Consider the following 57671-nt stretch of genomic DNA (forward strand, 5'->3'; position numbering starts at 1 on the left):
ACCGGAGATGTATTGGCCGAGAGAGTGTCCAGGGACGAAGCCGTTGAGATCGTACCAGCCGCCCATGTCGGGGCCAGGTGCCGGTAGCCCGGCGCGCTGGCGATAGACCTTGAGCAGGCGGTCGTTGGAGAGCGAGAGGTAGTGTGCGTGGACGGCGTTGTATTGCTGTGCGAGTGGGCCGCCGGTGAGCTGAACAGCGGTGTAGGGAAGCTCCTGTAGCGGCTCGCGTATAGGCGCAGGCATGGCCGACAGAAGCGGTCGCGCCACCGAGAGTGCAGTAACGGCTGCGGCTGATTTGACGAAGGTGCGGCGAGTTAATGGCATCGCAGGTCCTTATAAATGGACGCAGTGGAGGCGATGCAGGTAGATCTGCTCATCATGCGGCAGAGTATCGCATTCGGCTGGCCGATGGGCAGCGCGAAGTTGCTGGCTGGAGCGAAGTCGTCGGATGCCTTGAGAAGTTCAGGCAAAGACGGATAAAGCTGCGATCGAGTTCCAGAGTGCGGAACTGGAAATGACATCGGCTACCTGATGGAAAAGTCGTAGTGACCGGAGTGGGTAAGCCTCTTCGCTTCGGTGTTGTTAGCTCCGGTAGCGGTGGGCAGATAGAGTTCGGCGGACTCGACGCCTTGGGGCAAGTCAATCGAGAGTGTCTTTGAGTCGAGCGAGAGCCGGATTGCCCCGTGAGGTGTAGCCACGCTGCCGCGGGCATAAGCGAGGCCGAGCAGGTTGGGGCGAAGCTCGACGGCAGCATAACCGGGAGCCGTGGGACGAATGCCGAGGATGTTTTCACTGATCCACGGAAGCGGACCGGACGACCAGCCGTGAGCGAGAGAGACGAAGTAGCCGCTCGTGCCGTCGGCCTCAAGCGAGAGGTGGTAGTTGGTCTTGGGCCAGCGCAGATCGTAGGACTCCCAGAAGCTGGTGGCACCTTCGTCAAGCATGCCGCCCCAGTAATCGCGGAGCCAGTGCAGAGCCTCGCGGGAATGGCCCGTTTGAGACATCGCTTTAATTAGGTAGGCATTGAAGTAGGGGCTGATCACCTGATCTGTAGGAGAGTCTTGCTTGACCGTAGAAAAGACCTTCGACCATACGGCAGAATCGGCGGCTGGGTCGAGGTTCGTCAACACGGATAAGGCATTGAGCTGCCAGGTCTGGCCCACGGTTTGTGTCGCGGGCGAGAGCAGAGCCTCGCGCGCAGCCTCTTGCAACCGGGCGCACTTCTGCTCGTAGAGCCTCGCGTTCGATTCGTCATTGGCTGCGCGCAGCAGTGCAGGAGCAGCCTGGTAAGCGCGGAGGAACTCGAGAGTCGTACCGATGGCGGTGTCGGGGGTTGCGCCATACAGACCGGGAGACCAGTCAACGAAGCCCCAGCCCTTGGCGTCTTTCTTCAACAGGCCCGTGGTTGGATCAAGATCGTTGTCCATCGTCTGAAGCAGACGGAGCAATGCATCGTGCTGGGATTCGACAAAGGCGCGGTCACCTGAGTGCTGGTAAAGAGTCGCCAGTGTGGTGATCCACTGTGCTGTATAGCCTGTGATGCCGCTTACCGGCTGGTTAGAGCCGGTGATCTCGGCGATATGGGTGAGGGTATCTTCCAATAGCTTCGTGTCACCGAAAGCGGTCAGGATGGTAGGAGCTTCGACATCGAGGTCGCCTGCCCAGCGGCCGCGATCGCGTTTTGGGGCGTCCCAAATGTCGTCCTGCATGCAGAGGTGGACGGTGTAGGCGGCGGTCTCCCATATACGGTTCAGGACGGGATCCGAGGATTCAAATGATCCCGCGTACTCTACGGGGTAGACGATGGCCTCTGCATGGATCGAGCGGAAGCTAGTGGTAGGTACGCCGCGCAGAAAGCGGACTCGAACATAACGAAAGGCAGACTTGGGGCCGCGAGCCACGCCATGAGGTGGAATCGTTAGCAGATTGGTGCCGAGATAGTTTCCGCCGCGCTGCGTGGTGCTGATGCCGGTGGCGAGTGCTTCTAGCTCAGATTCACCATAGGCGATAGAGACCAGCGTGTCCGTGGATGACTCCGACTGGAAGACGATGCGTCCAGCAATCTCGCGTCCGAAGTCGAGCAGGATGCTCGGGGCTTCGGCATCGGTGGGATCCGGCTGGTGAAAGGTGATGGTAAATGGTGCGCTTGCAGCGGTGCCATGCTGGGTGAGATCGGCAATGTGGTCGAAGCTATCCGCGCCGGGATAGACATGGGTGATCTCGGCTGGGGATAGAGTGAGAGTGCGAAGCCAGGGGGACATGCCCTGATATCCGGGCCAGCCATACATGCCGGCATCCGCCGACCACTGAAAGAAGTCAATGTTGGATTCGATTGGGCCGAGAGATTCTACGTGCGGCCAGTTGGAGTCATCGAAGGAGGGCTGCTGCCAGCCGGGGGTAAGGATGGACTCGGAACGCCAGTCCTTATTGGAGAGGAGAAGCGTATGTGGGTCGGCCTGGCCAAAGGGAGCTGCGACTAATTTAACGGCGAGCACCTCTCCATAGGCGAGCTGCTGGGTGGTTGTGGGGCTTCCGGCTGTGACGACGCCTTTGCCGCGAACAGCTTCAATGCTGACGACGTTGTCGCCTGTGCGCAGCGCTTTGGTCGCGTCGGTGTGGAAGACGCGGAAGTTAATGGGCTGATCGGTGTTGGTGGAGAAATCACCGAGCAGGGTTCCGTTCAGGTAGACACGGGCAGAGCGCGGCCCAGCGATATAGATTGTTCCGCTATTCGGAATTTTGCTGAGCTTAAAGTGGCCTCGGAAGTAATGGGGAGCGATGCGGCGGTCGATCTCGCTCCAGGGAAATTTGTTGTGGTCATGGCGTTTGGCAGTCACGTCGCCTGAGGTCCAGATGTACTCCTCGGGGAGTGGGGTGTGGTTGGGGGTGCTGAAGTGCACGTTGCGGGCTGGATCGAGGGGCGTGAGCGCAGATGGAGCGATCGTCTGCGATGGCAGCGCAATGGCGCTGGAGAGAAGAGTGCTGATAGCGACAGCGTTTGTTAACCGCGTGATTTGGGTGCGCCGCAGGCAGAGATTAAAGCTCATCGGCAAATCTTAAACGTGAAGTCGGAAATCCAGTTGTAAAACATGTTTCACATTTGATTGAATATTCCGCGTATTGGAACTTTCTGTTCCAAGAAAATTGAAACAGGGAGTTTGGAGCAATGACGATCTCAAACCTGATGCAAGAGGATATGGATGACGAGGTGACGGCTCCGGCTGGAGGACGGAGAGGAGATCGTAACGAATCGCAGACCGTACTGAGAGCGTGCGACGTTCTGAAGGCCTTTCAGTTTCGCGGCGAGGAGCTTTGCCTCGCCGACGTCACCGAACGGACAGGGCTGCCGAAGACCACGGCATTTCGTCTGCTGCGCACGCTGATTCACGGCGGCCTGATCGAGAGGGCTGGCGCCGGTGTATATCGAAACTCCTTCGGGCCTGTCTCGGCTAAACCTTACCGCATCGGGTTTGCTTCGCAGGGTGGATCGCCGTTTGCGCAGGAGGTGCAGCGCAGTATTGAACTGGCCTGCGCGCGAGAGAACCTGCAACTGATCCAGGTGGACAATCGCTACTCGGCGCGCGAAGCGTTGCGAAATGCCGATGTATTGATCAAGGAGCATGTGGACCTGGTGCTGGAGTTCCAGACCTACGAGCGCGTCGCTCCTGTGTTGGCTGCGAAGTTTCTGGAGTCAAATACGCCCGTGATTGCGATCGAGGTTCCTCATCCGGGGGCGACCTACTTTGGCGCGAACAACTACAAGGCGGGCCTGATTGCGGGGCGCGCATTGGGACGTTGGACTCGAGAGAGCTGGAAGTGTAAACCCGAGCAGGTGCTACTGCTGGAGCTGCCAATCGCAGGTTCGCTTGTGGAGTTGCGTACAACCGGTTTTGTGGATGGTCTGAGAGCGGAGCTGCCTGAAGTTGGGAATGTGCCCGCGATTCATCTGAATGGACGTGGCGACTTTGAGCAGGTTCTGGAGACGATGCGCCAGTTTCTGCGGCGATCGCGTGCGAAGCGCACCCTGATCGGCACGGTGAACGATATCTGCGCTCTGGCGGCGCTACGGGCGTTCGAAGAGGTTGGAGCAAGCGAAAAGATCGCGATCGTAAGCCAGAACTGTATTCCCGAGGTGAGGAACGAGTTGCGTCGGCCCGGGACTCGACTGGTCGGTTCGGTAGCTTATTTTCCCGAACGGTATGGAGAGGAGATCATTCCTCTGGCGATGAGCATTCTGTCGAAGAAGGCGCTGGCCTCGACGGTGTTTGTGAAGCATCAGCTGGTGACTCCGCGGAATGTGGACCTTATCTATCCCCTCGACGATAAAACAATCTCGGCGGTGAAGTCGAAGGCGAGTCTGCTGCGATCGACTGCCGTGGCGTAGTCAGAAGATACAACGAAGGGAAGTGAACGTGGACCGACGTAGGTTTTTGGTGGGGGCAACGGCAATGGCCGCGGCCACGCGGTGGTCAGCCGCAGAGCAGAGCAATATATCGCAGGTTTCGCTGACGATTGGAAGTGTGTTGCCAGTCTCGGTGCCTAAGGAGTTTGTCGGCCTGTCCTATGAGAGCGCGCAGTTAGCGAATCCGGAGTTCTTTTCAGTGAAGAATAAGGAGCTGGTGCGACTGTTTCGCGAGCTTGCGCCGAACGGCAACCTGAGGTTAGGTGGAGGGTCGAGCGAGTACACCACTTACTCGGATGAGGCTGTAGCTGGCCCTATGCCATTTGAGGTGTTTGGGCCGGATACGTCGAAGACAGCGAAGAAGGGAACTGTTACTTCGGCTCTTGCATTGAAGAACTTGCGAGGGTTTCTCGATGCCGTGAACTGGTCTTGCCTGTATGGGTTGAACCTGGGACAAGGAACGGCTGAAGCCGCCGCGCATGAGACCGCAGCAGTGCAGCGAATACTGGGGCCGCGTCTGCTGGCCTTTCAGATCGGCAACGAGCCGGATAGCTTTCGGAACCGGTTCCGGGCCGCTAGTTATGGCCCGGCAGATTTTATTGCGGAGTGGGAGAGATTTCACAGCGCGATTGTGAAGGTGACACCACAGGCCCGGTTTGCAGGGCCGGATATCTCGAACAAGCTGCCGTACCTCACGGCGTTTGCGGAGATCGCGCCGAAGTATCCTGACGTGGTTCTGCTGACGAGTCACTATTATGCGATGGGGCCTGCGAGTTCACCTGAGGCTACACTCGACAATCTCTTATCTCCGTATCCGAAGCTGACGACGCTGAAGCGGCGTGATCTGCATGTGATTGCAGAGGCACAGGCTACGGCGCATCTGCCCTATCGCATGTCGGAAGGAAATTCGTGTTGGGACGGCGGCAAGGCTGGTGTCTCGGACACGTTTGCTTCGGCGCTCTGGTGTGCCGATTACATGTTGCAGTGTGCTGCGCGAGGATGGGCGGGCGTGAATCTGCACGGTGGCGGCAATGGCTACTACACGCCGATCGCCGGTGCGCCTTCCACGGGATTCATCAGGCGGCCTGAGTACTTCGGAATAAAGTTTGCACAGCGGTTTGTCGGCACGACGGTGCTTGGTGTGACGCTGACAGGTGCGAGCCCGCTGGTAGATGCATTTGCATTTGAGTCTTCACGCGGGCGGGAGCTTGTTCTCATTAATAAGACTTCGCAGGATCTCGCTTGCGAGCTTGGGGACGGGATCGCGGGCAGCCTTGTGCTGACGCTGACAGCTCCAGCAATCGATGCGAAGGAAGGTGTGAGACTGGCGGCAGAGCATGGAGGATTCGATCGCGTTATCAAAGCGCAGGCATACAGTGCGAGTGTCTTTAGGCTTCGTAAACAATAGGGAAGGAAGAAATGGACTAATTGTTGAATAGGTACAGAGGAGCAAAGAGAGAGGGACGCATTATGCGCCCCTCTCTCTCTTGAATCGTGGTTGTCTAAAAAAGGATGTGGATGCCACCCTGAATCTGACGGTTGGTATTGAGCTGTGAGGTGATCGTGCCGAAGGAGCTTGCCGTCGGAGAGACGTTGGCCGGCTGAAACTGCACATGGTTGAGCGCGTTGAATGCGTCGATGCGAGGCTGGAGAATGACGCGGTCGCCGAGAGAGAAGTTCTTCAGCACCGAGAAATCAAAGTTGTTGTTCGCATCCGAGCGAAGCAGATATGCAGGGAAGGTACGGTAATTATAGGAGTTGGGCTGGTCGGCTGCAACCCGGTCGAAGACCGAGGTGTTGAAAGACGTGCCTTGGGCCTGATGTGGGTGGTTGTTGAAGTCGTGCCAGTTGCCGTTATAGATCGCGTTGCCCCATGAGATAGGCTGTCCCGAGAGCGCCTGGTAGATGCTGGTAAGCTGCCAGCCGCCGATGACTTCATCGGCGAGGCGTGACTGGTTAGCGAAGGCACGGCCGCGTCCGAAGGGCAGCTGATAGATCAGAGTTAGGGTCAAGTGCTGCGGAAAGTCTGAGCTAGTCTCTCCGTAGGAAGGCCGCTCACCCTGGTTTAGTGTGGACTGCGCACCCAGTTGACGAGAGTATTCGTAGTTCAGGTCGAACTGCAAGCCGTGAGACATGCGCTTGGTGACGCGAGCAATAATCGCGTTGAAGCTGGCGTTCTGGTTTGGCACGAGCTGCTCCGTGACCGAGGAGTATTGCGGATACGACTGCAGCAACTGTGCGGTGCCGATCGTGGAACTGGTATTGTAGGCAGTGCCATTCGCAATGGTGATGCCGTTCGGAGTGACTGCCGAGGGGAAGAGTCCCTTGAAGGGGTTCTTGACCGGCGCATTCAGAGCGGTTGTCAGAGCGGAGTTGATGGTTGGGGTACGGCTCAAAAGGGGCAGCAGCGGAATTGCGCTGACGTTGAGCGAAGAGGAGAGATGGACAGAGTGGGCCGTAAATCCGCTGACCTCTACAAGCCACGTCTTGCCAAATTGCTTTTGCACGTCGAGGCTGGCCTTCTCGGTATAAGGAACATGAAGCTGTGAGAAGAAGATCGCGCTGCTTCCCAGATTAGTGTTTACTCCCAGCGATGATCCGTAGGGAAGCTGCAAAGGATTAACAGAATTGTTGAAAGGATCGGAGAGACTGCTCACCGGCACTTGATCGGTCTGGTTGGTGGAGTTCGAGAGATAGTTTGTTGTCGCGGAGTAGCCGTAGCTCTGTGGAGCGTTGTAGTCGTTGTATGGGTTGAAGTAGATACCGAAGCCACCGCGGATCGCGAGCGTTCCATGCCACTGCTCCGGTGCCCAGGCGAACCCAATGCGCGGGCTGACGTAAGCAGCCGGTGTCTTATAGGCATAGCGTTGAGACGGCGTCGCATAAACCAGGCCGCCGACCGGTTGGAAGCTGGCAGCGGGAAGCAGGGGGCTTGGTGAAGCAGCGTAGTTGAGTTGAGCCTGAGAGGTTGCGGCGTTGGTGGCAGTGGGGTTGAAGCCGGTGACGGCGCGGTTTCCGCTCTCCACGATGGAGGTCTCGCTTTCGATGCGGACGCCCATGCTGACGGTGAAGTTTGGCTCAATCTTCCAATCGTCCTGAGCCCATCCGCCGAAATACCAGTTGTTGTACTGGAAGCGCGGATTGATGGCTTCACTACCGCTGGTGGGAAGGCCGAGTTCAAAGAGCGCAAGCGAGCTTCCAAATCCCTGCGCGTTGGCTGACGAGGTCGCAGTCATCGGACCGCCATTCGCTGCTTTGAAGCTGAAAGCTCCGTTTGCTGCGGATCCGGATACTGTTGAGTTTTTGTTGAGGCGGATGTCCGGGCCGAACTTGATGTTGTGGCGTCCGATGGTCTTATTGAAGCTTGCAAACAGCTGAATGGTGTCGAAGTAGGCCTGACTGCCGGGCTGCGCGCTCAGGCTTGGAACTGATGCGCTGTCATTAAAGGTGAGATAGGGGATTGCGAGTGCGGTGGAGTTCTGATCAATGTACGAAGGAAATCCGAAGCTGCTGGGTTTGATGCCCGCGCTGTTGGGTGTTGACGAGTTTTCCGAGCGGCTGAAGCCGAGGCGTACGTCGAGGTTGGTGGTTGGGTTGAAGCTGTGGACATCTTCTGCGAAACCGCCCCACAGAACAACCGTAGAGGCTGTACCGGTCAGTTCATTATGAAAGATGTTGGACTGTGTCTTGTTGTAGGTGCTTTGGTGACCTTCAAACGAGACGCGGTCCGCATGGGTGGCATTGATATCGATTCGACCTTCGTTGGATTTGTAATTGTCAGTAGCCGGGCTGCTGGAGAAGTAGTTGTTCTCGCCGTCGGGTGTGGTCGAGGCACCGGAGTAATTCGGCAGGGGGATGAACTTGAGGTAAGCCTGCGTTACAGGGCTGATGGAAAGACCGGCGTTGGAGAGAATATTGCCGGGGATGGGCGAGCGCGTCACCAGCTTCTTGCTTGAGTTATATACGCCACTATAAGGATTGTAGAGCTGACCGTTGGAGGTTCCGCTCAATAGGGCAGAGAAGTCGCCGTTGCGCTCTGCCTGGGTTGGCACGCTGGTAATAGTTGTTGACGGAGAGTTTCCCTTGTAGCCTTCGAACGCATACATAAAGAAAACCTTGTTGCGTCCATCAAACAAGTGAGGAATGCGAACGGGGCCGCCGATATTACCACCGAACTGATTGAAGTGTGTGGAGGGGGCCTGCGTGCCGGACGGCGTGAAGTAAGGCTTCGCCGTGAGTGGGCGCGATCCTTGGTAGTACTCCGATACCGTGCCGTGAAACTCGTTCGTCCCGGACTTGGTGGTGATGTTGACCGTTCCGCCGGAGGTGTCGCCCAGCGCAGCGTTGGCGCTGAACTCATCGATGCGCACGGCATCGACCGCATCCAGCAAGGGACTGTAACCAGCGGTGCGGCTGGAGTCCTGCATGTTGGGAACGCCGTTGATCAGAAGCTCGTTCGAGGCCGAAGCGCCGCCGCCGAGCGAAAAGTCATCGGCTGTGCTGTTGTCGAAGGGGCGAGTCTGCGAAGCTGCGTGCTTGCCCTTGGCGACAACGCCGAAGCCGAAGCGCGCAAATCCGAGCGGCGAGCGGCCATTGCTTGGAAGGTCTTCAAGCTCTTCCGCGGTAAGCGTCTGACCGGTCGTTGCTGTTGCAGTGTCGATCAGAGGCGTTGAGCCGTGGACGGTCACCGTCTCATCGACCTCGCCGATTGCCAGCGTCACATTTTCGCTTACCGTCTGCTCGGTCTGAAGGACAAGACCCGCATGCGTGTGGGTCTTGAACCCGGCGAGAGAGACAGTCACGTCATAGGTTCCCGGCTGCAGGAAGGGGACCGTGTAGTCGCCGGCAGAGTTCGATTTGGCATTGGTAATAACGCCAGTGCCATCGTTCTTGATGGCGATATTCGCACCCGGAATCCTGGCGCCGGAGGAATCGCTTACATGGCCTGTCAAAGTGGATCGTGTTTCCTGGGCAGATGCACTGAAAACAGCGAAGAAGACAACAAGGAGGAGTACGATACAACGTTTCATTCTTGAAACTCCGGTTAACAAATTTGCAAAGGTTGCCTAGCCTCGACAAATTAGAGGAATTTAAGAACGAATGTCAATGATATTGAAAATTAGTTTTTGTAATTATCGTAATTTACGTTTTTAGCTCTCTACAAACTCTCCGCAATGGAGGTGGCGGCCTGCAAAACTGCCGCTTCGATCTCTCGTTCGCGCTTCGCGTCCATCCGGTTGGAGGGAGTAGAGACACTGATGGCGGTAACGACCGGTTTGGAGGTGGATTTCACGGCTGCAGCGAAGCAGATGCCTCCGCGAATGGACTCCTCGCGGTCGCAGGCGACACCAGATTCACGAATCACGGAGAACTCGGCGAAGAGGCGTTGGCGATCGGTGATGGTGTGCTCAGTCCGAGGTGTAAGTCCATATACTTCAAGCATTCGGTCGGCCAGCGGGCGGTCCTGAAAGGCGGTAATGGCCTTGCCCAGCGCGGAGCAATGCGGCGGCAGAACACGGCCAATCTTGTTGGTCATGCGGATCTCGTGGAAGGATTCGAGGCAGTCGAGGACATGGATACGATCATCGAAGAGAAAGGCCAGGCTGGCCGTCTCGTTGAAGGCGTTTACCAGGCTCTCCATCTGGGGGCGGGCTACCTCGCGAACGTGATCAGCCGCCCGCACCAGCCAGCCGAAGATAAGCCGCGGAGAGAGTTGATAGGTGCCGTCGCGGTCCTGTCGCAGATACTCGTGCCGTTCCAACGTGCGGAGTACACGGAATAAGGATGACTCGGGGAGGCGCATCCGGGCGCTGATCTCTTTGAGCGAAAGCGGGGTCTGGCCGTCGAAGCAGTCGAGCACGTCAAGAGCGCGGCCGATAGATCGGAGGTAATAGACCTCGTCGCCTTGAGCATCGTCAGCATTCTGCAGAGCCCACTTGGGAATGCGGCGACGGACGGCTTTCTTCGATGCTTGCGACTCTGTGCTGCTGACCTTGCTCATGTCTGAAATCTCACGCTTTATGGATAGCTATTGCCGTAAGGCAACGCGGTCTTGCATTCGAGCGTTATTGTAGCGCCAAACCGTGATATTTCGTTTTAGCGCTATAACTTTCATTTTGAATTGACATTCTTCATGCCGATTGGGTACAAGGGGAGACCAGTTGGCTCTTTTTCTGTCTTGGCGACGCCAGGTGCGTCGGATACCGCGGATAGCGCAGACTTTGGAAGGAAGAAATGGATCGTAGAGATGTACTGAAGCTGAGTGCCGCGACGCTTGTAGCGGCGTGGCAGCCGGGTGGGTTAGTTGCAGAGGCCGAGGGCCGTCCGGCCGTATCGGCAAACATTGAGCGGTGGGGATTATTTGAAGTAGAGTTCAAAGGGCCTGTGACAGGAAATCCGTTCAAGGATGTGACTCTGACCGCAGCATTTACTCAGGGGCATCGGACCGTGGAGGTCAGAGGCTTTTACGACGGCGATGGCGTCTACCGTGTCCGATTTATGCCTGACGAGCCCGGCTCATGGAGCTATAAGACCGCCAGTTCGGTGGCAGAGCTCAATGGAAAGACAGGCGCTTTCGAGTGCGTTTCGGCAAAGGCAGGCAATCATGGTCCGGTGACCACGGCGCACCAGTTTCACTTCGAGCACGCCGATGGAACACCGTATTTCCCTTTTGGAACAACAACTTACGCGTTCCTGTTCACAAGCGAAGAGAATGCAGCCAATTCACTGGCAGGGATGAAAGGGATGTTCAACAAGAGCCGTGTTTGCATCCTGCCGAAGCCATTAGGCGAAGGGTCGCAGATTCTGCCCTTTCCTGTGAGCGGGGCCGACCAGAACGGGCGCGGCGGTACAAACGACTACACGCGGTTTAATCCGGCTTATTTTCAATTGCTGGAGAAACGGATTCTGCAGCTTCAGGCGGCTGGCATCGAGGCCGATTGCATCCTCTTTCATCCCTACGACGCCTGGGGCTATAAGGCAATGCCGGACGAGGTCGACGACTTCTACCTGAGGTATGTGGTGGCCAGACTTTCCGCATTCCGGAATGTGTGGTGGTCGATTGCGAACGAGTACGATCTGGTGAAAGCGAAGACGATGTCGGACTGGGATGGTTTTTTCCGCGTGGTAGAGACGGAAGACCCCTATGGCCATCTTCGGTCGATTCATCACTCCAGGGTGATCTACGATCACTCGAAGCCGTGGTGCACCCATGCCAGCTTACAGAGCTACGACTTCGAGAAGTCAGCCGAGCGAAGGGCGGCATGGAACAAGCCGATTATCTATGATGAGGTTCAATATGAAGGAGACATCGAGCGGCGCTGGGGGAACCTGTCTGCCGAAGAGATGACGCGCAGGTTCTGGCTGGCCACGGTGCGTGGCAGCTACGCGTCACATGGCGAGGTCTTTATCTCAGCCGATACAGGGCCGCATGCGCACGAGTCGAGCTGGTCCGATGCAGGAAGATTGCGCGGCGAATCGGCGACACGAATTAAATTTCTGCACGATGTAGTGGCGAAGTATACGAAGGTTGGCCTGAACGAGTTTGAAGGATCGTACTATCTCTCGGTAGGTACGCCGAATGAGCTTTACCTCTGGTACTTCGACTATCATCGGCCAGCGCGGTATGAGTTTCCTCTGACAGGCACGGGGAACTTTGAAGCCACCCTAATCGACCCCTTCGCGATGACTGAGACGAAGCTGCAGGGAACGTATTCGGGGAAGTCGCGGATCGATCTGCCGAACAAACCTTACCAGGCGATTGTGTTCAGGAAGGTCTCAGATGCGAACGGTAAGCCGGTGCACGATGCTCCACCGCAGGATGAGCCATAAAGACAAAGAGGAAGTGCAGGCGAAGCCTACGCAACCATAGCTTGAGAGTGGCTGAGTGAATGAATAAGAAAATTATTGGTTTGGTTCTGATGGTGTCGTCCTGGGGTGTGTGCTGGAGCGCATGGGCGGCTCCGCGTATTGAGGTATCGGCGCATGCAACGCCGCGAGAGATGTTTGCGGCGCAGCGACTGCGGGAGGCAGTGGCAAAGCTGCCCGGCCATGAGCGGATTCTGCTTGCGACGAGACACGATGCGCTTCTGGCCGCCTATGACAAGCAGGTGCCGGACCTCTGGCCCAACGCGAAGGAAGCTTTTGTGCTGAAGAGGCTGGGCAACACGATCGTTATTGCCGGCCTCGATCCGTCGGGCGTGTTGTATGGCGCCGAAGAGCTGATCGATCGCGTCCATGCCGCGGGTGCGCTGCCGAAGACGCTGGAGTTTGAAGACCATCCGCAGTTGAAGATTCGCGGCGTCGCGATCGGTCTGCAGAAGCCGGAGCTGACCTACGAGAATGCTGAGTACGACTATCCGTATACTCCCAAGGATTTTCCATGGTTTTACGACAAGGCGCAGTGGACGAGATATCTCGATCAGCTTGCTGAGCAACGCACGAATGCGTTGTTCCTGTGGAATGGACATCCGTTCACTTCGCTGTTGAAGCTGCCAAAGTATCCCGAGGCGCAGGAACTGCCGACGGCACAGCTTGAGCAGAACATTGAGATGTTCCGCTGGATCACCAAAGAGGCGGACAAGCGTGGCATCTGGGTCCTGCAAGGGTTCTACAACATTCACCTGTCGCACAACTTTGCCCGCGCGCATCATCTGCCCTTTCACTTGTCGGCGCCGACAGCGCTTTCGAGTGAGTACACGCGCTATTGCATCTCGGAGTTTATTCGCGAGTATCCGAACGTCGGAATCTTTATGACGCTGGGCGAGGCGATGGGGCCTCACTATGGGCCGGAGTGGATCTCGAAGACGATTATCCCCGGCGTACTCGATGGGCTGGCTGAAGAAGAAAAGCAAGTAGGCCATCCGGTGGAGCAGCCGCCGATCGTGGTGCGGGCGCATGCGACGGACATCGATCAGGTGATGGCAGTCGCTCGGCCGTTGTATTCGAACATCGATACCATGTGGAAGTGGAATGGTGAGTCGCTGACTTGGACGAACATTCGCGGAAGCGTGAAGCAAAGGTTCGAGTCGATGGTAGCAGGCTCGAACAACACTATCGTCAATATTCATCTGCTCTCAAACTTTGAACCGTTCCGGTGGGGCGATCCCGACTTTGTGCGTGAGACGGAGCGGAACTTTGTAAAGCTGGGAATCGGCGGCGTGCACGTGTATCCGTTGCGCTACTGGGATTGGCCTTACAGCGCGGATAAGACAGAGCCCTTGCTGCTGCAGACGGATCGCGATTGGATATGGTTCGCAAGCTGGGCACGGTACGCATGGAATCCGGAGAGAGATCCTGCGCTCGAGAAGACCTACTGGAGCGAGCAGTTTGCGCGACGGTTTGCATCGCCGGGAGGAATGAACGCAGTTGGTCACAACGATACGGTAGTCGGGCTGGAGTCTCTGGCTACGACGGCAGCAGAGAAGCAAAAACCGTCAGCTACAGAGATGCAGACGGGCGAGCATCTACTGGCGGCCTACGAGCTCGAGGGGCAATGCGCCCCCGAGGTCATACGGCGGTTGGGCATTACGGAGGGGAATAGACAGGTCTTGTCGCTGGGCATGACGATGCCGCAACTGATCGACGCAGCGCGATTCAATCCTGCGCAGACATTGTGGACAGCGGATGCTCCCGATGGAGAGCGCCTCGATGAGTGGGTTGCGAACGAAGTAAAGGGTGGAAAGCACCACGGAGAAAATCCGCTGGGAGTAGCTGCGGATGCGGTGCAGAAATCTGCCGAGTCGGTGAAGCAGGCTGAAGCCGCCGCGCCGGGGATCGCCGCCGATGCCAAACCGGAGTATGAGCGCGTGTTGAACGACATGCGCGCGAACGCTGCGTTGATGGAATTCTATGACCATAAGGTACAGGCTGCGGCGCTCGTGATGCGTTATGGATACGATCATGACCGGTCGCATCTGACGCAGGCGAGAACACTGTTGGCGGCGAGTGTGGATGACTTTGCACATCTGACAAAGTTGACGACTTCCACTTATCGGAATGCGGCTGGCATGGAGACCTCGCAGCGGCAGATTCCGGTGCGCGGAGGTCCCATGACCAATCACTGGCGCGACCTGCTGCCGGTCTATCAGAAGGAGCTTGCGATCTTCGACAACCGATTGGCTGCGCTGCAATCAGGCGCGGCGATCTCTGAGGCGAAGCCGACGCGGTTGCCCGAGGTTGGATTCTCGCTGGCACCTGGCGCAGGCGAGGAGTTCACTGTGGCGAAGGGAACGAGCCTGTATGAGGATGCGGCATCGCCTATCGTCTCCGTTGTGCCGGAGCTGGATGGACTGAAGGGAATCCGAGTATCGACGAAACAGGAGACGCCGATTCACTTCAGGCTGGATAAGCCTGCGCAGATTCTGGTGGGCTTCTTCAAGTCGAACTCGAGAAAGCAGATGAATGTATCGCCGGCCACGGAGCAGTGGAACATTCTGTTGCCGAACGCGGTGTCGGAGGCGAAGGGGTTGCCGATCAGCGTCTGGACCAAGCCGCTGCCTGCGGGTGAGAACGATCTTGATCTGGGCAAGGGCGCTTATGTAGTGCTCGGATTTATCCCCGAGGATGTGCATGTGACGCCCCATGTCAGCTTCGATTCAGTCAAAGGTGGACCTCCAAACCTGGACTGGATGTTTGAGAATTAGGGCTCGATAAACCTAATAACTAAAACAAAACCCGGCCACATGCCGGGTTTGTTCTTTGCTGCGCGTTGTTTTATTGTTGCGGATCGTGGCGGGAGAGAAGTCGTTGTGCTTCAGCCTGGGTGACCTGAAAGAAACTTCCGTGTTTAGCTGCATCGGGAAAGTGCATCTTGTCGTCGACGCTCGACCAGTGAATCCAATCGGTGGTCTCGACACCCTCATAGCGAGGATGTGGCGGGCGGTAATGGTCGTAGTAGACGATCGCATGATTGCCCACTTGAATAACGGAGGGACCTTCGGACCAACTCTCGTTGATCGGGCCGGAGAGCTTACCCCACGGGCCGGAGACAGTAGGAGCAGATGTCCAGCGCTCGTTATAGAGGAGTGGGTCGACGGTCTGATCTTTGAGCACCATCACGACATCGTGTTTATTGTTAGTCGTGCGATGGAAGAGTGTAGCGTCGATAACGGGGAAGCCGCGGTCGAAGAACTTTTCGGGCTTCGAGAAGTTTTTCCAGTCGGTTGTGCGTGACGACCAGATGCGCAGGCCTTCACCGGGAGTATGGGTGACAGGATTGGCGTTGAAGGAGGCAGAGAAGATGATGAGCCAGTCATTGTGCTGCTTGTCCCAGTAGGCCTCGGGAGCCCATGTATTCTGCACGTTAGGGAAGGCAGACATGATCTCGATCTTGCGCTGTGGAGACCAGTGCATCAGGTCGTCGGAGTCGGAGACACCGATGGCGTTGCCATGCCACGCCCAGGTAAAGACCATGCGGAAGTGATGACCATCAGGGGTGCGTGTGATGTAGACGTCGCGCATCAACTCGCTGGGAAGATCGGGCTTGACCCAGGGCTGTCCATCGTTGAGGGGCGTAAAGGTGTAGCCATCGCGGGAGAGGGCGAGGTAGATGCCCTGATCGGCAGGCTCGTGAAAGTATACGAAGACCCACGGATCGGAGGGTTTGAGATTTGTAGTCCTGATACTGACAGGCGTGTGAGTGGTCTTCTTCATAGAAGACTGCGCCGCAAGAGGCAGAGCTTCCGCAGCGAACGAGAACAGGATGAGAGTTATCAGAATTTGTCTGATCATTATTAACGGCTTTAGTTTGGAGTTCCGTGTTCGGGCTTTGGGTATGCCCATTTAAAGGCATACCCGGAATGACGAAGTCGTAGCTTACATGCCCGGTGGTGGTGGTAGTTTGTCCTGACCGGGAATCTTGTCGGGAGTCATCTTGGGGGCGTTGGAGTCCAGCAGTGTCTTGTTGCGCCAGTGCGAGAGTACGGTGGGGTGGCCCTGAGCGTCGTAGTTCTGCCAGGTCCATGTGCCATCCGCGTTGTACGTTTTTAGCCATATCAAATCGCCGTCTTCGAGCTGATAGCTTTCTTCGCCGGTCTTTTTTCCGGCGTGGAAGCTGACGTTCCACATAGGATGGCCGTCGGGGTAGAAGAAGCGTTCGGGGCCTTCGAGCAGAACGCGCCCGTCAGCGGTGATGATGGTAGACCAGGTGGACTTGAGCTTCCCATTGGGGTAACGCTCGGTGTGTCTCCGCAAGGAGTGGGCTGCGGTTGTTGCACCGGCCTCCTCAGCAGTAAGGTCTCCGGCGGACGAGTCGAGGACCCATGCCTCGTTGAGTTCTATCTCATAATTCGTCGTGTTCTTGGTGGTGGCGATGTGGATGATGCCGTCCGGCCCCTGCGTGGCTGTAGTGTAACCAACGGTAAGGATGTTGCCTGGCAGCTTCTTCTGCGTCCACGTCTTGCCATCGTCAGAAGAGAGGGCGACATACGAGCCGTCCTTATGAATGTGTTTCTGATGGTTGGGATTGTAGTCGGCGACGAAGAAGAGCTTGCCGTCGAGCAGACGGATAACCGAGGGACGCTCGCCCGAGGCGAGAGGATCGAAAGGGGTCTTCGATTTAATCCACGTCTTGCCGTCATCGTGCGAGGTGGCAAGCGGCATGCGGCCGTCGATGCTGGAGTTCTTGCCGCCGAAGCCAAGCAGGTCGCCGTCTTTGGCGAAGACAAGGGTGGTATGGCGGCCCGCGGTGCGGCCTCCGGTATCAAACCATGTCTTGCCATCGTCGTGTGATGTCCAGACGGCGGAGATGGAGCCGTTGCCGTCGGCGTCGCGTCCGGTGGAGTCGGTGGGGATATAGATAGCGCCATCAGGCCCGCGAACGATGGAGTTAATCGGCTGCGAAACGTAGCGGCCAATGGGCTTGGGAAAGTTAGGAAAGTGAGCAGCGGACCATGAGGCTCCGTTGTCTGTCGATGTGGCCCACGCGAAGGGCGGTGCACCGATCAGGCGCGAGAATCCCCAGAAGAACCAGACGCGGCCATTGGATTGAGACTGAAATTTGGGATCGTTCCAGATGACAGGAGCAGCGAGCCCGGCGTCGGCGAAGATGGGGAAAGGTTCGGGCATGTCCCAGTCTTCGGTCCCAGCGCGGCGGCGGAGGACCATGACGGTCTGGTCGGGGTCGTCTTCGTAGTCGGGGGAGTTGTAGAAGGCTGCGAGCAGGTCGCCGTTAGGGAGAACTTGAATGGCGGAGTTGTGGTAGTTGACGCCGAGGCCACGCGGCAGGCCCAGGGCCCATCCGGTCGTGCTCATCTGCTGTCCATTAAGGTTTAGGAAGAGCTCGTGCGTCTGGTAGAAGGGCCGAGTCGGGTCGGGATGCCCGATGGCTTTGCTGAGTGCCGGGGTGCCGAGGATCGACTGCTGGTGCACAGCGGTCTCAAAAAAGTAAGACTGCGCTGGGGTGAAGTTTGCCTTCGGCATGGGCGCTTCGACGATGCGGAAGCCGACGTTGCCGCTCTCAGCCGAGTAGCTCGGCGGCAGGCTTGCGCGATTGGCTGGGCGCGAGAAGTAAGGTGCTGTAGCCGGAAGATTGAGATCGGGAGAGGTCTTGGTAGCGGTGTGGCGCCAGTCAAGGCCGCCGCCGCGAATGACCTTGGTCATGGAGGAGATGGCACCGGTGGGATCAGTCTGAAGCTTGGGCTGGTAGGGACCGTAGTTGTCCAGTGTCCATTCGGGACGACCGATCTGCATGTTTTCGACACCAAAGGCGTTGGGATGATCTAAAGGCGTGGGACTGTCAGAGGTACCGAAGAGTGCTGTGCCTCCTGCGCGGGAGACATACTCCCATTCGGACTCGGTGGGTAGCCGGTAAAATTTGCCGGTCTTTTTACTCAGCCATGCGCAATAGGCCATCGCCTGCTCCCACGAAACTCCAGCGGCATAAGCGGGAGTAGCGGTATGGGGTTTATAAGTCGGGTCGAACTGCGCGAACTCGGCGGGAGAGACCTGGGTGATGCCGATGCGAAAGGCGTGGGTGATATGGACGATGTGAGCAGGAAGCTCATCGAAGTCGCCGTGTTTGGGGCGCGAAGAGGTGACCGGGCTTTTGAGGATCGTTCTTGGAATGGCCTCGGCGTCGGAACCCATGCGGAAGCTGCCGGGATGTACGAGGACGGTGGCAGGAACTCCGTTGGGCGAAAGCTGTGGAGCGTTGCCGGGCATGCGAGCGAGTACGCCATCCTTCTGCGCGTGAAGCGCGGGGGGAAGAAGGAGTGTCAGTGCGAGGGCAATGACGCTGGTGCGGTTAGTTGCGGGGGTCAACATCTTCTCCTGCGGGTTGGACTGAGTGAGGAAGGGCCGCCGAGAGGTGGCCGAGAGTTGCGCGACGGGCGATGACCTTTCCGTCGACAGCGATCGAGAGCCCCTGGCCGCGATGGTAGCGGTGGCCGGTGGAGTCCCAGGCAATGGTCAGAAGGTGATGGTGATAAGGCAGCGCGTCGATGGCGAACCAGGGCCACGCTTTGGGGTCGATGGCCGGGGTGATCTCGATGGTGTCGTCGGCGCGAGGGCGAAGGCCGATGAGGCCGGTAATCAGGGGGTCGGCAAAGCCGGAGTGGTTGTAGTAGTTGCCGCGGCCGACCTGCTTATGTTTTTGGAGGAGCATGTCTTTGGCGATCCACTCGTCGGTGTCGGCGTCGTAGTCTTCATCGATCCAGTCGATGAGCCTGCCGTTGGGCAGGTGAATATGCTGGGCCAGAACGTAGCGCGAGAAGAGAAGGCGGTAGTCCTTGAAGTCGATGGTGTGGGAGCCGGGCGAATCGAGATAGGCCGCCATGGCGTTGAGAGTCTGGGTCATGGCAAAGGGCCACGCGGGGCCGTTCCAGGTGCACTGGTCGGAGGAGACAAAGCGGAAGCGCGGGCTGCGGCGCTCGGCGGTGGTGGCTCCATACTTGCCGTCGAAGCCTTGAGGGTCGAAGAGCTGGTTCCAGGCGACGGCGTGGCTAGGCGCGGGAGAGGAGAAGTTCCACGGGTTATAGCCGATTAGCTCGCGGACGCCAGCGAGCTTGAGGATGGTGCCAGGATCGATGAACTTCTTCTCCGCGCGGATGCCGGAGTCCTTGGCGGGGGAGACGACCTCGTAGAACTGGTCTCTGGGGTTCCACAGGACGGTTTCGATCAGGCGGTTCAGCTTGTCAGCTTTGGCTGTGTACTCGTTGGCTAACTGCTGGTTGCGAGCAAGCAGCGCAGTGGCGGCGATGGCTCGTGCGTCCGAGACCATATAGCTGTTGAGCGTGGGCCGATAGCCGTCGCCGGAGATGGACTTCTCCATGGCGTCCCGGGTGTCGATGGACCAGAAGAGGCCGTTGGAGTCTTGCTGGGCGGTCTCCCAGTCGTGGTAGACGCGAGTCAGTTGCGGTAGCAGCGAGGTAGCAAGTGATCTGTCGCCGTTGGCGAGCGTGACTGCACGGACGGCGGTGGCCATGGCGGCGGAGTACTTGCGGATGTTGGGGGAGCCGGGGACGTCGGGCTTATACCAGAAGCGGGCGTCGTCTTCGGCGATGGCCTCGGTGTGAAGCCAGCGGGCTTCGCCGAGATGGAAGGGGGCGGCATCGACGAGCGCACCGTAGGAGCCGTCAGGATGTTCCGGGTTGGGGAAGTTGGGCTTAGGCAGCCACTCGGTGATGACGTAACCGGTGGGTGTATCGACGACGTGTTTTTTGAAGGCGTACCAGCGGAAGTAATACATCTCCTCGGTGGCTTTGTCGGGAGAGTCGAAGAAGGGAATCTCCTGCTGCATCCATGGCCACGCCGCTTCGGCAGGCTGCCCGGAGGAGGACGGCTCACCGTTGTAAATCTTGCCGGTAGCGGCGAGCTCGTCGGCTTCGAAGGTGGTGACGTAGTGGCGGTAGTTGGCCGGGTTGAGGAGAGGAGGCTGGGCGAAGGCGGCAGCAGACGCTAAGAAGAGGAGAAGGGCGGCGCGGGCTGAGGTATTGGAGGACATAATGGCAGTCGACGGAGTTCACTATAGCGAACGAAAGTTGGAGTGGGCAACGAGAAATGAAAATTATATGACAAATACGAAAGTAGATTAGGCGATCCTGCGCAGAACACGAGGCTCCGGCGATGGGGGCAAAGGTCGATCTGTGGATTTTGCGCAGTCTCTACAGCCACCTGAAAGGCACGTGGAGGCTAGGCATTGCAAAAACGAATTCCGCTTTGCGGATTGGCCGGTGGCTCACATAACGTCGTCAGTTATCGAGAAATCGGCGATGGAGATGTGGCGGTGGCAACGGAGGCAGGAGTTTGTTTACCCCAGAGATTGTCGAGGAAGAGGATGTAGTTCTCCCAGTCGAAGTCTGTGACGTCATGTTTGCCGGTGCGCTCGTGATAGGCGACGAATCCGTCGAGGCCGATGGGATGATCGATGGCAGGAGGCTGCGCATTGGGTGGCAGGGCGGGTTTGCCGAGAAGGGTGTAGACGCGGGATGCGCTGAGGGCGGAGAGAAACTCGCCTTTAGGATCGGACCACTCGTCGCCCTGTGCCGAGGCAACATAGAGTGGGCGTGGAGCCATGAGGGAGACAAGGAGGTTACCGTCGGCGGGGATCTCGGAGTCGTGACCGACCCACTTGGCGTAGTTGGGGCAGAACCAGTAAGGGAAAGAGTGCTCAAGGTGATAGACGGTTTCGCCAAGAGCGCGACGCTGGATGGACTGGCCGCCATGGCCGCTCTCGGTCGAGAGCAGGGCATCGAAACGCGGGTCCTGGGCAGCGGCCCAGTCGGCGGCTTTGCCGAGGCGGCTGTGTCCGGTGACGGCGATATGGTTAGGGTCGATGCGTGGATCAACGAGGAGGGAATCGAGAGCACGAGAGAGACCCCATGCCCAGGCACCGACGGCTCCCCAGGCGTTGGGCGCGGCGAGTTGAACAGGCGTGCTGTAGAGGTTGCGGACGCTGTACTGGGCTGCGTCTTTGAAGTCGGCTTCGAGATCGCCGTAGTAGATAGTCGCGAGCCCATAGCCGTGGGTGAGAAGCATCCGTACCTGCCACTGTTGAGTGGCGGTACCGCGGGTGCTGTCGGCGGGAAGCTCGTGGAGAAGAGTGGATGATCCCTTGGGCTTGGACCAGAGCGGAGTCGGGAGGATGCCGGGATCATCCACGACAGACTGATTGCCGGTGAAGTTCAGACCGAGCACGATCGGAATCGGGCGATGTGCGGCGACCGCGGCAGCGGGGAGATAGAGCAGGATACGAAGGTTGTGCAGGGCTTCGGCTGGAGGAGTGATACCCGGTGCAGACTCGAAGGTGAGATCGATTTGCTCGCGGACGGCGAGGCCGTCGAGGGCGTGATCGTTGTGTTCGACGACGCGGGCGTGAGCGACGGCGTGGAGGGCGGCGGGAGGTGTGACGCCGAAGACATTCTCTTCGAAGAGGTGCAGAATCTCGGGCCGGCGCTCAGTGGTCCACTGCTTGGCCGTGGTGACGGGAGCGCCGTTGGAGAGGCGGAGGGGATCGAGCAGGGTATAGGGGGCTATCTTCGATTCGTCGTAGTTGTAGCCGGGGATGTGCTGGGCCGGAGCGCGAAGGAGGGAAAGGAGGACGACGGGGAGGAGGGCTGCGATTAAGTAATGTCTCGCCATGTGGTCTGATGATCTCCGCGGTGCGTAGATGAGTTTATTACTGAAAGTAAATGGCACCTAGTGAAAACTCTTTCTTGACAGAAGCATATGGCGCAGGTTGCCATAGATGGCGAGTGCTTGAGGATGGTTTTTTGAACGAGAACAGATTGCGTTGTGTACGAGTGCTGGGATGCATGGGGCTGCTCGCGTTATGTGCAGGCAAGGTATGGGGACAGCAGGCGCTGCGGCTGCCGGAGGCCCAACCGGTAATGCAGGAGGCAGCGCAACGATTTACGTTTGCTTCGGATGGACCTGCCGGGCCAGGATGGACCAGGCCGGATGCGATTGCGCGGGTATATGGGAATGAGTCGCTTCCGGTGCTGTTTCGGCGGACACTGCGACTGGATCAGGATGTGCCGCGGGAGTCGAAGCTGTCGTGGATCTTTACCGGGCCGCATGCCGGGTTGACGGTGGAGCTGACGGACACGAAGGTGCATTTGGTGGAGAGGTATTACGACTCGGTGGCGCTGAGCGGCGGAAGCTATCCGGACAAGGTGGTGCGCGAGCAGGAGCGACAGTTTGTAGGGCATGTGCGCGAGTTGACGGTAGTGGCGGATGCTCATCTTTCGGTGATGGTGATACTGAACGGAGAGAAGGTGATCGAGGCTCCGCTGGTCTTCGACCTGACGCGGCAGCAGTTGATGTTTTCCGGTCCGCGGAACGAGCACATGGTTTTATCAGGAGCGCTGCTCAAAGAGAGGACCGGTGAGACGACAGTATCGGTTGAGCCAGGCAAGACGCACCAGGTGATGTTGGGATTTGGTGGTAGCCCCAGTATTCCGGCCTACGCTGAACTGAGTGACGAGGGCAAGAAGGAGTACTGGGCGATCCTGCGTCGGTACAACCTGCTGATCGATCGCGAGTACCCGATGGGCACGCAGATGAAGCAGGACCTGTCGAATGTAGACGATCTGCACGATGCGACTCCTCATTACTATGGCGACAACTTTCCTAACGGAGAGGTCTCGGACTTTGAGTACAGCAGGAAGACGCGCGAGATGGGCGGCATGGTGCTGTACGAGATGTGGGCGCTGCCTTCGTGGGCGATTGAGGCTTATACCAACACGGGTAAACCGGTAATCGACGCGTGGGGCAAGGTCGTAAAGAAGGCGGCGAAGCCTGACGTGTATGCGCGAACGGTGGTGGAGTTCTGCCGGAAGGCGAAGGAACGTTCGGGAGCGGCGCCGGAGATTGTCGGGATCGAGAACGAGGTGGAGCAGCCGCCACAGGTCTTCGCCGCGATGACGACGGCGCTGCGCAAAGCGCTTGATGCCGCGGGATTTCAAACGACGAAGATTCAGATGGCCGATGCGCCCTATATGTGGATAGCTGTGAATCGGGTGAAGGATTTGAAGGGCTATCCCGAGGCATGGAAGGCCACCGATTACACGGCGGCGCATCAGTACGACTACCAGGAGTTTCTGGCAAATCCGGATATGTATGACGAGCGTCTGCAGTCGATGCGAGAGGAGAGCGAAGGTAAGCCGTTTCTGGCGACGGAGATCTGCCTGAACGATGGAGCTTATCAAGAGCCTTCGTATCGCGTGGCGTTACAGGTGGGACAGTTATACCAGAAGGATTTGACCGAACTGGACGCCGAAGCCCTGATGTATTGCTGGCTTCTGCTCGATGTGGAACAGCCGACATTTGGAAGCTCGCGATCGTTGTTGGTGCCGGACAGATCGCAAGGTGAAGTACCGGTGGCATCGAGCTTCGAGTTACGGGTGTTGGGGGCCTTCAGCCGGCACGTGCTCAAAGGGATGAAGCGGGTAGAGTCGGAGAGCGGTGATAAGGACCTGTTGACGGCGGCGTTTACCGACGGCACGAAGAGCTCGTTGATTGTGATGAACCGGTCGATCGAGGCAAAGAGGTTGAATGTGGAATGGAAAGGCCCGAAGTGGACGCGGATGGAGAAGACGAGCTTTTACTTGGAGAATGTCGAGAGCGCGGCACCGGAAGAGGTTGTGGTTCAGTCGGGTGAGATCGTGACGTTGTCGAACTTCAGCGCGGAAGAACAAAAGTGAGGATGAAAGTGGCAATAAGTGGAATGCGATGGCTGGTGGCTGCGGCGGTAATAGCTTGTGGCGTGGGAGCAAGAGCCCAGGTGGCGCACAACACAGATGCAGGAGTTCAGCCGAAGGGCGAGATGATCTTTCAGCCGGGATCGGCCGGGTTTGCGCAGTGCCACGCTTCGACAGTAGTGGAGTTGAAGGACGGCGGATTAATGGCTGCGTGGTTTGGAGGAGCAAGGGAAGGCGCGCCGGATGTGGCGATATGGACCTCGCGTTATGAGCATGGTGTCTGGTCGAAGCCGGTAGAGGCCGCTCGTGCAAAGGGCGTGCCGACGTGGAACCCTGTGCTGTTTCATACGAAGGACGGGCGGCTGTGGCTTTACTACAAGGCAGGCAAGGATACGGGAAGCTGGTCGGGCCAGCGGATGTGGAGCAAGGACGAGGGGAATACCTGGTCGAAGCCCGAGCAGCTACCTGCAGGTCTGCTGGGGCCAATTCGGGCGAAGCCGCTTGTGCTGGCTGACGGAACGGTGGTGAGCGGCTCCTCGGTTGAGGCTTATAAGACATGGGCGGTGTGGATCGAGCGTAGCGTGAACAACGCGGAGACGTGGAAAAAGATTGGGCCGATGGTGGTGACCGAGGCGCAGGACAAGGCGGAGCCGCCGTCACCCGAACCGCCGATGGACAGCATGGAGCTACGCAAGAAGGACCATGAACCGCGGACATTTGAAGGCATTATTCAGCCCTCGGTCGTACGCATGGGTGGAAGGCATCTGCGCTTTTATGCGCGGTCGAAGACATTGGCATCGAAGGTGGTGGTGGCGGACTCCTTCGATGACGGTGTGACCTGGGGCAAGACACGCTTCATTGATGTGCCGAATAACAACTCGGGGCTGGATGTAGTGGTACTGAAAGATGGGCGCGTGGTGATGATCTTCAACGATACGCCAAGGGGAAGATCGCCGCTGAACCTTGCCGTGAGCCGCGATGGCGAGCACTTCCGCGTCTTTGCCACGCTGGAGCAGGGTGCGGGAGAGTATTCGTATCCAGCGCTGATTCAGGATAAAGACGGCGATCTGGATATGACGTATACCTGGCATCGGACGGCGATCAAGCATATGCATCTTCCGTTGAAAGAAGTGCCGGCGCGCTGATAGCGTTGTGGCGGACAATTGAAATTCGTATTGGGCCCGGGGCCTGCGTGTTGCAAGAGATCGAGTGAGGTTCGTGCATGAAGAAGCTGGTTGTGTTGGCAGTGTTGCTGTTGGTATCGGTGGCGGGATACACCGCGTGGGCGCAGGACCTGCCACTGACGCAGACTCTGGTGCCGAGTACGATCTCTCCGCTGGACCCGACGCGTGAGATGACTGCGGCGCCGGTGCTCGAAGGGCGTATTCATAAGCCATTGCCTGAGGAGTATGTGTGGACGGCAGCAGAGGCAAAAAGCGACAAGCTGATCTATACGTTTCCTGCGATTACTGAGCAGACGGAGCCGCATTATTTTCGCGCTCACTTTCAGGTGATGGCTGTGCCAAAGGAGGCAACGCTTTACATTGCAGGGCCACGCTCAGTCTCGGTCTGGATCAATGGACAGCTCGCGGAAAAGGTGGCGAGTGATACAAGCTCGCCGCTGGGAATGCATGTGTTTGCCATGCCGGTGGTGAAGTTGCTGCATACCGGAGCGAATGTGATTGCGATTGAAGCTGTGCGCGGGCGTGGCGTTACGGGTTTTGCAAACAGCGCGTTGGTACGGCAGCAGACCTTCGGCCAGGTGCTGGTAGCGAAGATTGTGCCGCGCGAGCCGGGTGTGGTGGCTGCTGATCTGATGCATAGCGGAAGTGACTGGAAGAGCTCGACGGTGGCGGAGAGCGGATGGCAGAGCGCGAGCTTTCATGACGCTGCGTGGAAGCCTGTGATGTCGCTCGGTGGAATCGAGAGCAACATTGAGCTGTTCCAATGGAACGCGGATGCGGGGCTCTATGACTGGCCGGGATATGACGGAATCTCGCCGTTCCTGGCACATCTACCGCTGCATGTCGATAAGGTGCTGGCGAGTTATGCGGGACGCGGCAGCTTTGAGGGATTAGGGAATTTGACAAGCGACAGCGGAGATGTGGTGGTGCATCTGCCTGCGGCGCAGGTAACGGATGCAAATGGGCCGAGCCTGTTTCTCGACTTTGGACGAGAGCTGACGGGAAGGCTCGAGATCGTGAGCGACTCGAATACGCCGATGAAGGTGACGGTGCAGTTGGGCGAATCGGAGTCCGAGGCGCTCAAGGTACCCTACCTGGGTGTCAACGAGATGACGATTGCGCCGCATGGAGTGGGACACTCGCCCAAGTCGGCGTTTCGCTATGCGAAGGTGCGCTTTCTCGCGGGAGCGCCGGAACTGCGGATCAAGTCAATTCACGCGGATCACATCTACTACCCGGTGAAGTACGAAGGCAGCTTCGAGAGCTCGGATGCGATGCTGAATCGGATTTGGGAGACAGGAGCGTACACGGCACATCTGTGCATGCAGGACGGCGTGTGGGACGCGAGTAAGAGAGATCGCGGGCGCTGGATGGGCGACCTCGATGTGAGCGGCCAGGTAATTGAAGATGTCTTTGCGGACAAGACCCTGATGGAGGACACGCTCGATCGTCTGCTGGGTGCCGATCCGAAGCAACTGGTGGACCAGCATGTAAACGGAATTCCGGGGTACTCGTCGTTCTGGTTTACAGGAGTAGCCGATTTTTATCGGCATACAGGAGACAAGGCGTTTCTCGAGCGCGAGCACGATCGCATGTTGCAACTGCTAACGCTGGTTGACAGTGAGTTCGATGCACGCGGCATCTATGCGAACAAGAGCAATGTGTGGCTATACGTCGACTGGTCGCCAGATCTGAATGGAGATACGCCAGAGACGCGACGGGCAACGACGCTCGAGTTCGTTCGTGCCTATCACGCAGCCTCATACCTGCTGCACGAGATCGGCGATGAGACCAACGCGGCGAAGTATGCGCAACGAGCGGATACGGTGAAGGCCGCGGCAGAGAAGTATCTGACGGATGCTAAGACAGGAACCTTTGGTCCGCGCTGGCAGACCAATGCTGCGGCGGTGATCAGCGGGGCAGCAGGGCCGGAGCGCTATACGGCGATCTGGAATGATGTGTTGTCGCAGGTTGGCAAGGATGCTGGGCCGGGACTCGGGCATGGGCCGATCATGTCGCCTTATTACGGCGATTACGTGCTGAGGGCGATGGCAGAGATGGGGCATCGCGAGGATGCACTTCAGTGGATGCGCCAGTTTTGGGGCGGAATGCTCGATGAGGGAGCGACGAGCTTCTGGGAGGCGTATGACGTGGACTGGTACAAGGAAGACTTTCACGCATCGCTGCAAGCGGACAATCGCTCGGGGTACTTTGTCTCGCTCGCACATGGATGGTCGGCCGGCCCTACAGCATGGCTGACGCAGCAGGTATTGGGAGTTCAGCCGACAGGAGCAGGATTTGAGACCGTGAATCTGCGGCCTGATCTGCTTGATCTCGAGTGGGTGAAGGGTACAGTGCCGACGCCGCGCGGGCTGATCACGGTGGATACGAAGAAAGCCAATACTGGGATGACGCTCGTAGTCGATCTGCCTCAGGGAGTGGTAGCGAGGCTGTCGGTGCCAGTAGCTAAGGGGACTACGAGCGTAAGGGTGAATGGAGAAGTTGAAAAAGGAGAGAGTGTCGAAGGTGGGATGCGCTGTGTCGTGGTGTTAAAGCAGGCGGGACATTACGTCGTCGGCGAATAGAGCGCAAATCGGCATCCGTTTCCAGATGCCGGTGTCAGGCAAAGCACGCAGCGTAGATCTGTTCGACGTCATGCCTTGTTAGTTCGCGAGGGTTGTTGCTCAGCAGCCTCTGAACAGTGAGTGCTGCTTCGGCCAAGTGGGAAATGGAGTTGCGGCCAATGCCATGGTGAGCCAGGTTGGTATCGATGTTGCAGGTACGAGTTAATGCTTCGAGTTGAGCGGCTCCTGCATAGGCAGTTTCCAACGGAGTCGATTTGAGTTCTGCTCCTAGAGCGAGAGCTACGTCGGCGTGACGCTCAGGAGAGGCAGCAGCATTGAAGCGAAAGACCGTCGAAAGAAGAATTGCGTTAGAGAGGCCGTGCGGAATATGGAACTCGCCACCTAACGGATAGGCGAGGGCATGGACAGCAGCGGTGTTGACCGGGCCGAGGCAGAGCCCTCCATAGAGGCTGGCGAGAGAGAGGCCTTCGCGTGCCTCCGCATCATTACCGTCGTGGGTGGCGCGAGCAAGGAAGCGAGCGCAGAGGCGAATGCCTTCAAGAGCGTAGAGATCGACAAGAGAATGCGCGTGCTTATTGGTGTATGCCTCGATGCAGTGGGTGAGAGCATCGAGGCCTGTGAAAGCCGTAACGGCGGGTGGCACGGAGTGAGTAAGTGTTGGATCGATGAAGGTGGCATCGGGAACAAGGCATGGACTGATAACTCCCTTTTTGATCTGCGCTGTTTCGTCGAGGAGGATGGCGTTGGGTGAGACCTCGCTGCCCGTGCCCGAGGTCGACGGTATGCAAACGAGGTGACAGTTGCGCGAGCGTAGTAGGCCGATGCCGAAGGTGTCCTCGATGCGCTGCGCGTTATGAAGAAAAGCGGCAAGCAACTTGGCGAGATCGAGCGCGCTACCTCCACCGATGCCGAGAATGCAGGTCGGTTCTGTGGCGCGAGCGCGCTCGAGCGCAGCGTGGAAAGAAGAGAGAGTAGGCTCGCCGGCTGATGCGCGATCAGAGGTGACGGGAATGCCGGTGGTGGAGAGTTGTCGCTTGAGGTGATCGATCGTAGAGTGCAGCGAGGCAGAGTAAACGATGTGGATGCGAGGCTGCGGCAACGCGCTCAGGTAATCGAGCGCGTTTGTCAAACAGCCGCTTCCGAAGACGAGGCGGTTGGGTTGCAGCAAGGTGATGGTGCGCATCGGCATAGTTAGCGAATCACGGACTCCTGCTGACGATTTTTGGATACCCCTTTGGTGGCGAGGTCGATGGCCTGGTTGGCAGCGTCAAGCGCGAGTTGCGCTCCCGCTTTGAGGGCAGTGATGTTGTTGGTGCAGAAGAGAAGATCGACGCCGAGACGAGCCCAGTGAGGAAAGTCAGCAGCTCCGCAGGCGGTGACGATCTTCTTGTTGTGTTTGCGTGCGGTTTGAACGATCTGCTCGGCAGCCTTGAGAAGCTTAGGGTGGCTGGTCTCGCCGGGGATACCGAGGCTGGCGGCGAGGTCAGCGGGTCCGATGAAGAGATCGACATCGGGAATGGCGGCCAGCTCTTCGATGCGGGCGAGGGCTTCCTTGGTCTCGATCTGTGCGAGCAGCGTGAGCTCCGAGTTGAGCCTTTGCTGCTCGGCGGGAACATTGTCGACGATGCCATAGCGAAGGGCACGAGAGACGGAGAAGAAGCCGCGTGCACCGACGGGCGCGAAGCGAGCATACCGGACAAGCTCGGCGACCTGCTCAGGCGTATCGACCATGGGGATGTCGATCATGTCCGGCCCGCACTCGGCAGCTTTGAGCACGGATTCACGGCGCGCGTCTGGGATGCGAATCATGGTGAGCATGCCGGTGCCGGCAGCCATGCGGCAGAGGTCCGCAGCCTCGGCAAAGCTGATGCCTGCGTGCTCCATCTCGATCCAGACGACCTGGAAGCCCATGTAGCGGGCGATCTCAAGAAAGACGGGGTCGTAGGAGTAAAGCGCTGCTCCGAGCAGAGGCCTGTTGTTGGCTTGCTGAATTGCTTTATGAAGGCGGTTCATCGGTACTCCTGTGTGGTTGCGTGCGTCAGTCAATGATTCTCCTAGATATTTGCATGGATGCGGGATTGCGATTGCTTGTGTCGCCAGCCGTGCCAGGTAAGATCTGTGGCGATGGGCGTTCCGGGCAGAAGAAGGCTGGCAATGATGCCGACGACAAGAAGGATGACGTGACCGATCGCGCCGATCATGTAGTCGTGCCAGGAAAAGTTCCAATGGCCGAGGTCGAGTATCTTGCCGCCTTCGGTCAGCGTGGCCCAGGTGGTAAACAGCAGGCACGCGAGCAGGCCGGCGAGTGCTCCCTGGCGAGTGGCTCGCGGCATTAGGAAGGCGAGCAGGAACAGGCCGGCCAGACCTCCCGCAACGACGGCGGTGATGGTGTAGTAGAGCGAAAGCGCGCTGCCCTGTGTGTGGGCGAGGCGCAGCGCGACGAGAGCGGCAGCGACACCGCTTAGGGCAACGACGACGCGTCCGGCTCGAAGAAGTTCGCGATCGGTCGAGCGAGGCCGGGCGAGCTTGTAGAAGTCTTCGACGGCGATCACAGAGAGGCAGTTCATGTCGGAGGCGAGCATCGACATGGCCGAGCCGAGCAACGCAGCAACGAAGAGCCCTGCGAGTCCTGAGGGAATGTGCGTGACGAGGAAGTGCGGAAAGATGCCGTCAGACTTCGTGATGGTGGCGGGAATGTGCTCACCGGTCAGGCGATAGAAGCTCCAGAGCAGACTGCCAATGAGCATGAAGCCGATCCAGACCGGAAGGCAGAGTCCCGCGCCGAGAGCGATGCCGCGAACGGCGGCGCGATCGGATCTGGCGATAAGGTAGCGTTGAACCACACTCTGGTCGCCAGTATATTTCTGCAGGTAGAAGAAGAAACCGTAGATGACAAGGACGATGATGGTCGGCTTATCAAAGCGAAGAGCGGTGCTGCCCAGGCTCATCTTATGGTGAGTCCAGGCATCGCTGAGTACAGCGTGAGGGCCCTGCGGAGGAAGGAAAAGAAGATAGCAGAGCGAGACGATGATCCCTGCCCAAAGCACAAAGCCCTGTACGACATCGCTCCAAACGACAGCTTCGACACCGCCGAGAATAGTGTAAAAAATCGTGACGGCGGCTGTAAGCAGAATGATCGAAGAGATGTGCCAGCCCGTCATGCTCGAAAGCGTAAGCGCTAGCAGATAGAAGACGAAGCCCATCTTGGAGAAGTGGCCGATGGCGAAGGCGAACGAAGAATAGAGCCGGACACCTGTGCCAAAGCGGAGGCCGAAGTATTCGTAGGCGCTCATGCAGACGACGCGGCGGAAGAACGGCACAATCACCGAGCCTATGAGAGCGAGTACTCCAACGAAGAGTATTCCGGGAACGAGCAGCGACCAGTCGCCTGCGTAGGCAGCGCCAGGATACGCGATGAAGGTGACGCTGGTGATGATGGTGGCAAGTAGTGAAAGGCCCATGGCCCAGCCCGGAATAGAGCGTCCGGCGACGAAGTAGTCCTCGGTGGTGCGCTGACGCCGCGCAAACCGCAGGCCGATAGCGACGAGGCCTGTAAGGTAGGTGGCGATAACGAGGATGTCGAGTGCGCGCATGGGTTCGTGGAATCTTCTATGTTGTGGTAGTTTGCTGCAAACGATGACGAGCCATGGTGGCGGCCATGCGAATTGCGGCTTTCATGTTAGCGGCATCGGCGATATTTTTACCGGCGATGTCGAAGGCGGTGCCGTGGTCGACCGAGGTACGGATGATGGGAATCCCGAGGGACATATTGACTGTGGCCTCAAAGTCGAGGAGCTTCATAGGAATGTGCCCCTGGTCGTGATACATGGCCACAACAAGATCATGAGAGCCACGCGCGGCACGAAAGAAGATGGTGTCCGGAGCGACGGGGCCTTCGCAGTCGATGCCTCTGGCGCGGCAGGCTTCGACCGCAGGTTGAATAAACTGCGCGTCTTCGTTGCCGAAGAGCCCGTGCTCGCCAGCATGAGGATTGAGACCGCAGACGGCGATGCGAGGGTGCGATTTGCCGAGAAGCTTCATCGCTTCGTTGCCAAGCTCGATAGTGCGGATGATGCGTTCGGTGTTGAGATTGCAGGCTTCGCGCAGTGCGATGTGGGTGGAGACATGGACGACGCTGAGGTGCTGACCTGCGAGCAGCATGCGAGAGTCGCTGTTGCCGCAAAGTTCGGCGATGTATTCGGTATGACCGGAGAAGGGAATGCCGTTCAGGGTAACAGCCTCTTTATTAAGTGGCGCAGTGGCCATTGCGTCGGCCTCGCCGTGAAGACACATGAGCGTCGCGTCATGGACGTAGCGCATAGCGGCAGCACCGTATTCGGCGCGCAGTTCACCCGGCTGGACGACGGCATCGGCGGGCAGGGTAGCGAGGTCACGGAACTCGACAGGGAGTGCGTCCATGCGAACCCCGGTGCAGCGCTCGGCTGGAACAAGCGCGGGACGGTCGCCGAGGACAATGAAGCGAGCAAGGCCACTGATCTCGGAATCTGCCAGTGCTTTGAGTGCGACTTCAGCGCCGACACCGGCAGGGTCGCCGAGCGTGATGACGACTGTGGGATGGAGCGGGTTCGACATGGATTGCGTGCGGTTCAAACGTGTACCTCTTGAGATTTGGACGCGAAGCTTTGGGAGATGCAGTAGAGCAGGTCGGGAGAGCCGAAGCCGCCGCTCTTTAATATGACAGGTACGCCATCGAAGGCTCCGCCCACTGCGGTGCCTGCGGGAACGCCGGGAGCGATCTCGTGAGTCAGAAGAAGAGTCTCAATGCCGAGGACGCGGCAAAGCTGCGAGGCGGTCTCACCGCCGGTCATAAAGAGGCAGCCTATGGATTGAGGAGTGAGATGTTTTAACGCGTCTCGGATCTCGCTCTCAGTGGTTTCGCTGCGAATAGGCAGCAGAAGATCGGCAATTGGAGACGGCGTGGAGAGCGTCGAGTGTTCCGAGATGCCAGTGGCGCGTTTAAGGTGATCTACCTGTGCGGTTGTGACGGCGTGGGGGCTGCCGATGAAGAAGACTACAGGCCCAGTCCGCCGGAATTGAGTACGCGGCTCCTGAGATGCAGGCAGCGTACTTGCGATCGCATGAGCGAGACCACCGGAGCCTATCCAGAGAACACGCTTTTGCAGAGACTTTGCGGCATGTACCAACTTGATGAGGTCGGCCTGTTCGACTGCATCGCAGAGAAAGACGGGGCGAGTCTGGCCTAGCTGCTGGTTGAGCCGGGCAGCGATAGCGTCGATGGAGAGGCTCGCCGGAAGCTGGTGTGGCCGATGGTCGGCGAGCATGTCGAGCAGAGAGAGCGTTCGTCTGCCGCAGACATCATCAATCATGAGGTTGCCATTGATGACGGTGCGGCTAAGCGCAGGGTAGGCAGGGCAGATGACAGCGAAGTCGAAGGAGAAGGAGCGAAGCGCAGAAGCGATTTCGACAACGGTGTTGCCTCGAAAGACGGAGTCTACCTTTTTAAAGACCTCGATATCTTCAGGTAGAGACTCTGCGATCCGGCTGATCCGGCGAGCAGCCTCCGAGGGCGGCAACTCGCGGGACTCGGTAGTGATGGCCCAGGTGGTCTTTGCAGGATTAGGAGGAGCGTCGGATAAATGGGATAAATAGATACGGATGCTGTCGTATGCGACGGCGAAGGGGGCAGCGGCATCGCAGGCGCCGGTAAGATCGTCAGCGATGATGGCGAGAGGACGGAGATTCGAGCCTGCCGATCTGCCAACCGGTTCAGGACCCTGCTGATTTGCGTCCTTGCCGCTTAGCATTCCCAAGTGTCTCCCTATGTGATGAGTGATTCTTTCAAATGAATGGAAATCATGGCAAGACAATTTTCGGATTTGTGTACAAAATGGAAGTAATCAGTTGGCAAGCAAGCCAAAGAAAGAGCCAATTAAGGAGTAACCAGACGTGGAAGAGGTCTTGATGAAGCCTGTTTTGAAGCATATAGCGAATCTTTGGACGTTGACGGAGCATCCTACAGCGGAAAATGAATGGACGTTGGACAAGAAGCTCGATGCAATCCGCGATGCGGGATTTGATGGCGTCTGTTGGGCGCCGAGCCGCGAACTGTGGGAGGGAGCGAAACGGCGAGGGCTGATCTTTGTGGGGGGGATGGCGTCCGGGGATGCGGGTGCTTTTCCCGAGATTGTGCAGGACCTGAAGCGCTTCGGTGCGTTACATGTAAATGTTCAGCTTGCAAGCGACGAGATGCTAACCCCGCAAGCGTTGGAGCTGACGCTGGCGCTGATGGCCGAGGCAAAACGGGAGGGCTTACTCCCCGCGATTGAGACACATCGAGGAACTTGCACCGAGACTCCCGAGAAGATGTACGCGCTGGCTGACGCGTATGAGCGAGCAACCGGCGAGCCGCTGCCGATCTCCTGGGATTTTTCGCACTTTGCAGTCGTCAAACACCTTGTGCCGGAGAACTTTGTAGAGCGGCTGCTGGTTCGGCCGGAGCTGGTGCAGAATGCACAGCAGTTTCACTTCCGCCCGTTCAACGGGCATCACGTCCAGGTTCCGATTACGAACAGTAGAGGCGAGCTAACGCAGGAGGTTCTGAACTGGATACCGTTTGCCGAGGCCGTGCTGGAGTGCTGGCTCGCCGGAAATCCTGAAGGCGGCCGAGAGATCTTCATCTGTCCGGAGCTTGGGCCAGTAGAAGGCGGATATGCGCTCTCCACGTTCCCCAATAGCTGGGAGGACGCGAAGGTACTGCGTGCGGAGATCGAGAAGATGTGGCAGCGAGTCTTAGAGCGAAGCTAAAGATTGTGTCGCCTCTGATACTCGGCCGGAGAGCATCCGGCGAGTTGACGAAAGACGCGATGGAACTGTGGATAGCTGCCGAAGCCTGCTTCGAAGGCGGCTTCGAGAAGAGTAGGTGCGTGGCCGGTCTGGCGCTGCGCGTCGTATTGCTCGAGAAAGCGCTGCATGCGTTGCCGGTTGCGAAAGTCAACGATAGAGAGGCCTGTCTGCTGCTTGAAGAGGCGGCTGAGGCGTGCGGGGCTAAGCCCGACACGATGGGCCAGATCGTCGAGGTTATGCGCTGCGGAGTTATGCAGAATCAGATGCGCTGCGCGCTCGACGGCGGGATGAATATTGCGTGCAGAGACCTCTCCAGCGCTCTGGAAGCACTTCCAGCTGTGAAGCAGAGCATAGGCCAGCCCCGCATTGAGCAGCCCTGGTTCAGCGGTGGCCGTGGAAAGGTTGCTGAAGATCTCTTCGAAGTGAGCGATGTCCTGTTGTTTGAGACGACGGCAGGCGTCGGCAGCCAACGATTTCTGCAGAAGCGAGCGTGAGGCAGCATCGGTAGCATGGCGCTTGATGGCGCGGCGTTTGAAGACGACGATCCACATCTGGAAGTCGGGAGTCTGTTCAATCAGCACGTGTTCCTGTGCAGGAAAGAGCCAGAGAAGATCGCCACGACGAATCTGGTAACGGAGGTTATTGAGTAGATAAGTCCCGGTGCCTCGGGTGACGAGGTTCAGCTCGAGCTCGGCGTGGTGGTGACGCCGGTTGGCCCCCGCAGGGTTGGCATAGCGCCAGGCCATGCCGTCGAGTTTGGGAGGAAGATTGAGGCGCTGCAACATGGCGACAAAAAATGATAACAAGTTGGACGGAAATGAGAAGCCATTCGTTAGGGCGATGGGCTAAAGTTTCAGGCATGAAGATTACTGACCAGCAGCGTGAACTCTACCGTACTGAAGGCTACATGATCCTGCCGGGCGTGATTCCGCCGGCGATGCTTGAGATGCTGCGTGAAGAATGCTCCTACTACCTGGGCTACTACGACTCGATTATGGACGCGAAGGGTGTTCAGACCGAGAACATCAGCCACCGAGGAAAGCGATACTTCATCAACAACCGCTACAGGCTGAGCAATCGGCTATGGCAATTCATCTTTAGTGATCTGATGGCAGAGGTGGCGCGCGCCACTGTAGGCGATGAGGCTTATCTGTTCCACGAACAGTGGGTAGTGAAAGGCGCGGAGCAGGGAATGAAGTTTGCCTGGCACCAGGATAGCGGCTACGTAAAATGGTATAACCCGACCACGGAGCACAAGCCTTATGTGACCTGCTGGTGCACGCTCGATGACGTCAGCGAAGAGAATGGAACCGTGTACCTGCTGCCACACTCGCGTGGCGGCACGAAGTCCAGGATCATTAACCATACAAAGGAAGATGGAACGAATGACCTGATCGGCTATACCGGCAGCGACCCCGGCGATCCTGTGATTGTGCCTGCGGGCAGCATTGTGGCGTTCGATAGCTTTGTATTTCACCGCAGTGGGCCCAACCAGACGGAGCGCATGCGGCGCATCTATCTGCCGCAATACAGTGCAAAGCCCATCGATCGTCCGGATGGAAAGCCTTGGGCGATGGCCACGCCATTTCTGAAGGATGGAAAGAACATCTATAGCCATGCTGAAGATGCGGCAGAGCGGTTCGGGCCTTTTCCGGAGACAAAAAAAGAGAGCGTTGCCTAAAGTAGCTTGGCGATGGTCTGATGCAGTAGGCTGCGGCAGCGCGGCTGGCAGCCTACTGCTCTTTGCGCTTCAGGTAAGAGAGATGTCGGTTGGGCATTAGCGGAACGATTCACAAAAAGTACAGGATCCGATGAGCAAAAGAGCGCTTACAACGCGGCTTAGCTATATGTCGAGCGAAGTCGCGGGCCAGTTGATCTTCTGCGTCATCTCGTTTTATCTGCTGAAGTTTTATACCGACGTCTACGGGATCCCTGTGGTCGCGGCCGGATCGATTCTGTTGGTCGCACGCTGTGTGGACGCGCTGGATGCGCCGTTATGGGGCATCGTCTTTGAGAAGACGCATAGCCGTTGGGGAAAAAGTAGACCCTGGTTTCTCTGGCTGTGCGTACCGTTTGCTCTGGCAGGGGCGTTGATGTTCATCACGCCGAACTTTGGGCCGACGGCAAAGATTATCTACGCAGCTGTTACCTATATGGCCTGCAGCATTCTGTACACGGGCATCAATACGCCAGTGACTGCGATCCTTTCATCACTCACACCCGATTCGCATGAGCGACTGGTGCTGACTAGCTACAGAATGGTTGGGTCGAAACTCGGCGTACTCTTTGTGAACCTTACGGTGCTATGGCTGGTAATGCGGTTGGGGCATGGCAACGATCGCAAGGGATTTGTATTCGTGATGCTGCTATATGCGATCGGGAGTGTCGTGCTGTATCTGACAGCATTTCGTAATCTGCGCGAGACGGTGGCAGACGACAGAAAGCGGCTATCGGTGAAGCAGAGCCTTTGTGCGCTGAAGGGCAATGCCCCATGGTTGATCATCTTTCTGAGCAGCTTGTTTTTCTGGATCGCCTTTATTGCCCGCATCTCTGCCGCGCCATTTTTCTTTCAATATGTGATGCATCGTACGGACCTGGTTTCGGTGGCGAATAGCTTCGATCTGATTTCACTGGCGAGTATTCTTTTGCTGCCACAGTTCTGTCGCATGGTGTCCAAGCGCACGGTTTGGGTATTGGGACTGGTGACCTCTGCCCTCGCGCAGCTTGTAGTAGCTGTGGGCGTTCGGAGCCATTGTGTCGAGATTGTGATGACAGGTTGGGCGCTGGGTTTTCTGGTGAGCGGGGTTGCGATGGCAATGCCGTTTTCGCTGCTCTCCGATAGCGTCGACTATGGGGAGTGGAAGAGTGGCGTTCGTGCCGCAGGCTTGCTCACGGCGATCGGTGCGGCGTTCTGTCTGAAGGCTGGAAGCGGATTGGGAGGAGCGCTGCCTGCCTGGATACTGTCCGCATTCGCATACGTGCCGAACGTGGCGCAAAGTGCGCGTTCGATTCAAGGAATTGTGATCAGTTGTGTCTGGCTGCCAGCCGTTGCTTATGTGATTGCGGCGGTGCCTGTGATGTTTTATTACCGCTACGAGCGCCTGGAACCTAGTATTCGCCACGAATTGGAAGAGCGCAGAAGAGCAACAGCGATAATGAGCAGCAGCATTTAAGTGCGAGTGGACAGAGAATGTTTCAGATAGAAAAACAGGCAGAGGCGATCGTTTTTCAGCGTGCTGGGCAGCGCCTACGCGTCGTTTTTGCAGCTGCTGGGATTGCACGAATTACCTATACCGAGCACAGAGACTTTGCTGATCATCCAAGCCGAATCGTAGTAACCGCGAGCGAACGCATCGCATTCGATCTGCGTGAATATACAGAGAAATGGGTTATCGAGAGCTCCGGTTTAGTAGTCCACGTCAGCAAAAAGGCTGGAGCGCTCTCCTTCTTTACTCCAGGGGGGAGGCTGCTGTTTCGTGAGCCGGAGCGAGGAGGAAAATGGCTCACGTCAAAGAAGGTTATAAAAAATGTGTTTGATAACTCCTCGGCTCTTCAGATGCAAAGCATCGACGGAGCAAGATCCTCAGCGACAAATTATGAGACGATCGTCGATCGCGAAGCCTTTGAAGCGAAACTGGAGTTTGTATTTTCAGAAGGTGAAGCACTGTTTGGTCTCGGCTCCCATGAGGAGGGCTACAGCAATCTGCGCGGACGCTCGCGGGAGTTGTATCAGCAGAATATGAAGGCCGTTGTGCCTCATCTGGTCTCGACGCGAGGTTATGGCGTGCTCATGGACTGTTGCTCGTTGATGACGTTTCATGATGATGCATTGGGATCATACTGGTGGGCCGATGTCGTGGAGGAGCTGGATTATTACGTAATCGCCGGTGAAGACTTTGATGAGGTGATGCGCGGCTATCGCAAGCTCACCGGCGTTACTCCACTGCCGCCTAAGTGGGCGTTTGGGTATGTGCAGTCAAAGGAGCGCTACGTTACCGCCGAGGAGATGCTGCAGGTGGTTGAGGAGCATCGTCGTCGAGAGGTGCCGCTCGATTGCATCGTGCTTGATTGGAAGTCATGGCCGAACGACGCTGGATGGGGACAGAAATCATTCGATCCGATCAGATTTCCGGATGCCGCTGGCTTTACTCGTAAGCTGCATGAGCTTGGTGCGAGACTGATGGTTTCGATCTGGCCGATCATGACTGGCGGTTGCAAGAATCAACGCGAATTGATTGGCAAGGGACTAATGCTCGGTAATCAAGCTACCTACGATGCCTTTCGTGCTGAAGCCCGCACATGCTATTGGGAGCAGGCCCGACGCGGCCTGTTCTCAAATGGTGTGGATGCCTGGTGGTGTGACTGTACGGAACCCTTCGAAGCGGACTGGTCGGGTGCGGTGAAGCCGGAGCCTCATCTGCGGCTGGCGATCAATACCCAGGAGTCGAAGCTCTATCTGGATGCGGGAGAGATCAATGCTTACTCACTGCTGCACTCGCAGGGCATCTATGAAGGACAGCGTCGTACCGAAAGCGCGAAGCGTGTATTGAACCTTACGCGATCCTCTTATGCAGGACAGCATCGCTACGGAACATTTACGTGGAACGGCGATGTGTGCGCCACATGGGAGACGTTGCGACGGTGCATTCCCGAGGGAGTAAATTTCTGCGCCACCGGTGAGGCTTATTGGACCGTCGATGCAGGTGGATTCTTTGTTGACAACAAGCCGGAGCTTTGGTTCTGGCGTGGAGAGTATCCGGGCGGATGCCGCGGATTGACGGCAATGGATGCACTCGAACCGGACCCGAAAGACTCTGGCTCGACGGATAAGGGATTCTGGGAGTTATACACGCGGTGGTTGCAGTATGCGGCGTTTCTTCCGATGATGCGATCGCACGGCACTGATGTCGCCCGTGAGATATGGCGCTTCGGAGACGCAGGTTCGATCTTCTACGATGCAATTGCGGCGTGTATCCGTCTACGATACCGATTGATACCTTACCTCTACTCGATGGCGGCGGCTATCACGTTTGACGGCACAGCGATGGTAAGAGCACTGGCATTGGAGTTCCCGAAAGATGCTCAGACCCACAACATTATGGATGAGTACATGTTTGGCCGTTCGCTCATGGTCTGCCCGGTTGTCTGTCCGATGTACTTTGGGCCAGGATCGCAACCTCTGGCTGAAGAGCCGAAGACACGACCAGTCTATCTTCCTGAAGGAGCAAGTTGGTTTGACTTCTGGAACGGAGCAATCTACGAAGGTGGTCAAACTATTGTTGTCGGTAGTCCCATTGATCGGATACCGCTGTTCGCGCGCGCCGGCTCGATTCTTCCGATGACAGAAGTGATGCAATATACCGATGAGGTGCGCGATGCTCCATATGAGATACATGTTTACACAGGTGCAGATGCGCAGTTTGATCTCTACGAAGATGCGGGAGACGGTTACGGATATGAGCGCGGAGAGCACGCATTTATTCGCATGCGATGGCATCAACGTCAGGCAGAGCTTGTAATCAAGAAACGAGAAGGCAGCTTTGCTGGCATGATGGAGGGACGGAATTACCGCATTGTGTTCTTTGGGCCGGAAGGCCGTTACGAGCGCGCGCTACGTTACACCGGTGAAGAAGTGCGGGTGCAGTTGGGCGAAAGGGAAAATTGATGCGTCGGCTTTTATTGATGACCGTACTGCTGGGCACTACAGGATGGCACGCTGTTGCCGCAAAGAATGACGCCGATGCTGTGGTCATCGCAGTCTCGCCAAAGGGCGACGATGCATCCGATGGAAGTGTGGCGCACCCATTTCGCACCTTGCAGCGGGCGCAGGCCGCAGTGCGGCAGGTGAATAGCGCGCACGATGTTGTCGTTCAGATCGCTGATGGTATTTATCGTGTTGAACACCCGCTGCTGTTTCGCACACAGGATGGCGGCCAGAACGAACATAAAGTTGAATGGCGAGCAGCCGAAGGAGCGCATCCGATCATCAGCGGTGCAATGCGTGTTGAGGGTTGGCAGATGTGGGACGCTACCCGCAAGATTTATGTGGCCGATGTTCCTGTAGGCATCGATACACGTCAGTTGTGGGTGAATGATCAGATGGAGCCGATGGCGTCGATGGAGTTACGACGTAGCGACTGGACATTTACCAGGCAGGGCATGGTGCTCAGAGCCGGTATAGCCAACCCTCTTGAGAAGCTCAAAGATGAGCATCGTCTCGAGCTGCGGGCTACAGGCTTCTTTACTGCGCGAGTGTCGCCGGTGGAGCGTGTCGAGAGTGAACGGCTCGTGATGCGGCAACCAGCATGGGATAACAATTTGTGGGGCTATGACACGGTGGAGAAGCCATTCCACCCAGAGCTTTCGCACCTCTATCTAACCAACGCGCCGCAACTGATCTCGAAGCCCGGAGATTGGTTTCTCGATCCCGAGAAAGGAAAGCTTTACCTGTTGCCGCCAAAGGGCACTGATATCGCCACCATGGACGTAGAGCTACCGCGAGTTGCTGCACTCGTCTCAATTAGTGGCACGTTGAGTGAGCCGATTCAAAATCTGGCGTTTCGAGGAATTCAGTTCTCTTATACGAGTTGGACTGGTCCCTCGGGCAACGAAGGATATGCGAGTCAACAGAGCGGCTCATATCTGGCAGGCATCGCAGAGGCTTATCCTGCCGACCCCATCAAGACCTGCGCGCAGGGATGCACGGCGTTTGAGAGCATGCGCAACGAGTGGCATCAGATGCCCGCGGCAGTTCAGGTCTCTGCCGCACAACAGATTACCTTTGAGGGAGATGAGTTCTCGCATCTCGGTCAGTACGCGCTTGGGGTAGGGAATGACGACGACGCCACCCTCTCCGGCATCGGACTTGCGACAGGCGACATTGTGATCGAGGCCAATGTCTTCAAAGAAGACGCTGGCGGAGCAATCCTGGCCGGTGGAGTCCAGCGCGATGCGCATCACCCACGCGATCTGCACCAGATCAATCGTCAGCTCATCGTCCGCAGCAACCGAATCGAATCGGTGAGCAAGGATTACTCCGACAACAGCGCGATCCTGAGCACATATGATTTGGGTGCAGCGATTCTGCATAACGATATCTCCAACGTGCCGTACGATGCGATCGATATCGGCTATGGATGGGGGATCCAGGACCCCGGTGGTAATCCGAACTATCGTTTCCGCATGCACGGATACGACTGGAAGCAGAACCTTGTGTACGAAACGCCAACGACGCATCGGGATGTAATAGTCGCCAGCAATAGGATTCATGGAGCCAAAAAGTTATTCCACGATGGCGGCGCGATCTACAATCTCTCAGCCAGCCCCGGCACGTTGATTACGGAAAACTACATCTTCGACAACAATGCGCTGATCGGCCTCTACCTCGACGAAGGATCGCGCTACATCACGGTGCGCCGCAATGTCGTGCAGGATGCGGGGAGTGAGTGGTTGAACGTTAATACGGTGCATTCTGCCTATCCCATGCGCATCTCTCCCAACAACAGGGCTGTTAGCAATTGGCACGACGGAACAAAGATTGGCGGTCTGTGGACCAACTACCAGGACAACCTGATCGTCGACGACCACCTGATTACGGATGGAAAGTGGCCTGCGGACGCTCAGGAGGTAATGAAGAATGCCGGGATCGAGCCCGAGTTCGCGCCGATAGTGAATGCAATCGAGGCTGATGGGCAACGAACGAAAAACACTCGTTCGGCGGATAAATGATCTCGTACAAAGAGCGGCTACCTGCTATGCAGGCGATCCGGCGACGTGTCTGTATTCAGGAGTGAAGCCCAGTTCGCTTGCATAATTCAGGATGCGCTCAAAGTCGAGGTTGATCGTCGCTCCGGCCTTCTGGGTAACCTCATCTTCGATGGGAAGGTCAAAATCGTCCGCGCCAAATCGCAACCCATCGAGCGCTCGTTCATTTTGGGTAAGCACTGATGTTCGAATGCGCGGAATGTTGTCCAGATAAATTCTGCTCAGAGCGAGATGCCGCAGATACTCAGCGGTTGTAATCTCAATGCCGCCAATCTGTGTGAAGTAAGGCTTGAAGGTCCAGCAGAGAAAGCTGGCAAGGCCTCCGGTCTCATCCTGAAAATTACGAGTACGCTCCAGATGCTCAAGACGCTCATCCAGCGTCTCATCGAAGCCGATGACCATGGTTGCCGTCGTCTTCAAGCCAGCCTCCACGATCGCCCGCTGTGCCTGAAAGTATTCGGCAACGGTGTATTTGAACTTGGAATGGCGCGCGCGAAAGTCTTCGGTAAGAATCTCGGAGCCGCCACCGGTAATCCAGCGCACACCTGCTGCCTTCAGACGAGCGGCAGCTTCGGGAAGGCTTAGCTTTGCATGGTCTGCAAGGTAAAGAAATTCGGCAATAGTAAGCGCATAAAACTCAATGGAGTCGCCATAACGCTCTCGAATCGAAGCAAACAGGTCGCAGTAATAGTCAAGTGGAAGCTGAGGATTGAAGCCCCCGTTAAAAGCAGCAAGGTCTCCGCCAAGCGCGAGCAATTCATCCAGCTTTGCGAAGACCTCTTCCTGGCTCAGCACGTAACCGCCACTGGCACCCGGCAGTTTGTAGAAGGCGCAGTAGTCGCACTGAGCGACACAGACATTCGTGTAGTTGACGATGCGCATCACCATGTACGTGCAGGCATTCGGCGCATGGAACCGATTGCGGACCGTGCTCGCCAGTGAGCACAGATCGGAGTCGGAGGCATTCTTCCACAGCCAGCGAGCATCTTCGGCATCAATGCGAATGCCTTTGTCTACCTTGGCGGCAATCGCTGCAAGGCTGTTGTCAATCGCTACTGCGTTACCCATAACTTCATTGTATGGCCGTTGCGACAGAGGAGTGAACTGGCGGTAAATCGAACGGGATCGCGAAACTTTCAGCGCTAGGCTCACGTCAATGAATTCCAGTAAGGAACTATTTCCCAATTGCATATTGCGGGGTGTATAAATCTCTCGCGTAAATCTTCCGGCTGTCCGTCTCGTCACATCGAGCGCCCTTGAGTGTTCGATCGCAAAAAAGGAGCATTCCTGATGTATCGTTTTGCCCGTAATCTTCTGGCTGCCTTCACACTCACCGCGGTTATAGCCCCATTCGTACTGGCAGAAAATCTTCCCACTACGTGGGTCGATAAGGACACCGGCCATCGCGTCTTCCGTCTAACCAATGAACCCGGCTCGTCGGGCTTCTACTTCAACGTCAACGCCTATACCCCCGATGGTAAGGAGATGGTCTACAACGCTCCCGATGGAATCCACGTATTCGACCTGGCCACACGCACGTCCAAGCTGCTGGTTCCTAATCCGCCGCGTCCCGCAAATGCAGATGGAGCCAGCGCATTTCGCTCCGGAGTACATGCCATCGTCGTTGGCAAAAAGACGCCAAGCGTCTTCTTCTCGAAGTTTGATCCCGCGACCAAAACCAGCTCGGTCTACTCCGCGAATGTATACACCGGCGCAATCAAGAAGCTCGTAGCGCTGCCGCCTCGTGCAAGTGTGGTCACAGTCAACGCCGATGAGACCCTGGCCGCAGGCACCTATATTGAAGGCAAAGGCGAAGACTACGGAGAACATCGCGTGAACCCTTCGGGAGTGAAGCCCGGCTTTCTCGTTCAGCCGCAGAACAAGGGCGAGATGATGGAGAGACGACTCGCTGCGCATCTGCCACTGGTGCTATTCACCATCAACCTCCAGACAGGAAAGATGACCACGCTGCTGCACAGCACCGACTGGATCAACCATCTGCTCTTTTCGCCCAGCGACCCGACCCTGCTGATGTATTGCCACGAAGGCCCGTGGCAAAAGGTCGACCGCATCTGGATGATCCACACCGACGGCACGCACAATACGCTGATCCACAAACGCACCATGGCAATGGAGATCGCCGGTCACGAGTTCTGGGGACTTGATGGTCAGACGATCTGGTACGACTGGCAGTATCCCAAAGGTGAGGACTTCTTTCTCGCCGGCTACAACCTTGAGACACATAAGCGGACTGCCTTCCATATGCAGCGCAACGAGTGGTCGATTCACTTCAACCTTACCAAGGATCTCGACCTCTTCACCGGCGACGGTGGCGATCCAGGCCAAGTGGCCAAAGCCCCGGACGGAGAATGGATTGAGCTGTTCCATCCTCAGATGTTGAAGGTCGACGGCATCAACGAGCCGGACTTCTGGCAGCCCGGCGTCTTTCATGCCGAGCATCTCGTGAACATGTCCCATCACAACTATCGTCTCGAGCCGAATGTTCGCTTCTCTCCGGACAAGAAGATGGTGATCTTTACCAGCAACATGTTTGGCGACAGCTACGTGTTCGGTGTTGAGGTTGCTAAAGCTGTCAATCCACTGGCATCGGAGATTCACTCCACGCCGCGACTGGCAAAGAAGTTCAACCCCGTCGATCCAACGCCATTACACGCGTCGTCAGCGGCCCCCAGATAGTCTGGACTATCGAACTCCCCGATGCAGGACTGTTATGCCTCGGGGAGTTTTAAATTTAGTCGGTCCTGCATCTCCTCAAAAGAGCAGGATCGTACATTTCGTGTAATCTGGGCAGGCTGTCATTCAACTACGATCGGACTGCTCAACTGCAACACACAGCCACATCGAGCGAAGAAACCCACGTACAGCGTCGCCGCTGGCGCATCGCCTGGTTGTTAGGGATAGGCGTTCTGGTCAACTACTTTGACCGCGTAAACCTGTCAGTCTCGCACCAGGCTCTCATCACAACCTTCGGCATCTCGGCAGTCACCTTCGGCTATCTCTCCGGTGCCTATAACTGGACCTACGCCATGTTCCAGTTGCCCATCGGTGTCTTGCTCGACAAATTCGGCATTCGCCGTGTCGGTCTTATCGGAACATTTCTGTGGGGCATCGCCTCCTTCGGCGCAGCAATTACGCCAAATTTAGGAGGCTTCTTCGCAGCCCGGCTACTGTTGGGCGTTGGCGAAGCCCCTACCTTTCCTGCGAACGCAAAGGCCATCGGCTATTGGTTTCCAGCGAAAGAGCGCTGCTTTGCCACAGCCATCTTCGACTCTGCCGCAAAATTTTCTTCCGCTATCGGCGTGCCTATCATCGGCATCCTGCTGTTAAAGGTGGGCTGGCGATGGAGCTTTGCCATCACCGGAATCGTCAGCCTTATTTATTTCCTCTTCTTTTGGAAGATCTATCGTGACCCAAACGACGATCCGAAGCTAACCGATGCTGAACGGCGACACATCGCCGATGACGCAGAGCCCGAAGTTGTCGATGACCGTCTGCGTGGCAACGCATCCCTCGGCTTTCTGCTGCGACAACGAAAAGTTCTTGCAATGGTACTGGGCTTCGGCTCCTACAACTATGTCTTTTATCTGCTGCTGACCTGGTTGCCCAGCTATCTCTCCTCCGCCCTGCACATCGATCTCCTGCACTCCTTCCTCTATACCGGGGTGCCATGGCTAGTAGCAACTGCCGCCGATCTGATCGTAGGCGGCTGGCTGGTCGATGGGCTAATTCAACGAGGGGTGAACGCGAACCTTGTTCGCAAGATCGTTCTGATCGGCGGCACCGCTCTCGGTCTCGGCATCATCGGCGCTGCCCATGCCCACACACCTGCGCGAGCGTTGCTCTGGATCAGCATCTCCATCGGAGGCCTCTCGGCTGCGGCTCCGGTCGGCTGGTCGATTCCATCGCTCATCGCGCCACGCCACAGTGTCGGCAAGGTGGGCGGCATCATGAATTTCTCGAATCAGATATCCGGCATTTGTGCGCCGATCATCACCGGCTATGTTGTGGCGGCAACGCGATCGTTTGCCTGGGCCTTCGGCGTGTCGGCGGTATATCTGCTCATTGGCATAGCGGCATACATCTTTATGCTGGGCAAAATCGAGCCCATGCCGCCAGAGACCCAACCTGCCGCATAACCCGCAGCTACACGGTTGCGCGCATAGCTCCAGTTGAGATGCCACCATCAATCAGAAGCGTCTGTCCGGTGATATAGCGGCTCGATTCCGCGGCCAAAAATACTACGGCGCTCTCAAGATCGCGCGGCTCGCCCGGCCGTTTCACCGGAATGCGGTCCTTCAGATATTCGACCCACTTCTCACTCTGGTAGAGCACCGTGTTCTGCTTGGTATGAAACCAGCCCGGTGCCAGGCAATTTACTGTAATGCCATATTTGCCCCAGTCATCCGCAAGGCTCATCGTAAGTTGTTTGATACCGCCGCGACTCGCGCCATAGGGAGCCAGCCCCGCGTACCCAAAAACGCTGGTGACAGAACCAATATTGATGATGCGCCCGTATCCATGCGGCACCATCCTGCGCGCCATCTGCTGCGCTACAAAAAAACTGCCGCGAAGGTTCGTATCGAGGATCAGGTTCCAGTCATCCCACGTTACGTCCAGGGCCGGTTTGCGCACATTGCATCCGGCATTGTTGACCAGAATATGAATCTGGCCGCACACTGCCTCCGCCTCCGCCGCCATACGCTCGATGCTGCCCTGATCGCGTACATCCAGAGCAATCGGTGTAGCCTTCCGCCCAATTGCTTCTATCTCAGTTACAAAATCTGAGAGGTCGTCACGACTCCTGCTGGTGAGAATCAGGTCTGCTCCGGCATGTGCGAGCGCACGTGCGAAGATCTGTCCAAGGCCACGGCTGGCCCCGGTAACAAGAGCGGTTTGCCCGCTTAAATCGAAGAGAGGGTTGGTCATTATTTCGCTGCACCTTCACGTGGATCAAGAACAATCTTCATCAGGTTCGGTTCACGCGCATACAGGCGTTTGAACCATTCAGGGCCATCGGTCAAGGGAGCAACAGCAGTAATCAGTGGGCCAACTTTGATCTTTCCTTCAGCAATTAACTGCATCGCCTCCGGGTATTCACCCGACGACGCGCACGAGCCTTGCAGGCGTATCTGCCGCGAGACAACCTTCTGCAAGTGGATAGTGACCTGTGGCGTGATATTTCCTACGAGTGTCACCGTACCACCCTTGCGAACACAGTCAATTGCGGAGCTGACGGTCTCATTGCGGCCCACTGCCTCCAGCACAACATCAACTCCGCGCCCATCGGTTAGCCGCATAATCTCGTCAAGCAACTCAGGCCCGGAGAGCAGAAGCGTCTTGTCCGCGCCAAGATCGGCTGCAAGCTTCAGGCGAGTGGCGTCGACATCCGCAATCAGGACGCGAGAGCAACCAGCCGCGCGAGCCGCCTGCAACAGCAGCAGCCCAATCATTCCCGCCCCAATAACCAGCGCCGTCTCTCCGCCCTTCATCTCCGAGACATGCACTCCGTGAAGCGCCACGGAAACAGCCTCAAGCATAGCCGCCTCAGCAAACGACAACTCAGAGGGCAACGGATACAGAATCCGCTCAGGCACCGTGACATACTCCGCGAATGCGCCATGCCGACGAAACTCGCCGCAGGAGACACCCACCACCTGACGGTTATCGCAGAGATTTACCTCGCCTCGCTGGCAGAAGTCGCACGCTCCGCAATAGACGGTCGAGTCAAAGGTGACGCGGTCGCCCTTGGCAAACTTGCTGACGGCAGAGCCCACAGCAGACACGATGCCCGCTGCCTCGTGGCCCATGACGATCGGCGGAATCCGTCGCCCGGTAGAGCCGTCGTATCCATGCACATCGCTGCCGCAGATGCCGCATGCAGCTACCTGCACAAGAACATCGTCGGGGCCGGGAACAGGTGCCGGCAGGTCCTGAAGTTCAAGATTTTTGTACTCGGAGAGCAGCAAAGCCTTCATCGTGATTTAAGCCTCTCCGATAAAGGTACAACGTTCTTCAATAGATTCGTAGAACCTGTTCCATAGAGCAGGTTCTACCTGAGCGAGAGCCGATACACCGGCTCCAGAGTGACTGGCCCAATAAGACCGGAGGGTAGCAGCGGCGAGTCGCTGGTGTACTTGCGGATATTCGTCCATGTGTAATGCTTGCCCGTGCTGGATTGTGCATCGCCGATCAACCGGTTGGGCCAGAGATTAGTGACATCAACTTCGATGACGTTGTCTCCTGCGTGCAGCAGGGTATCGACGCGTATCGCAAACGGCTGTTTCCAGAGTATTCCCGCAGGCTTGCCGTTAATGCGGATCGAAGCGACTTCATGTACCTCGCCCAGATTAAGCCATGTAGTGTGGGTGGCGGCGAGCTGAGCGGCGCTCAGATGAAGCGTCGTGCGATAAGTGGCTGTGCCCGAAAAATAGCGAATGCCGGGATCCTTGAACTCAGTCCAAGACTGAAGGCGGTCGACCTTCACCTGCGGTGGCGCACCCCAGTCAGGCGGAAAACTCAGCGTCCATGGTCCACGCACAGCGATCGCTGCTGCTGCATCCGTGGCGAGCCGTTTCGTCTTACCATCGGCAAAGGCAATCTCGTAGCTGCCGGGATCAGCCGTTGTAAGAAGCTCGCCGCCTCCATCCTCTTGTGCCGCGAGGTGGAAGGGAAGCGCAGTCTCGCTGGCATGGGCCGCATCGTAAACCGTAGTGCCGTTATGTTGAATGCGAATGATGCTGTCTCGAGCCGAATGGCGGAAGACGATGAAGATGGAGCCGTAGGCTCGCAACGAGAGCGGTATAGCCGTTCTGCCATCGGTCGTCGACGCGAAGAGCAGACTAGGATGCGTCTCGCCGGTGACTGCATCGAACAACTCCGGCTGCTTCCTGCCTACGCGCAAAGTAACGGTTGCCTGTAACGGCTTGGGCTGACGGTTGCGGATGAAGTAGATGTCGGCACCGGCAGTAGCGCGATGCACATAATCGAGCGACGCGGTCTGCTCTGGAGTAGCTGCATCAAAGTCGGGCAGCACGCCAAGTTGCTGCATGGCCGCATGAGCATTGTCGGTACAAAAGAGCTGTCCCTTACCGGTTTTGCTGCGATGCTCTGCACTCTGCTCGCACGGCGTCCAGAGCGTATCGGCAATTGCAGAGAACCGTGCTGCGTCCGACTCTGAGACGATGCCCTGGCTGTGCAGAGGGCGCAGGCCAATCAAAGTCCCTCCACCTTCAACGTAGTGCTGTGCCAGTTCGAGCACTGCCAGTGGAAGGATGCGCGAGTGTGGCAGAACTAGTGCGCGATAGTGGATGCCCTCCGGCGTGTGCAGATCGCCCGAGCCGGTCAGCATGCGTCCAAGCAGCGCATCCGTGCTGGTGACGTCGTAGTCATAACCCGGCAGCACTCTGGCTGGATCATCACGCTTCAAGCGAACAAAGTTGGGAACATTGTCGCCGTAATAGTAGAGGACATCATTGACGGGATTACCCTGTTGCATCAGGAACTGCGAGCGATTGAGATAAAGGAAGAATGGCCCGGCGTCGCGCCACCAGGTAACGTTAGGATTGAGGTGCGTTCCGGCAAAGTACTCCTGCCCGGGCAGTCCAAGTTCAGGAGGCGACGAGGTGAATGCATGCCACACCAGGCGATTCAGCCCTTCGGTTAGCGCCTGATCGAACGAAGGCTTCAGGTTCATCCCGATCGACTCGTTCCACTGGTTGCCGATCGAGGTCATTCCTTCGGCGGCAGAAAAGGGTCGCCCATAGATATGCGCGGCGCTGGCCGCCTCCTTGACGAAGTAGCGGTCCGTATCAGCCGACCGGTGCTGGGGCGACATCGCCCAGTACTCCGTCTGCGGAACGGCGCTTCGCTGAAAGGTCTCGAGCGCATCAATGGGCGCGCTGTGCGGTCCGCCGGACTCGCATTGAATGCCGAGGCCAAACTGTTTGGCACGTTCAGCCATATGGTCATAATGCGTGTTCACCAGATCGGCTACGGTGCGGCGAAGGTCGGCGAGAAAGCGGTTGCTCAACTCACGGCTGCCGATGATGCGTCCAGCAACGATGGGAAGATAAGGCACAGGATCATACCCACGGCGGCGGCGAAACTCTTCGCGAAACCGCCCTGTCCAATTTGTGCCGCCAAGCTCCCAGCTATCGGTCGCCACATATTTCAAACTCTTCCCGACATAGGGAGCAGCAGCACCGGTAAGCAGCGGAAGAACAGCCCTGTCCCAGTAATGGTCGAGTGCCGTGGTATCGAGGTAGTCGATGGCAAGGCCCTGCCATGCGCCGCTCGATGTGGAGACACGCGCGTCCGAATCCGTATAGCCAATGCGTAGAACCTCCCAGCTATAAGGGCTATCGGAAGGCGGAGCCCAGTGCAGAGTGCCGTCGGCGTCGACCTTATCAGAGATATCCTGCACCTCAACTTTCGCGAAGTCAGCATCCTGATCCGAGCTGGTTGGTGCAGTCTCGGTTAGCAGCGAGCTTAGATCAGGCATCGAAAACCCATCTTCGGCAGCCGCTGACTTCAGCGCAAGACGAGTCATCGGCTTGCGGCTATCTCCGGGCGCACTGGCCAGCGCAGCTCCCTTGTGCAGAGGATATGCAAGTACAGATATCTGACGATAAAAGCCATTCTTCTCTTTAGGCTGATCTAGCCGAATAATTCCAGCTGCGTCCGGGCGAACCGTCGTTCGCGACCAGGTCAGAAGCTTTGATGCATCCTCCGGCTTCACCTGCGGCCCTCCGAGGTTCCAGCCGCTGGTGATATTGAGCGTTACCTCCAGCCCAAGCTGGTTCGCAACGCGCAGAGCATGAACATACAACTCCTTCCATGCGGGCGAGCCAAACTCCGGACCAGGAGGCACATTGTCATTGCCACCTTGATTGGCTCCATTGGCATCGACCAGCAAAACTCCGCCATAACCTTTTTTCTTCATCTCGGTCAGATCGCGTGTGATGGTTGCCTTCGTCGTGTGGCCGTTGAGCCACCACCAGTAGCAGCGCAGTCGCGCCGGTGCGGGAGGGCTCTGAAAGCCGCGAACCAATGAATCGCTTGAGACACTGCCGAGTCTCTCCGGCACACTACGGGTACTCTTCGCAGGCTGGCTGTATGCCGCTGCGAGAGGCAGCGAGGTAAAAGCAAGTGCAAGTGCAAGTGCAAGCTGTCGCGTTACGGTATGCCGGGAACCTGTCATGCGGAGTCTTTCTCTGAAGTGATAATGCCTGTGGATCGTCAGGCAATGTGTGAAAAAACTATGCGCTGCAGGACAGCAATCACTGACCTGCAGCGCATAAGCTGAACAGCACTAAAAGTTAATATGGGCCGTGATCTGCGTCAGAGTAATCTAGAGACTATTTCTAAGAATACGCATTCTTAAATCCATAGAACCTCCACGATTTGCACTTCTGTCGAACTTGCGAACACAAAGATATAGATAAGCAATAGCAAAAAGGAAGTGCATATACTGACCAAAGTATTGGACAAAATAACCAACAAGCTGGCGGAGTGCCAAATCGTCTATATCTTTGAAGGTGCTGGCACGCTCGAGACGGACAAACTGACCATCCGTGTCCATGCTGGCGATGCCATGCTGCTCTCGCCCAATCAATGGCACCGCTACAAGCCCGACGACGCAACAGGATGGCACGAGTACTGGGTTGGATTTTCCGGTGAATCGATCAAGCGAATCTTCAGCGCGGGTTTCTTTTCAAGAAAAAGTCCTGTCACCCACATTCGTGAAGAAAAGATCATGCTGACGACCTTTGGCCATCTCTTCCAGAACGCGAAGGAAAATACTCCGGCATTGCAGCAGGTCATGCTGGCCGCACCAGCGTTCTTCTTTCGCTCGTCTGCTCCTCAGGGCAGCCACTCTCTGCTGCCACGCAGGGCACCAGCCAGATGGTCGAACGCGTGCGCGCGATGATGACAGCGGAAGAGACGCGAGACAAGCCGCTCGAAGGCTTCGCGAAAGATCTGAAGATCAGTTACTCCACCTTTCGCCGAACGTTCCGCGAGCATACGGGCATGAGCCCGCACCAATATCGCCTGCATCTCAAGGTCAGCTCTGCCCGCGAGCTTCTGCGCAGCACGACCCTCACCGTCAAGGAGATCAGCTATCGCTGCGGTTTCGAAGACGAGCAATACTTCTGCCGCATCTTCAAGCGTCAGACCGGCAATACCCCAGGCCAGTTTCGCGGGCGGTAAAAAATCTTTGTAAAAACCCGGAAGACCTGCGCCGAACTATTTTCTCTTCGCCGCTTTGATCCGCGCAATCTCGTCCATGCGCTGCGCCAGCAGCTTCTCTCGACCTTCATTCGTCGGCTGGTAGTATCGTCGTCCGGTAAGGCTTGGAGGCAGGCACTCCATATCAGCAACGCGCCCCTCAACATCGTGCGCATACTGATAGTCCCTGCCATAGTCGAGTTCCTTCATCAGTTTCGTAGGAGCATTTCTCAGGTGCAGCGGCACCGGCTCTGCCGCAGTCGCTTCGATGTCGGCCTTCACTGCGCCATAGGCTACATACACTGCATTCGACTTAGGAGCCAGCGCCAGGTACACCACAGCCTGCGCGAGCGCCAGCCCGCCCTCCGGCTGTCCTAAAAAGTGCATGGCATCTTTCGCAGAGAGGCAAAGGTTCAGCGCCTCGGGAGCGGCCAGCCCAATGTCTTCAACCGCCATGCGCACAATGCGTCGTGCACAGTACATCGGGTCTTCGCCCGCTTCGAGCATTCGTCCCAGCCAGTAAAGCGCGGCGTCCGGATCGGAGTTACGCACGCTCTTGTGCAGTGCCGAGATGATGTCATAGTGCTGCTCGCCCTTCTTGTCATACAGCAGCACCCGCCGCTGCATCGCCTCCGAAGCAATCGCCTTCGTGATCGCGTGCTGCTTGCGCCCCTCTGCAAGTTTTGCCGCCACGTCCAGCGCATTCAGCGCATTGCGCGCATCGCCGCTCGAATAAGAGGCAATCGTCGCCAGCGCATCTTCATCCGCCGTCAGTCCAGAGCCACCAAGCCCACGCTTGTCATCGCTCAGTGCCCGCTGAAGCAGAGCGACGATCTGCGCTTCGGTCAGCGCCTGCAGCGTGTAGACGCGGCACCTCGACAGCAGCGCGGCAATAATCTCAAACGAAGGATTCTCCGTTGTCGCGCCGATCAGTCGAATCGTTCCGCGCTCCACATAAGGCAGAAAAGCATCCTGCTGCGCCTTATTGAAGCGATGAATCTCATCGACGAACAAAATAGTGCGCGACCCATAACCCGCAGCCTTCTCCGCCTCTGCCATCACCTGCTTAATCTCTTTGATCCCCGACAGCACCGCCGAAAACTCAATGAAGCTAGCCGAAGTCATATGCGCAATGATCTTCGCCAGCGTGGTCTTGCCCGTCCCCGGAGGCCCCCAGAAGATCATCGACGTAGCATCGTCGGCTTCAATCGCCAGCCGCAACGGCTTGCCCGGTCCCAGCAGATGCTCCTGCCCGACATACTCATCCAGCGTCTGCGGACGCATCCTCTCCGCCAGCGGAGCCTGTCGTCCATGCGATGCCGCAGCGGAGATAGGCGAAGCATCGAACAAACTCATCGTCCGCTCCTCTGCCGCGAAGCCTCATACAGCAGCAGCGATCCCGCAATCGCCGCATTCAAACTCTCTACCGGCCCGGGGCAGGGAATCGTTACCCGCGCATCGGCCATCTCCATCCACTCCGCCGCCAACCCCGCGCCCTCGTTACCAATCATCAACGCACACGCCGTAGAAAAATCCATCTCCTGTGCCGCAACCGTCTCGCCGTCCTCGAAGCCCACCGTCGCCAGCAGCCTCACACCCCGCGCCTTCAACCCGGCAATCTCTTCCGCCGTCGCCGAAACCACCGGCATCCGAAACACGCTGCCCACGCTCGCCCGCAACGCCTTCTGGTTCCACGCGCTCACTGTCCCCGGAGTCACCACCACACCCGTCGCTCCAAAAGCCTCCGCCGAACGAACCAGCGTCCCCAGATTTCCCGGGTCCTGCAATCCTGCCGCAATCAGAATCAGCGGCGTCCCTCGCAGCACATCATCCATCGCCGCAACCGGCGGCACCATCAGCGCAGCCACTCCCTGCGGAGACCGCGTCTCCACCGCACTCGCGAAGACCTCGTCCGTCAACCGCAACACCTCGACGCCGCGCGGAACACTCTTCGGCACCTCGCGGCGCTCGCTCACAAATACCGTCTTCAACACCATGCCGCTACGTAGAGCCTCGTCCAGCAGATGGTCGCCCTCAATGGCCACCATGCCTTCGCTCAGTCGCGCCTGCCCGGCAAACGCCGCACGCAGCTGCTTGACGCGGCCATTAGCGCGGCTGGAGACGACGGAGACCGTAGCGTTTTTTTCGAAGAAGGGCATCAGGCAAATCTTACGCTGTTCGCATCCACAGAGAAGTGCGACCGTCCTCCCAGAATGAAACAGCTGTCCTTACATAATGAAGAAGACAATGCTGATATTCTGATGCAGGTTTGCCGCTTTTTATGTTGTCTCACCATCCCCAGGCAGTTGAACCACGGCACAGGAGCAAGATTTGACGGCGCAGACACTTCGCATTCACCCCGACGAGCCTGAACCGGAGCTGGTCAGCCAGGTCGTCTCCAGCCTCTATCGTGGCAACGTCGTCGCTCTGCCCACCGACACCTTTTACGGCCTCGCCGTCGATCCGGTAAACCTCAAAGCGGTCGACCGTATCTACGAGCTCAAAACTCGCGCTCGCCACAAGCCCCTCTCATTGCTCATCGCCGAGGTCGCGCAGGCATACGAGATCGCTCGCCAACTCGACTCCGCCTTCGACCGCCTCGCAGAAAGATTCTGGCCCGGGCCGCTGACCATCGTCGTCAAGGCAGGCTCCAAGCTTCCGCTCCGCGTCACTGCCAACACCGGAAACGTTGCGCTGCGCGTTCCCGAAGCGGCCATCTCCCGCGCCGTCGTCGCCCGTCTCGGCCTGCCCATCACCGCAACCTCGGCCAACCTCCACGGCTATCCCGAGTGCACCTACGCCAACTGCGTGCTCGAACAGCTCGGCGACAAGATCCCGCTGATCGTCGACGGCGGCCCCACCGCTCGCTCCATCCCCACTACCATCGTCGATCTCTCCGGCGGCGGCAACTCGTGGATGATCCTTCGCGAAGGCGCAATCCCCACTCACGAGATCGCCCTGACGCTGCAACGTTAAGAACATAAAAAATATTTAAGCCACCACTTAATACACATCAGCTACTGGTAGCTACCCGATAGATATTTGTCGCCAGATCTTTATCGCCCACAAAAGCACGTCATCTCGACCGAAGGCGGCGCTTCTGCCGCCGCAGCGGAGAGACCCCTGTATTTCGCTGTTGCCGTTGCCTGTTCTTATCCTTAACAAGCAGCCAACAAATACACTACAACCCAAACATCTTCCCATCCAGCCCCATCTACCGTAGACTCATCTTTCACTCACGATGACGGCTTCCCCCTCCAACTCACGCCGATCGCGCCGCTCTTCTGCTGGCGGCAGTTTTTTTCGCCGCCTCCTCGGCGTTCTTCTGCTGGTAGGTCTCATCTGGTTCGCCTGGGTCTATCAACAAATCTCGCAGGTCGCAGCCGAAGACCAGGCGCAGCCCGCGGATGCCATCGCCGTCTTCGGCGCGGCAGAGTACTCCGGCCGTCCTTCGCCGGTCTTTCACGCTCGCCTCGATCACGCCGTCGAGCTCTATCGCAAGCAGATTGCGCCTCTGGTCATCACGCTTGGGGGAGGCGGCGACAAAGACTCCGGCCACACCGAAGGCGGCGTGGGCCGCGACTATCTTCTCGCCAACGGCATTCCCTTCGGCAACATCATCGCCGAAACCCGCTCCACCGACACCGAGCAGCAGGTGCATCGACTCGCCTCCATCGCTCGCGAAAATAATCTCAAGTACATCGTCGTCGTCAGTGACGGCACTCATCTCTTCCGCATCCGCGCTCTCTGTCAGGACGCCGGGCTGCACGTCTATACCTCGCCGCGCCCTATGCTCGGACACATCAGCAACTTCGATCTGGCCACGCGCTACTTCCACGAGATGCTCAGCTATACCGCCTGGCGCATGCACGCAGACCCGGCATGGCTGCATAGCTGGTTGGAAGGCAAATCCGAACTATAACCTCCGCGCTCACGCACTCTTCTTACCAACCTCGAACCCACTTCATCTCGACCGGAGCGAAGCGCAGTGGAGAGACCCCTGTATTTCGCTTTTCCCCTCCACTAAAACCTCAAATCAGCACCCACACCACCACAATCAAAGCAGCAAACAGCGTCGAGCTGAAGTTCACCAGATCGTTCCCCAGCCAGCCGCGGCGCTCCACCGTCGCCCCCAGCACGCTGTCGAAGGCCAACCCCGCGCAAGCTGCGACAAATACCAGCAACGCTTGCGGAGCGGCAAGTGCACCGCCTATCCCGCCCGCACCCACCACCACTGAGGCAGCTATCACTCCTGCCACTGTTCCTGCCACGCTGATGCCGCCGTCGGTGCCGGTTTGAACCCTGCGTCCGGTCGTAATCATCCACGCCCGCCCGCCAATCGCCTGCCCGATCTCAGACGACACTGTATCGGCCGCAGCCTCAGCCAACGCGGCAATGCAGCCTCCATGCCACCCCATCGCAGCGCACAGCGCCGCCACGCCAAGATTGGCCACAATCTGCGAAGCGCGCCTGCCCCCGCGCCGTTCGGCCAGCTTTTTCAACTCCTTATTTGCCCGGCCAAACCGCGTGGCAGCAAATGTCAGCACAAACAGCGTAACCAGCGCCGTCAATGCTGCTGCGTTGATCTTTGCCCCGGCCTGCCGCGGCTCGGCCAGCGCCAGGCAGATCACCAGCCCAATCGCCGCCGCCGGAGCGGTCGCCGCCCGCAGCAGCCAGACCAGCACAGCAAAGCCCACGCTCACCAGTAGCGGCACAATCCACGGGCCCAGCGAGAGTCCCCGCGCCGCAGCCTCCAGCGGCAGCCACGCCGCGCCCAGCGCCAGCAGGGGAGCGGCCACCCACACCAGCGTCGTGCTCTGCCGTCGATCCCGTCCTGCGACGGTCACCTTTTGCGGTTCCATTCTCTGCATTTCCTCCTCCGGCAACAACCACATGCTCCCCGGTGATTTACAATCAGACCTTGAGCATAGCCAACACCAGCATCACGGCGGGAGTAGTTTTGCATTCAGCAAGAATTGAGTCAGAAGCAAACACACAGCCACACGGACAGAACCCTACCCGGTCT

Annotated in this window: 41 protein-coding genes (2 of these 41 only partly in view); 20 read left to right on the plus strand and 21 right to left on the minus strand. The window is 57.6% G+C overall.

The genetic code is table 11. The features are described from left to right. Positions 1 to 324 carry the start of a beta-L-arabinofuranosidase domain-containing protein gene (locus IEW09_RS14960; RefSeq protein ID WP_188554989.1) on the minus strand. The gene continues 1473 nt to the left of window position 1, outside the view, so 324 of the gene's 1797 nt are visible here — the first part of the coding sequence; the start codon lies at positions 322 to 324; the stop codon falls past the left edge of the window. A 15-nt stretch (positions 325 to 339) separates the two neighbouring features. Between IEW09_RS14960 and IEW09_RS14965 the strand changes: the two genes are divergently transcribed. After that, positions 340 to 480, plus strand: a complete 141-nt coding sequence (locus IEW09_RS14965; protein WP_188554990.1) for a hypothetical protein — start codon at positions 340 to 342, stop codon at positions 478 to 480. A 44-nt stretch (positions 481 to 524) separates the two neighbouring features. Here IEW09_RS14965 and IEW09_RS14970 read toward each other — a convergent pair whose 3' ends face one another. After that, a complete protein-coding gene (locus IEW09_RS14970; RefSeq protein WP_188554991.1) occupies positions 525 to 3047 on the minus strand; it encodes an alpha-L-rhamnosidase-related protein in 2523 nt (840 codons plus the stop codon). 119 nt (positions 3048 to 3166) lie between these two features. On the opposite strand from IEW09_RS14970, the gene IEW09_RS14975 reads away from it, so the two are divergent. After that, positions 3167 to 4384, plus strand: coding sequence for a substrate-binding domain-containing protein (locus IEW09_RS14975; RefSeq protein ID WP_188554992.1), 1218 nt, complete (start codon positions 3167 to 3169; stop codon positions 4382 to 4384). A gap of 28 nt (positions 4385 to 4412) precedes the next feature. Then, positions 4413 to 5810 carry a hypothetical protein gene (locus IEW09_RS14980; RefSeq protein WP_188554993.1) on the plus strand — a complete coding sequence of 466 codons (1398 nt, stop codon included), beginning with the start codon at positions 4413 to 4415 and terminating at the stop codon, positions 5808 to 5810. 94 nt (positions 5811 to 5904) lie between these two features. Here the strand turns inward: IEW09_RS14980 and IEW09_RS14985 are convergent, their stop codons facing one another. Continuing rightward, positions 5905 to 9354 (minus strand): TonB-dependent receptor, encoded by a 3450-nt coding sequence (locus tag IEW09_RS14985; protein WP_188554994.1) that lies wholly within the window; start codon positions 9352 to 9354, stop codon positions 5905 to 5907. Between the two features lie 206 nt (positions 9355 to 9560). Next, positions 9561 to 10403 (minus strand): IclR family transcriptional regulator, encoded by an 843-nt coding sequence (locus IEW09_RS14990; RefSeq protein ID WP_188554995.1) that lies wholly within the window; start codon positions 10401 to 10403, stop codon positions 9561 to 9563. 233 nt (positions 10404 to 10636) lie between these two features. On the opposite strand from IEW09_RS14990, the gene IEW09_RS14995 reads away from it, so the two are divergent. Continuing rightward, positions 10637 to 12232, plus strand: a complete 1596-nt coding sequence (locus tag IEW09_RS14995; RefSeq protein ID WP_188554996.1) for a DUF5060 domain-containing protein — start codon at positions 10637 to 10639, stop codon at positions 12230 to 12232. 59 nt (positions 12233 to 12291) lie between these two features. Continuing rightward, positions 12292 to 15045: a hypothetical protein gene (locus IEW09_RS15000; protein ID WP_188554997.1), complete on the plus strand. Its 2754-nt coding sequence runs from the start codon at positions 12292 to 12294 to the stop codon at positions 15043 to 15045. Positions 15046 to 15115: 70 nt separating this feature from the next. On the opposite strand, the gene IEW09_RS15005 is transcribed toward IEW09_RS15000, so the two are convergent. From IEW09_RS15005 to IEW09_RS15020, 4 genes are all read right to left on the minus strand, one after another. Continuing rightward, entirely contained in the window at positions 15116 to 16054 is a 939-nt protein-coding gene (locus IEW09_RS15005) for a glycoside hydrolase family 43 protein (protein ID WP_188554998.1), read from the minus strand. A 162-nt stretch (positions 16055 to 16216) separates the two neighbouring features. Beyond that, positions 16217 to 18664, minus strand: coding sequence for an SUMF1/EgtB/PvdO family nonheme iron enzyme (locus tag IEW09_RS15010; protein WP_188554999.1), 2448 nt, complete (start codon positions 18662 to 18664; stop codon positions 16217 to 16219). Then, a complete protein-coding gene (locus tag IEW09_RS15015; RefSeq protein WP_188555000.1) occupies positions 18645 to 20342 on the minus strand; it encodes an MGH1-like glycoside hydrolase domain-containing protein in 1698 nt (565 codons plus the stop codon). The genes IEW09_RS15010 and IEW09_RS15015 overlap by 20 nt, the downstream gene beginning before the upstream one ends. Positions 20343 to 20593: 251 nt before the next feature. Continuing rightward, positions 20594 to 21979 (minus strand): glucuronyl esterase domain-containing protein, encoded by a 1386-nt coding sequence (locus tag IEW09_RS15020; protein WP_188555001.1) that lies wholly within the window; start codon positions 21977 to 21979, stop codon positions 20594 to 20596. Positions 21980 to 22110: 131 nt separating this feature from the next. Here IEW09_RS15020 and IEW09_RS15025 point away from each other — a divergent pair, with 131 nt between their 5' ends. From IEW09_RS15025 to IEW09_RS15035, 3 genes are all read left to right on the plus strand, one after another. After that, positions 22111 to 24042, plus strand: coding sequence for a glycoside hydrolase (locus tag IEW09_RS15025; protein ID WP_188555002.1), 1932 nt, complete (start codon positions 22111 to 22113; stop codon positions 24040 to 24042). Between the two features lie 2 nt (positions 24043 to 24044). After that, the gene (locus IEW09_RS15030; protein ID WP_373282826.1) at positions 24045 to 25184 is read left to right on the plus strand and encodes a sialidase family protein; all 1140 of its coding nucleotides are present in this window, start codon (positions 24045 to 24047) and stop codon (positions 25182 to 25184) included. Positions 25185 to 25261: 77 nt separating this feature from the next. After that, entirely contained in the window at positions 25262 to 27808 is a 2547-nt protein-coding gene (locus tag IEW09_RS15035; RefSeq protein WP_188555004.1) for an alpha-L-rhamnosidase-related protein, read from the plus strand. Between the two features lie 34 nt (positions 27809 to 27842). Here IEW09_RS15035 and IEW09_RS15040 read toward each other — a convergent pair whose 3' ends face one another. The 5 genes from IEW09_RS15040 to IEW09_RS15060 are packed head-to-tail and all read right to left on the minus strand — an operon-like array spanning position 27843 to position 33594. Then, on the minus strand, positions 27843 to 28991 hold the full coding sequence (locus IEW09_RS15040; RefSeq protein WP_188555005.1) for an iron-containing alcohol dehydrogenase: 1149 nt from the start codon (positions 28989 to 28991) through the stop codon (positions 27843 to 27845). Between the two features lie 8 nt (positions 28992 to 28999). Next, on the minus strand, positions 29000 to 29821 hold the full coding sequence (locus tag IEW09_RS15045) for an HpcH/HpaI aldolase family protein (RefSeq protein ID WP_188555006.1): 822 nt from the start codon (positions 29819 to 29821) through the stop codon (positions 29000 to 29002). Between the two features lie 41 nt (positions 29822 to 29862). Beyond that, positions 29863 to 31401 carry a sodium:solute symporter family protein gene (locus IEW09_RS15050; protein WP_188555007.1) on the minus strand — a complete coding sequence of 513 codons (1539 nt, stop codon included), beginning with the start codon at positions 31399 to 31401 and terminating at the stop codon, positions 29863 to 29865. 16 nt (positions 31402 to 31417) lie between these two features. After that, positions 31418 to 32419: a 4-hydroxythreonine-4-phosphate dehydrogenase PdxA gene (gene pdxA, locus IEW09_RS15055; RefSeq protein WP_229739343.1), complete on the minus strand. Its 1002-nt coding sequence runs from the start codon at positions 32417 to 32419 to the stop codon at positions 31418 to 31420. Then, positions 32416 to 33594 carry a four-carbon acid sugar kinase family protein gene (locus IEW09_RS15060; protein ID WP_229739398.1) on the minus strand — a complete coding sequence of 393 codons (1179 nt, stop codon included), beginning with the start codon at positions 33592 to 33594 and terminating at the stop codon, positions 32416 to 32418. The genes pdxA and IEW09_RS15060 overlap by 4 nt, the downstream gene beginning before the upstream one ends. A 142-nt stretch (positions 33595 to 33736) precedes the next feature. Here IEW09_RS15060 and IEW09_RS15065 point away from each other — a divergent pair, with 142 nt between their 5' ends. Next, positions 33737 to 34594 (plus strand): sugar phosphate isomerase/epimerase family protein, encoded by an 858-nt coding sequence (locus tag IEW09_RS15065; protein ID WP_229739344.1) that lies wholly within the window; start codon positions 33737 to 33739, stop codon positions 34592 to 34594. On the opposite strand, the gene IEW09_RS15070 is transcribed toward IEW09_RS15065, so the two are convergent. Beyond that, positions 34591 to 35418 (minus strand): helix-turn-helix domain-containing protein, encoded by an 828-nt coding sequence (locus tag IEW09_RS15070; RefSeq protein ID WP_188555009.1) that lies wholly within the window; start codon positions 35416 to 35418, stop codon positions 34591 to 34593. The two genes, IEW09_RS15065 and IEW09_RS15070, sit on opposite strands and share 4 nt — an antisense overlap. A gap of 74 nt (positions 35419 to 35492) precedes the next feature. Here IEW09_RS15070 and IEW09_RS15075 point away from each other — a divergent pair, with 74 nt between their 5' ends. From IEW09_RS15075 to IEW09_RS15090, 4 genes are all read left to right on the plus strand, one after another. Then, on the plus strand, positions 35493 to 36314 hold the full coding sequence (locus tag IEW09_RS15075; RefSeq protein WP_229739345.1) for a phytanoyl-CoA dioxygenase family protein: 822 nt from the start codon (positions 35493 to 35495) through the stop codon (positions 36312 to 36314). 130 nt (positions 36315 to 36444) lie between these two features. Then, entirely contained in the window at positions 36445 to 37806 is a 1362-nt protein-coding gene (locus IEW09_RS15080; protein WP_188555011.1) for an MFS transporter, read from the plus strand. A 17-nt stretch (positions 37807 to 37823) separates the two neighbouring features. Further along, a complete protein-coding gene (locus IEW09_RS15085) occupies positions 37824 to 40298 on the plus strand; it encodes a glycoside hydrolase family 31 protein (RefSeq protein WP_188555012.1) in 2475 nt (824 codons plus the stop codon). Continuing rightward, the gene (locus tag IEW09_RS15090) at positions 40298 to 42361 is read left to right on the plus strand and encodes a right-handed parallel beta-helix repeat-containing protein (protein WP_188555013.1); all 2064 of its coding nucleotides are present in this window, start codon (positions 40298 to 40300) and stop codon (positions 42359 to 42361) included. Before IEW09_RS15085 ends, IEW09_RS15090 begins: the two co-directional genes overlap by 1 nt. Positions 42362 to 42385: 24 nt before the next feature. On the opposite strand, the gene IEW09_RS15095 is transcribed toward IEW09_RS15090, so the two are convergent. Next, positions 42386 to 43465 carry a radical SAM protein gene (locus IEW09_RS15095; RefSeq protein WP_188555014.1) on the minus strand — a complete coding sequence of 360 codons (1080 nt, stop codon included), beginning with the start codon at positions 43463 to 43465 and terminating at the stop codon, positions 42386 to 42388. A 222-nt stretch (positions 43466 to 43687) separates the two neighbouring features. On the opposite strand from IEW09_RS15095, the gene IEW09_RS15100 reads away from it, so the two are divergent. Together IEW09_RS15100 and IEW09_RS15105 are read left to right on the plus strand one after the other, a co-directional pair. Further along, positions 43688 to 45094 (plus strand): oligogalacturonate lyase family protein, encoded by a 1407-nt coding sequence (locus IEW09_RS15100; RefSeq protein WP_188555015.1) that lies wholly within the window; start codon positions 43688 to 43690, stop codon positions 45092 to 45094. Positions 45095 to 45315: 221 nt separating this feature from the next. Further along, positions 45316 to 46554, plus strand: a complete 1239-nt coding sequence (locus IEW09_RS15105) for an MFS transporter (protein WP_188555284.1) — start codon at positions 45316 to 45318, stop codon at positions 46552 to 46554. A gap of 7 nt (positions 46555 to 46561) precedes the next feature. Here IEW09_RS15105 and IEW09_RS15110 read toward each other — a convergent pair whose 3' ends face one another. The 3 genes from IEW09_RS15110 to IEW09_RS15120 form a co-directional block, all read right to left on the minus strand. Then, complete coding sequence (locus tag IEW09_RS15110; RefSeq protein ID WP_188555016.1) at positions 46562 to 47344, minus strand: SDR family NAD(P)-dependent oxidoreductase; 783 nt, start codon at positions 47342 to 47344, stop codon at positions 46562 to 46564. Further along, a complete protein-coding gene (locus tag IEW09_RS15115) occupies positions 47344 to 48393 on the minus strand; it encodes a galactitol-1-phosphate 5-dehydrogenase (RefSeq protein WP_188555017.1) in 1050 nt (349 codons plus the stop codon). The genes IEW09_RS15110 and IEW09_RS15115 overlap by 1 nt, the downstream gene beginning before the upstream one ends. A 74-nt stretch (positions 48394 to 48467) precedes the next feature. Then, the gene (locus tag IEW09_RS15120) at positions 48468 to 51617 is read right to left on the minus strand and encodes a glycosyl hydrolase (RefSeq protein ID WP_188555018.1); all 3150 of its coding nucleotides are present in this window, start codon (positions 51615 to 51617) and stop codon (positions 48468 to 48470) included. Between the two features lie 282 nt (positions 51618 to 51899). Here IEW09_RS15120 and IEW09_RS15125 point away from each other — a divergent pair, with 282 nt between their 5' ends. Together IEW09_RS15125 and IEW09_RS15130 are read left to right on the plus strand one after the other, a co-directional pair. After that, a complete protein-coding gene (locus IEW09_RS15125; protein WP_188555019.1) occupies positions 51900 to 52346 on the plus strand; it encodes an AraC family ligand binding domain-containing protein in 447 nt (148 codons plus the stop codon). Continuing rightward, positions 52322 to 52627, plus strand: a complete 306-nt coding sequence (locus tag IEW09_RS15130) for a helix-turn-helix transcriptional regulator (RefSeq protein ID WP_188555020.1) — start codon at positions 52322 to 52324, stop codon at positions 52625 to 52627. Before IEW09_RS15125 ends, IEW09_RS15130 begins: the two co-directional genes overlap by 25 nt. A gap of 36 nt (positions 52628 to 52663) precedes the next feature. Here IEW09_RS15130 and IEW09_RS15135 read toward each other — a convergent pair whose 3' ends face one another. Both IEW09_RS15135 and IEW09_RS15140 read right to left on the minus strand, forming a co-directional pair. Further along, positions 52664 to 54001: a replication-associated recombination protein A gene (locus tag IEW09_RS15135; RefSeq protein WP_188555021.1), complete on the minus strand. Its 1338-nt coding sequence runs from the start codon at positions 53999 to 54001 to the stop codon at positions 52664 to 52666. Next, on the minus strand, positions 53998 to 54804 hold the full coding sequence (locus tag IEW09_RS15140) for a TrmH family RNA methyltransferase (protein ID WP_229739347.1): 807 nt from the start codon (positions 54802 to 54804) through the stop codon (positions 53998 to 54000). Before IEW09_RS15140 ends, IEW09_RS15135 begins: the two co-directional genes overlap by 4 nt. Positions 54805 to 54976: 172 nt before the next feature. On the opposite strand from IEW09_RS15140, the gene IEW09_RS15145 reads away from it, so the two are divergent. Together IEW09_RS15145 and IEW09_RS15150 are read left to right on the plus strand one after the other, a co-directional pair. Further along, entirely contained in the window at positions 54977 to 55621 is a 645-nt protein-coding gene (locus IEW09_RS15145; protein ID WP_188555022.1) for an L-threonylcarbamoyladenylate synthase, read from the plus strand. A gap of 265 nt (positions 55622 to 55886) precedes the next feature. Next, positions 55887 to 56567, plus strand: a complete 681-nt coding sequence (locus IEW09_RS15150) for a YdcF family protein (RefSeq protein ID WP_188555023.1) — start codon at positions 55887 to 55889, stop codon at positions 56565 to 56567. Between the two features lie 109 nt (positions 56568 to 56676). Here the strand turns inward: IEW09_RS15150 and IEW09_RS15155 are convergent, their stop codons facing one another. Beyond that, positions 56677 to 57507 (minus strand): DUF92 domain-containing protein, encoded by an 831-nt coding sequence (locus IEW09_RS15155; RefSeq protein WP_188555024.1) that lies wholly within the window; start codon positions 57505 to 57507, stop codon positions 56677 to 56679. 59 nt (positions 57508 to 57566) lie between these two features. Between IEW09_RS15155 and IEW09_RS15160 the strand changes: the two genes are divergently transcribed. Then, positions 57567 to 57671: the 5' end (the start) of a YncE family protein gene (locus tag IEW09_RS15160; protein ID WP_229739348.1), read on the plus strand. Its footprint extends 1377 nt past the window's final position; only the first 105 of its 1482 coding nucleotides appear in the window; the start codon lies at positions 57567 to 57569; the stop codon falls past the right edge of the window.

Source organism: Edaphobacter dinghuensis (genome assembly GCF_014640335.1).
In the GTDB taxonomy this organism is placed as follows: domain Bacteria; phylum Acidobacteriota; class Terriglobia; order Terriglobales; family Acidobacteriaceae; genus Edaphobacter; species Edaphobacter dinghuensis.

What these genes read in the sequence shown, in the direction of transcription:
- IEW09_RS15140 (WP_229739347.1), bottom strand. Translation starts at nt 54,804, where the DNA reads ATGCCCTTCTTCGAAAAAAACGCTACGGTCTCCGTCGTCTCCAGCCGC.
- IEW09_RS15010 (WP_188554999.1), bottom strand. Translation starts at nt 18,664, where the DNA reads ATGTTGACCCCCGCAACTAACCGCACCAGCGTCATTGCCCTCGCACTG.
- IEW09_RS15135 (WP_188555021.1), bottom strand. Translation starts at nt 54,001, where the DNA reads ATGAGTTTGTTCGATGCTTCGCCTATCTCCGCTGCGGCATCGCATGGA.
- IEW09_RS15100 (WP_188555015.1), top strand. Translation starts at nt 43,688, where the DNA reads ATGTATCGTTTTGCCCGTAATCTTCTGGCTGCCTTCACACTCACCGCG.
- IEW09_RS15050 (WP_188555007.1), bottom strand. Translation starts at nt 31,401, where the DNA reads ATGCGCGCACTCGACATCCTCGTTATCGCCACCTACCTTACAGGCCTC.
- IEW09_RS15120 (WP_188555018.1), bottom strand. Translation starts at nt 51,617, where the DNA reads ATGACAGGTTCCCGGCATACCGTAACGCGACAGCTTGCACTTGCACTT.
- IEW09_RS15070 (WP_188555009.1), bottom strand. Translation starts at nt 35,418, where the DNA reads ATGTTGCAGCGCCTCAATCTTCCTCCCAAACTCGACGGCATGGCCTGG.
- IEW09_RS14965 (WP_188554990.1), top strand. Translation starts at nt 340, where the DNA reads ATGGACGCAGTGGAGGCGATGCAGGTAGATCTGCTCATCATGCGGCAG.
- IEW09_RS15110 (WP_188555016.1), bottom strand. Translation starts at nt 47,344, where the DNA reads ATGACCAACCCTCTCTTCGATTTAAGCGGGCAAACCGCTCTTGTTACC.
- IEW09_RS15030 (WP_373282826.1), top strand. Translation starts at nt 24,045, where the DNA reads ATGAAAGTGGCAATAAGTGGAATGCGATGGCTGGTGGCTGCGGCGGTA.
- IEW09_RS15020 (WP_188555001.1), bottom strand. Translation starts at nt 21,979, where the DNA reads ATGGCGAGACATTACTTAATCGCAGCCCTCCTCCCCGTCGTCCTCCTT.
- IEW09_RS14990 (WP_188554995.1), bottom strand. Translation starts at nt 10,403, where the DNA reads ATGAGCAAGGTCAGCAGCACAGAGTCGCAAGCATCGAAGAAAGCCGTC.
- IEW09_RS14975 (WP_188554992.1), top strand. Translation starts at nt 3,167, where the DNA reads ATGACGATCTCAAACCTGATGCAAGAGGATATGGATGACGAGGTGACG.
- IEW09_RS15115 (WP_188555017.1), bottom strand. Translation starts at nt 48,393, where the DNA reads ATGAAGGCTTTGCTGCTCTCCGAGTACAAAAATCTTGAACTTCAGGAC.
- IEW09_RS15090 (WP_188555013.1), top strand. Translation starts at nt 40,298, where the DNA reads ATGCGTCGGCTTTTATTGATGACCGTACTGCTGGGCACTACAGGATGG.
- IEW09_RS15155 (WP_188555024.1), bottom strand. Translation starts at nt 57,507, where the DNA reads ATGGAACCGCAAAAGGTGACCGTCGCAGGACGGGATCGACGGCAGAGC.
- IEW09_RS15000 (WP_188554997.1), top strand. Translation starts at nt 12,292, where the DNA reads ATGAATAAGAAAATTATTGGTTTGGTTCTGATGGTGTCGTCCTGGGGT.
- IEW09_RS15040 (WP_188555005.1), bottom strand. Translation starts at nt 28,991, where the DNA reads ATGCGCACCATCACCTTGCTGCAACCCAACCGCCTCGTCTTCGGAAGC.
- IEW09_RS14970 (WP_188554991.1), bottom strand. Translation starts at nt 3,047, where the DNA reads ATGAGCTTTAATCTCTGCCTGCGGCGCACCCAAATCACGCGGTTAACA.
- IEW09_RS15035 (WP_188555004.1), top strand. Translation starts at nt 25,262, where the DNA reads ATGAAGAAGCTGGTTGTGTTGGCAGTGTTGCTGTTGGTATCGGTGGCG.
- IEW09_RS15015 (WP_188555000.1), bottom strand. Translation starts at nt 20,342, where the DNA reads ATGTCCTCCAATACCTCAGCCCGCGCCGCCCTTCTCCTCTTCTTAGCG.
- IEW09_RS15045 (WP_188555006.1), bottom strand. Translation starts at nt 29,821, where the DNA reads ATGAACCGCCTTCATAAAGCAATTCAGCAAGCCAACAACAGGCCTCTG.
- IEW09_RS15080 (WP_188555011.1), top strand. Translation starts at nt 36,445, where the DNA reads ATGAGCAAAAGAGCGCTTACAACGCGGCTTAGCTATATGTCGAGCGAA.
- IEW09_RS15085 (WP_188555012.1), top strand. Translation starts at nt 37,824, where the DNA reads ATGTTTCAGATAGAAAAACAGGCAGAGGCGATCGTTTTTCAGCGTGCT.
- IEW09_RS15095 (WP_188555014.1), bottom strand. Translation starts at nt 43,465, where the DNA reads ATGGGTAACGCAGTAGCGATTGACAACAGCCTTGCAGCGATTGCCGCC.
- IEW09_RS15075 (WP_229739345.1), top strand. Translation starts at nt 35,493, where the DNA reads ATGAAGATTACTGACCAGCAGCGTGAACTCTACCGTACTGAAGGCTAC.
- IEW09_RS15130 (WP_188555020.1), top strand. Translation starts at nt 52,322, where the DNA reads ATGGTCGAACGCGTGCGCGCGATGATGACAGCGGAAGAGACGCGAGAC.
- IEW09_RS15150 (WP_188555023.1), top strand. Translation starts at nt 55,887, where the DNA reads ATGACGGCTTCCCCCTCCAACTCACGCCGATCGCGCCGCTCTTCTGCT.
- IEW09_RS15005 (WP_188554998.1), bottom strand. Translation starts at nt 16,054, where the DNA reads ATGAAGAAGACCACTCACACGCCTGTCAGTATCAGGACTACAAATCTC.
- IEW09_RS15060 (WP_229739398.1), bottom strand. Translation starts at nt 33,594, where the DNA reads ATGCTAAGCGGCAAGGACGCAAATCAGCAGGGTCCTGAACCGGTTGGC.
- IEW09_RS14995 (WP_188554996.1), top strand. Translation starts at nt 10,637, where the DNA reads ATGGATCGTAGAGATGTACTGAAGCTGAGTGCCGCGACGCTTGTAGCG.